This window comes from Micropruina sp. (assembly GCF_047602085.1).
In the GTDB taxonomy this organism is placed as follows: Bacteria; Actinomycetota; Actinomycetes; order Propionibacteriales; family Propionibacteriaceae; genus Micropruina.
This window is the reverse complement of record NZ_JASGID010000002.1, coordinates 687,963-744,348: the sequence shown is the minus strand read 5'-3', so window position 1 is coordinate 744,348 and position 56,386 is coordinate 687,963. Positions and strand designations below refer to the sequence as shown.

Below are 56,386 nucleotides of genomic sequence, written 5' to 3'. Positions count from 1 at the left end.
GGCATCGAGTCCCCGCGCCGCCGCGGGAGCGGCAACCTGACCGAACAGGCCCAGTTCGCGCTGAGTGCGCTGCACAGCGGCGAACAGTTGGGCGCTGCCCACCCGCTGCCGCAGATCGTCTGGCACCGGGTGCGGCCACACCCGGTTCGCTGCGATCACAGCGTCGGCATGGGCTCGCAGGGCGCTCGCGTCCCAACCCTCGTCGACCAGCACGGCGGGCAGATCGCCACCCCCACCGGCGTACCGACTTCCGGTGAGCGCGAAGTGCAGCGCCGCGACCAGGTCGGCGTCACTCACGCCGCACCGTCGACGCCGGCGAGCGCGGGACGGCCCAGGTCGGCGTAGCTGACATCGCCTTCGACGGCCACCGCGCGGTCGAACGTCCAGTCCCCCTGAACCACGAACGAGGTGGCTCGGTTGAGCGACGGCGGCACCACGAACCGGGCCTCGAAATCGTCGATCAGCTTGTAGAACCGGCCGTCGAGATCGACTCGTGGCAGCTCGGGCACGGTCTGGCTGAGCCGACTGTCGGCGCCCAGGTCGAACACGTCGGAACGCAACAACAGCAGTTCATTGGTGGTCTTCACCGGCTGAAACCGCGAACGCGGCACAGCGATGGCCGTGGCGCCCTTGAAAACCTCGATCGCCGCACCCATCGCCGTCTCGAGCTGAATCACCTTGGGCGAACTCGCATCGGCGGGGTCGACGGTCTTCACGTTGTAGATCAACGGAAGGCCCAGCACCGCACCGCGCTCGCGCAGCGCGGTCTTCAATTGCTCGAGATCGACCCACAGGTTGTTGGTGTGAAAGTAGGGGTGCCGATGCTCGTCGGTGAAGAAATCCATATCGTCGGCCGGCGTCTGCGCGGTGTCACGCAGAATCAACTGCCCGTCCGATTTGCGAATGGCCAAGTGACCACCCTTGCGGTCGTTGATCGTGCGCGGGCAGATCTCAGCGGCGTAGGGGGCGCCGGTGCCTGCGAACCACCCGGCGAGTTCGGCGTCAGGGGCAGCGCCGAGGTTGTCGCCGTTGCTGATGCTGGCGTACTTCATGCCGGCGGCGAGCAGCGCGTCGAGCACACCCGAGCCCACCAGCGCGGTGTAGACGTCGCCGTGGCCGGGCGGGCACCATTCCAGGGTCGGGTCGGCCGGCCATTCCACGGGTTCGAGGGTGTCGGCGGTGATCTTGGGCTCGGCGTTCTGCAGAAAGTCGACCGGCAGACCGTCCACCGCCAGGTCGGGGTACTTCTCCAGGTGTGCCAGGGTGTCGTCGCGGGTGCGGAACGAGTTCATGAACAACAGCGGCAGCGGCGCCGCGTACGCGGCGCGAGCCGCCATGATCTGCTGCACGATCAGGTCGAGAAAGGTCAGCCCCTCGCGCACCGGCAACAGGGTCTTGGCCCGGTCGAGCCCCATTGAGGTGCCGAGACCGCCGTTGAGCTTGATGATCACCGTGCGTGCGATGGCGGCGCGGGCCACGTCGGGGTCGACCTCGGCGTCGGCGAGCTGGGGCGGGTCGACCAGCGGGCTGATGGTGCTCTCGGGAATCAGCCCGGTAGCCCCGGCCGCGGCCTCGGCGTAGTAGTGGGCGAAGACGTCGATAGCGGGTTCGTTGGCGCCGGAGGCACGCATCTTCGCGACCGCAGCAGCCAGCCCCGGGTGGCCTTGTTCACTCATGATATTAGTCTAAATGACTAATCATGAAATCGGAAGTCTCTTCACGGGCCCCAGTATGACCGACTATGGACATGACGAGAGCGACGCCTATCGAAGGGCCAAAGCCGTCTACCCACCCCCAGGAGACATCATCGAGCTGGCGTCGCTCTCTGTAGACAACTTTAGACGAAGCGTCTGAAAAATGCACGTCCCAATGGTCACCTTTTTGCGAATCGACAACTTTTCAATCATCGCCGGGCACCCATCGAGCCCGCAGACCCTCGCATCGCACCCTCTTGCGACACAATGCCGAGACAGCTGAGGAGCTTCCGAGCCCCCTATGCTGGGGGCTGAGCAACCGCCGGGGCCCCATAGCTCAGGGGATAGAGCAGAGGTTTCCTAAACCTTGTGTCGCAAGTTCGAATCTTGCTGGGGCCGCCCGAATGCAGAAGGTCCCTGCCCGGGGGGATGGGGCAGGGACCTGTCTCATTATAGGTCGCGCCACGCCTGCTTGTCACCCACGCGGGTGACAAGCAGGCGGCGTGTCACGCCTCAGAGTTCTGCTGCGACTCGCTTGCTTGTTCCTTCAACTTCTCGATATCGAGAGCCTTCACGGCCTTGACCAACTCGTCGAACTGGGGGCCACTCATGGCGCCCGCCTCGCGGTAGACGAGGTAGCCCCCACGAAACGCCATCAGCGTCGGAATCGACTGGATGCCCAGCCCTCCGGCCAGCGAACGCTGGTCTTCGGTGTCCACCTTGCCGAACACGACGTCAGGGTGCTGCTCGGACGCCTGGTCGAACACCGGGGCAAAGCGCTTGCAGGGCCCGCACCAATCCGCCCAGAAGTCCACGATCACGGTGTCGTTGTCGGCAATCGCCTGGGTGAAGGTCTCTTGGTCGAAAGCTTGGGTAGCCATGTGGTTCCTCTCTGATTCATCGGTGGAACGCGCCGAACGTAACGGCTATTCCGCCAGCGCCTGGGCGATGTCGGCACCGATCTCGCGGATCAGGGTGCCCGGGCCGACGGTTCGTCCGGCCACCGCACTGACCAGGGCCGACATTCCCGGCAGCGCCTCCCCCGGCTCGGGGGCACCGCCGACGCTGGTGGTGAGCGGATTCGAGCCGTCCGGCCACGGGGCCGCGACCCGCTGCCAGGTGCGCAGCCACGCCTCGGAGATCTCCGAGGTCGAGGGCACGCCGAAGAAGTGCCCCACCGGCGCGTGGTGGCGCAACGCCACCACCGGCGAGTCGCGGTACAGCAGGGCGAGCCGCACCCGGGCGTCCAGGTCACGCCGTTGGGCGAGGCTGCCCCGCAGCGCCCAACGGCAGGGGTTCGAACAGGTGCCGGCGACGTCGGGACGTTCGCCGGCCCCGATCGTCTCGTGGTTCATCGCGCACATCGCCAACGCCGAGCCAAGCCGAGAGTGAAACCGGTCGAGGTAGGCGGTGAATCCTGCCGTGTCGCCGTTGGCGGCGTTCAACGATCGCTTGGCGGTGGCCCGCAGTGCGGAGTTGTGCGGGCAACTCCGATCGTCGCCGCCCCAGCGCTCGCCCACCTGCTCGGCCATCCGCAACGGGTCGCCGGCATGCCCCAGCGTCGACTCCCAGGCAAGCTGGGGTAGGTACTCGCCGATCAGGTGCGCGGTCACCACCACCTGCAGCGGCTCGTGCCGCAACGCCCGCAGGTCGAGCACCTCGAGCATCAGCCGGTACAGCGGAACCAGCGAGGTGAGCGCCCCGCGCTGCGCCGACCGGGGCTCGAGCGGAAAGCAGGCGGCACCCAGCTCTTCGGCCCAACGCCGCTGAGGAAACTCGCGGCTGATCGGCCAGTAGTCTTCGGCGTCCAGGTCGAGCACCCGTTTGGCGGCTACCGCCAGCCGAAGCGCGCGTTCGCGCCCCGGCGAGACGTGGCCGGCCCTCAACTCGGTGTCGAGAATCGCCGCCAGCGCGTCGTACCAATGGCCCTGCAGCAGTGGCGCGGAGTCAAGCGGCGCCGAGTCAGCAGGCACGGGCGTCGCTGGCCACGAACATATGTTCGGCCACCTGCGCCTCGAACCGGCCTTCGTCGCGGCCTTCAGCCTGCAGTATCAGCGTGTGCCCGTCGCGGCGGGCCGTCAGGCTGGCACCGGGAGTCACTCCGCTGGCATGAAACGACGCCAGCAGTTGCCGATCGGTCTGCAGGTATTCGCTGAGCCGGCGCACCGTCACGATGGCGGTCGGGTACTTCGCCAGCACCTCGGCCAGCGGAATGGCGCCGTCAAGAAATGCTTCGGGAGCCGGCGGGGCACCGAGTTCGGCCAGCGCCGGAATCGGGTTGCCGTAGGGCGATTCGACCGGCTGATGCAACAGGTTCACCAGGCGGCGCTCCACGTCGGTCGAGATGACATGCTCCCAGCGGCACGCCTCCTCGTGCGCGTGCACCCAGTCCAGGCCGATCACGTCGATCAGCAGGCGCTCGGCGAGCCGGTGCCGGCGCATCACCCGGGTGGCAAGCTTCAGCCCGGCGGCGCTGAGCCGCAACTGGCGGTCGGCGTCGATGGTGAGCAGGCCGTCACGTTCCATGCGAGCGACCGTCTGCGACACCGTCGGGCCGCTCTGCTTGAGACGCTCTGCGATGCGGGCCCGCAGCGGCGGCACCCCCTCCTCGCCCAACTCGTAGATAGTGCGGAGGTACATCTCCGTCGTATCAATGAGGTCACTCACCGGAACCTCCTCCAGGTTGGCAGCCAACGGGGTATCGGCTCACCCTAAGCCATAGCTGCCACGAACAACACAGATGCCCGAAGCGTCACGTTCCAGAATTTCTCTGCATCGGAGCTGGTGCACGAAAGCGTGTACACTGCTGCTCAACAGGTCGCTGACGATGGAGGGCAACGGCGGCCTGAGAATGGGTCTCTCGCTCCAGAATCAGCGTCGTGATGGTGTCTTGCATGCACACCTGACACTAGTTGTGGGAGATTCCACCCCAAGGAGCACAATGTCCCTCTCACCCCCATTCCGACCAGCTACCGAGCGTTCTCATGCCATTGCAGCCGGGCACGACGTCATGGCTTGGAGTCAAGTATCCCCGTGGGTTGCCTCAGCCGCAGCACCACGGAGTCGCCACCTAGGGTGGTTCGAGAAATACCGAGCAGCCCTGTGGGCCAGCGACTTCCTGGCAATTTCTACGACCATTGTAGTCACCTTCGTTTTCCTTTTCGACTGGGATTCCCGCCCACCCGGTCTCGCCATCACCTATGCATGGTCCGCACCGGTAGTGATCCTGGCGTGGTTGCTCATGCTGGCAGCTTCGGGGTCCAGGGACCGTGACGTCGTGGGCCTGGGGTTGGGTGAGTACCGGCGCACCCTCCAGGCGAGCCTGTCCGTCTTCGGCGCCATCGCGATCGGGTCTTACTGGTTACAAGCAGAGGTCTCCCGTGCCGCATTCGTCACCACCCTGCCGATTGGCGTGGCTGCGGTGTTGGTCGGACGTTGGATCGCGCGCCAGCAGTTGGTGCGCCAGCGGGCGGCGGGCGGAGCAATGTCGCCCACGCTCATCGTTGGCAAGGGCGCTGCAGTTCGCCAGGTTGCCTCCGAGCTGCAGCGCAACACTGATGCCGGCTACCTGCCGTGCGCCGTGTGCATCCTTGACGATGACAGCGATGAGGTGATGGCAAACGGCAATTCGCTTCCTCGGGTTCCCTATCACGGCCTAGTGTCGAGCTGCGACCAGTGGTCGCTATAACGCGGTGATCGCCGCTGAAGGGTTGGCACACAAGCAGAGCAAGGACTTGGCGTGGAGCTTGGAAAACCGGCCGATCGAGTTCATGTTCGTGCCTCGGTTGGTGGACATTGCAGGTCCCCGGGTGAGCTTCCGGAGTGTGGAGGGCCTGTCGCTGATGCGTGTTGACCTGCCGCAATTCACCGGTGGCAAGCTGGCGGTGAAGCGGGCCTTTGACATCGCGGTTTCCACGGTCGCCCTAGTCTTTCTCGCGCCGCTGTTCATGGTGGTCGCCGTTCTGATCAAGCTGGACGACGGCGGCCCGGTCTTCTTCAAGCAGAAGCGAGTGGGCCGGTTCGGTCAACCGTTCACCATCCATAAATTCCGGACGATGTGTCTGGACGCCGAGTCGAAGATCGACGCGCTGATCGAGGCGAACGGAGGCGCTGCGCTGCTGTTCAAGCTGGAGGACGACCCACGGATCACCAAAATCGGCAAAGTGTTGCGCAAGTATTCCATTGATGAACTTCCCCAATTCTGGACGGTGCTCCGCGGTGGGATGAGTGTCGTTGGCCCGCGTCCCCAGGTGGAGCGTGAGGTTGCCGAGTACTCCGATGTGCACCATCGTCGGCTGCTCATCAAGCCGGGGATCACGGGACTGTGGCAGGTGGGGGGCCGCTCGGAGTTGTCGATGGCCGCAGCCATTCAACTTGATCTGCGCTACGTAGAGAACTGGTCAGTGCTCGGAGACATCAACATCGTAGCCAAGACTGTTGGTGTCGTCCTCCGGCCAGATGGTGCGTACTAAAGAAGCGCTGATTTTCGATGGTCGAGTTTGTCGTTCACTCGCACATGCCGCTCTCCGCGAAGGGGTTTCGACATAGCCCGACCAGCGGTGCGCTGTCATTTATCGGCGCTTTGTCGGCGCTCGCTCAGTGGCGTCAGACGTACACCCGCACCCAGTCCACGTAGAGGTTAGCGGTGTCGCCCACATTCTGTAGGTCGACCGGGTAGCCTCCGCCGAGCGAGAGATTGAGCAGGAAGAACCAGGGTTCAGTCTGGCGTGCGACTGAATCCTGGGAGCCCACTAAGGCGCCGTCGACGTAAAAGTCGATGCCACCCGGGCGGATGTCGGCGCCGTACGTGTGCCAGGACAGCGACCAGTCCGAGACGCCCTCCGGTGTTGCACAGAGTAGGTCTCCGGTGTCGTCGATCGTGGCGTCGGAGTACCAGGTGTGGGTCGCGTGACAGGCCTTCTGGGTGTCGTGGCCGTACAGTTCGACGGCGTCAACCTCCCCCATGATGCTCCGATCCAGCGATGCGGCGCCCGCGTTGAGCATCCAGAACGCCGACCATGTTCCGGTGCCTGCCGGTGCGAGCATGCGCGCCTCGAAGTAACCGTATTGAGCTGCGAGGCCTCCGCCGGAGGCGTCCACCGATGCCAAGATGCCGCTGCGATGCTTGCGGTTCCACCCATTCGGGTCGGGCTGATCGCCAAGGGGTGAGACCTGAATCCTCAGGACTCCGTTCCCGGTGCCGAGAACCTCTGGGTTGCTGGTTGGATCGGCGAAGACCGCGTCACCGAACTCCGCGGTGCCCCACGGGGCTGGCTGCGCAGCAGTGTATCGAGCGGCTGCCCCTACCCGTTCAATGGACAGTGGCCCATCGAAGTCATCGTCGAACAGGAGCGTCCGTCCGCTGCGCTCGGGGGCAGCGATAGCGGACGACACCTCGCCAGAGCCGACGAGTTGCAGTTCGAGTCGGGTCTGGGGTGATGTGCGCGACTGGATCAGCATGCCGAAAGGCCCCTGGGGCAAAGGCTCGCGCAGGATGATCTCGGCGACCCCGTCCTCGTCGGCGGTCGCCGTCCCAAGTGGCTGAGAGTTGCCGCTGTTGTCCATTGTGGTCGCGTCGAGGATGGTTCCAGTCGAAGCGGCGACGAAGACCGAGTCACCCGGTTTGATTGCAGACCCGCTTCCGGGGCACAGCAGGAGCAACTCGGTACGTGCTGGGACGGACCCCGGCGGGACGATCGTGCGGGAGTCCGGGCAATCCTCCACCTTAGCCTCGTTTGTAAAGGCGGCTGCGGAAGTCGACGGCGGCACAGGCGGAGTAACTCCGCGCGGATAGACCGCCATTTCGCGGAGCGCGACATCCGCGCTGTCGAACGCACGCCGCAGCATCAGCCGGACAGAGGTCGCGATCCTGGGGGCGAAGCCGATCGTGGTGGGAAGCTCGCCCGAGTCGGCGATGCCGAAGACGGGCACCTCGCTTCCGTCGTCGAACTTCAGCACCCCGTTCAGCGACGAGGACATCTGGTGGGCAGGATCACTCGATGTACTCGACGGGCCCGCGATCTGCACGCTCGACACCTCCCGCGCGGGCTCCCAGGATAGTTCCACCCATGGCTGGGTGTCGCTGTCGGCAGCCGACCACTCCACACCGTAATCACCAGTGGCGAAACTGCCGTCGATCAGCGAATCAGGGCCGCTTGTCGACTGCGAGGAGGCGGAAGCGCGCACCTCGATCGGCGTTTCAGAGGCTGGCCAGTTATTGCTTCCGCCGCGATCAAGCACCCAGCTCGCCAGACTCACTTCCTTGGCGCCGCCGTCCGCCTCAGTGAAGGTCAGGCGCGCCCAGGTAACCTGCCGCGCCGGGAATCCGACCACGACATCGCCGGACTCGTCCGGGGTGAGGTGCAGCGAACTCCCGTCGCTGAATTCGATCACCGCGGCCGAGAAACCCGATCCTGAAGCTGCGGCACCGATCAGGACCCGATTGACCTCGCGCTCATCCGCAAACCGTTGCTCGACCCAGGCGCCTGCGACCTCGCCTTTCGACAGCCACGCGGGTTCACGACGGGTGCGGTCCGAGCCAGGGAGTTCACCGTCCGGCACCTCCGCCAGCAGCGCGGGGTCCGAACCCGCGGCGGTCGAGGAGGCAAGCACCTCGACAGGGACTGCGCGGCCAGGGTTCAACCGCAGCACCACCGGTGCCACGATCAGAGTCACTGGGATGACAAGCGCTCCTAGCAGTACGACAACCAGAAGCCGCCGACGAGAGCGGACAGTCAAAGGGATGGGACACCTCCTGGCGCCGGGCGAGGGTGAGGGTGAGGGTGAGGGTGGGTGAAAAACCAGCATGCGTCATCACGGGATGGTGGTCAATCCCCCCCAGCGTGAGTTGGCATCTTCGCCCGGTGACCGCTCGGGCCTGCCAGTTCGTACGCCCAAGTTCACTCTCCGCGTGCAGTGTCGACACCCTCGCGGTCGGTTGGTAGGCGAATGCTCCCTGCTTGCCGAGCGACTCGATCCCCGCCGGGAGCATGACAGCGCGATTTCGATGTAGTGGGGCCATCAGTTCCGGAAGCACCGGAAGACCACACAGTCGTCCTGGAAGATCAAGCTGCCGACAGACATCGAAGGTGACTTCGCCGAATCTCGAACGCGAGGTGATTGCCGACTCATCCTCGACTCTCAGACGGCATCCGTCTTCAAACCGTAGGGGTCGTTGCCCACAGCAAGTGGAGCAATAACCCGTTTTACTGCACGCTTCGCCCCAGTTGTTAGTGGCGTGAATCCGGACAAATATCGTAGATAGCCGATCGGTTCTCGGCGGATGAGATCCCACGCATACATGCGCCGTTCCCTGTCGAAGTCAGGCGCACTCGCGAGCAGTCGATCGATCCGCCCTTGGTGCGCAAGACGCGTTTCGGGGAGACCATGTTCCAATGCCGACCTGATCACATCAGCGAACCCGTCACGCAGCGAATACTCGAAGGCGAACCCTGGAACCACTCTCTTCAGCTTCGAGTTGTCGAAGGCTCGAGGCAGCAGTCGGTCCGAGATCTTTCCAGTCAGTTCGGGGAAGACGTGCGCGACTCGCTCGTCCGGCACTTGTACCAGTGTAACCGTTCTGTCAACAATAGATGCGGCGACACTCTGCACTTCAGCCCAAGTAACCTGCTCCTCAGAAGCGATGTGGAAGTCGTCGTTCATGGCCATCGAGTTGCCCAGGACACCGACGATCCCGCGAGCTAGATCGTGGGAGTGAGTTAGAGAGGTGAGCGTATTTGCCATCTGCTCACCGATGACCACAGGGCGTCCGGCGAGGATTCTTCCGAGGACGTCGCCCATTTCCCAGGCGCCAAAGGGGATTCTTTGCTCAGAGTAGGTGATGTAGGGGCGCACAATGGTGAACGCTTGGCCCGTTCGGGCGCACTCTGTGCGTAGTCGATCCTCCGAGAGGATCTTCAGCGATGGGTAGCTCCATGGCCCACGAGTCCGTGGAGCATCTTCCGTGAGCCCCTTCCCTGGTTCTGCTCCCTGATAGACCGTGGCTGAGGAGACGAAGACATACTGGGAACAGCGCCCGGAAAACAACGTCAGGCTCTTCGTTAGCTGCTCGGGGTCGAACGACAGCAGATCGACGACGACATCGAACACCCTGTCTCCGAGCGTGGCGGCGAACGCTTTCGTGTCGTAGACGTCGCCGACGATCTCCTCGACCGCTCTGGACCGGCCCAGGCGGCGACCCCGGCTTACTACGCAGACACGATAGCCCGCAGCGAGCGCCACCGTTGACAGCTCGCGCCCGATGATGCCGGTCCCTCCCAGTATGAGAACGGAAAGCACGGCGATCAGCGCCCGAGCACAGCTTTGGCAACCCGCTTCACGCGGGGCGGCAGCATCTTGGCGATCTTCTTTTCGAGCGACTCAATCGTATTGGCCTCCCGAATGATCCGCACACCGTCGGAGTCGTCCTGCATCGTTGTGAAGACCTCGATCAACAGAGGTCGATCGGATGCTTGCAGGAGCCAGTCAGCGTTCTCGACGAGATCCTGCTTCGAACGAACGGCGATGTATCCCCAGTCCATTGACTCAACCCACGCCTGCGCGGAGCCGTGGTGGCCAGCAGCTGCGATGTGGCGATCTGCGCCCTCACCGAAGTTGCTGTCAGCGGCATTGGAATAGAGCCGGAACTCTCCGCCGCCGGCGTTATTGACAAGAATGATCCGGGCGTTGCTCTTCACGCCGCGGATCCCGATGGCACTCATGTCATAGAAAAAGCTCAGATCACCGATAACCAGGAAGCAGAGTTGATCAGTCGCCGACGAGTGCCCAATAAAAGTGGAAAGGCATCCATCAATCCCGAAAGCTGCCACATTGGAGTACGCCTCGATGCTGGGGTCCAGTTCGAAGAAGCTCCAATTTCGAAAAGCACTCAGGATCGCGAAGTGCATTACTGAACCAGCCGGGATGCGAGGCGCCAACTCCGCAGCAACATAGGCGTGCGAAAGCGGAATCTCCTGGGGGATCGTGCGCTCTGCGTTCCCCTTTGCCCAGAGGTCGGCATATGCGGGGCTCCGAGCAGGTTCGCCCTGAGCCAGAAAAGCTGAGAAGAACTCTTGCTCAGGGAACTCGAAGACTTTGCTGAGCTTGCCATACGTGTCGCGAACCACTCCGTCTTGATGCACCCGCCAATGCTCTATCGGCAGGCGGCGCATCATGCCGTCGAAATCGTAGTCGCCAATTTGGCCGCCGATCGTGATCAGGAGGTCAGGCTGGTAGTCCACGTAGTGCTTGAGTCCGATGTTCGTGACGAGCAGACTCGCATTGACGGCGTTGGGCCCGTGATAGTTACTGAGGTGATTCGTATAGACGACGGCATCGTAGTGAATGGCAAACGCGCCGAGCGCAGCCTCAAGACTGGGAGAGAAGGGCAAATGTGCACCCACAGACACCATGATCCGGCGATTTCTCAGCACGGGAAGCGCATCGAAGGGCGCATACCGATCGATTTTCCTCACGGGGGGGAGCGTCGCAACACCGCCATTCCAGTGCTCTTCGATTGGTATATTTATGTGCACTGGCCCGGGGCCGTGATGAGTCAACTCGAGGAGTGCTTCGTTTACGAGCCGGTTGCAGTATGCCTCGTCATCGGCATCTTGAACGAGAGGAAGCCCGACGGAGATCTTGGCAGAATCTTTCGGTATCGATAGCTGGTCCATCGCCTGCATGACGCCCTGCCCGATCTGACTAGGCCTGTAGTCCGCGGTCACGACGACGAGAGGGGTGCCCCGATAGTATGCTTCGGTCATTCCAGGAATGTAGTTGCGCGTCGCTTGGGCGCTGGTGCAGCTCAACATGACGGGAGCATTCTGGGCGAGCGAGACGCCTATTGCGAAGTATACTGCGCTCCGTTCGTCGACCACGGAGTAGCAGGTAAACTCTGGGTCTCGCTCGATGCTCGCAACGATTGCCATGTTGCGAGAGCCGGGAGAGATCACGGCGTGTTTGATTCCGTGTTGCTTCAACGACGCCACAAGGATCTGGACGTTCTTCTTCGAGGAGTACATAGCTATCCTTCATGTTCGGTGAAGCGATCGATGTTCGAAAGAGTGATCTTGTACTTGGGCCGCCATCGTAGCGGGGTCGGATTACAAGCTCGTCTCATGGAGGTCAATCCTCCACGCAGCCACTCGAGCCCTCGCGTCATCGCCGCCCCAGAATCGTCCGGGCGTTCCTAGCAGCCTGGGCCAGCTGTCGAAGCCCGCCGGGAACAACGAGGATAGCCAGCACATAGAACAGGGTCGCGATGGCGGTTCCAATCGGAATTATAGCCCATGCGCTGAGCGCCGGGAGGAGTCCCAGAATCCAGCGAGTGAGTGAGAAAGCGACGGCCGCCGCGCTGATGACGCGCATGCCCATTCGGAAGAAGGCCCAGGAATCCTGCCGAACCGTGCGAGCCAGCCATGTCAGATTGATGGGCCAGGCGATGGCCAGCCCTGCGGCAAACGCAAGCGCGACTGCCTCGACGCCCAACGGAGTCGCGACCAGAATAAGCGCGACAGCCAGGGGCTTGGTCACAAGATGCAAGTAGAGAAGCTGGCGACTCTGCTGCGAGACAATGAAGGTCCAGTAGCTCACGGTGCCGAAGGCTGCGAAGACCCCCGCAATGGCGAGCAACTGGAAGAGCACGACGGAACGCCCCCACTGGCCCCCAAGCGCCAGCGGGATCAGCCAGTCGGCCGTTGCGGCAGCAACGAGGTACATCCAGGTGACCAGGAAACTGATGAGGAACTGGATGCGGAGAAGTAGATCCGTCGCACGATGCGCGCCGTTTTCCGTCGCCGAGTTCACGGTGGGGATGGCCACTTGAGTAAGCGGGTCAAGTATTCCGACACGGGGCAACTGGTAGATTTGGAAGGCCCGGTTGTATAGCCCCAATTCGATCGCGCCCCAACGGGCGCCGATCATCAGCGAGTCGACATTGCTTGCAGCAAAAGTGAGAATCTGAGCCAGGCCGAACTCACTTCCTGCCCGGACGAGCTCCCCGGACCCCTGCCTCCTGCGCGGAAGCGTTGGCAACCACCGTGAGACGGCGGTGCGCGACGCCAGTGTGGACACTGAGGCGGTGAGCACCTGCGCCACGAGTGCCCAGTACCCCCAGCCTGCCAGCGCGGTGAGTACCGCTACTGCAAGGGCAAACGCCTGCGCAACGAGATCTGTGAGTGTCAGGGCGAGATAGCGCATCGACCTCGCGAGCTGGACCTGCACCTGCGACTGCACACCGTCGAGCAGCAGGCCCACTGCGAGCGCGGGAGCAACGGCACTCAGTCTGGGCTCGGCGTAGAGCCCGATGAGCAGGGGTGTGGACGCCACCAGCAGAATCGCCACTGCGGCACTGAGACTGGTGCTGAACCAGAAGAGATTGGATGCCTGCTGGTGTGTGAGCGTTCGCGCCTGCAGCGCCGCCGTCGAGATGCCGAAGTCACGCAGCAGTGCACCAAAGCTCGTGAAAACCATGACCATTGCGACGAGACCGAAGTCGGCGGGGCTGAGCAGGCGCGCGAGCGCGACAGTTCCAGTGAGCTGGATGCCGATTCGGAGGATCTGACCCAGGATGACGGTGCTACCGCCTCGTGCTCCCCGCTTGAGTGCGTCGCCGCTCATCGGCGCGAGCCAACTCGTCCGTGCGTCAGCATCATGGCGCCGTCCCGAGGTTGGCGGCGAGGTAGGAGAGCCCCCGTGCGCGTTCTTGGGCGCGGATGTCATCGATCCGTTGCCACGCCGGCTCTGCCGGGATCGGGCGCTCCGACGCCGCGGCAAGATCGATCAGTCGGTCTTCCAAGCCGAACGTCGCAAGGAGCGTGCGAATGCGCGCCTGCCCGCGCTGCGGGTTGGCGAAGACCAGGAAAGGGCGGTTGAAGAGGATGGAAAAGACCGTGCCGTGGTAGGAATCCGTGAGAACGAGGGCCGATTCCCGGATGTTGGCGAGCCACATCTCGATGGAAGGACGGGTGAACTGCTTGGCGTTCCACCACCTGCCCGGTCGTTCCGGGGATAGCGTCGGCATCGCGGCGTGGGGGCTCAGTCCGGTCTTGGCCGCCACCGCGTCGACGAGTTGCGTGGCCTCTTCGGACGGGGTCAGCACGTAGTGCAGCAGCCGCCCGCGAGCGGGCGCCGAGCCGCGCGCGACCGTAGCGATCAGTGCGTCGTACGCATCGCGGGGCAGCAGCATGGTGGGGTCGATGTGCCGCTGGGCGGGCACACCGAAGATCGTGCTGCAGAGATCGACTCCGGAGTCCTCGCGAGCCGAGACCGCGCTGAAGGTCGGGAGCATGCGTCGTGCGATCTCCAGGTCAGCCTGCGAATACTCGTCGGTGGTGTCCACTCCGAACGAGGCGGCGTAGCTGAGCCGGGGCGCCGGGTAGCCATCAGCGAAGCTGAGGAAGCCGGACGGGATGTGCGCCCATTGGGCGCGCCAGATCTGATCGCTGCCGGTCACGAAGGCCAGCACGTCGTCGAACCGTGGCGGGGCGCCGGAGTAGGCCCGTTCGATCCGGCGGTCGGTCGTGATGTGCTCGCGGACGAATCGGTCCAGTCGTACGTTGGCGACGCCGGTCGGCGTGACGCGCCGCACCGTCGCGTAGTACGGACGCCGCAGGGTGCGCTTGAGCCAGTCTGCTGGCACAGAGGTGTCGGTAACCGGCCGGAGGCCGAGGTCTGTGATGACACGTTGCAGTGCGTACGCCTGGAGGATGCCGCCGTAGTTGCCGTTGACCAACGGCAGGGTGCGAATGTACACCGTGTCACGGGGCCGTGGGGTGCGGACGATCATGCGCGGTACCTTCGTTTGATCAGTGTTAGGACCAGGCGCTTCGGTGACAGCAGCACCGCGAGGCACCACAATCCGAGAAGCGCGCGATGCCGGATGCTCTCCGGACCGGGGTGGAAAGGCGAGAGCACGATGTCAAGCAGCAGGGTGCGACGTGCGTCCGGAAGTGGGGCGGGAAGGTGGGGCGTCAGCCGGCGTGCCGCGACGCGAAAGCCGAGCAACTCGCGGCTGCGCCGGCAGCGGCGGGTGGACTGCGCACCCGGGGGGTCACACAGCGCTTCCGCGTAGAGTGCCCGGGCAAACCCGCGCTCGACCTCTCGGTGGAACCGGCTCGGGTCGACGAGCAGAGCGCTGTCGTTGCGATCGTGGCGTCGGTACAGGGCCAACGGACGCGGGATTGTCACGACATCCCCCAGGACGGGAGCAGCCGAAAGCAGCGCCGAGTCAATGAACCGGGCGTCGGGCAGTTCGCCCAAAGGCATGATCCGCTCGAGGAACCAACGTGCGTAGGCGTTGCCCGAGCCAGGAGGCGTGGGGTAGGCGGAGGTGCGGTCGTACCAGAAGCGGATGCGCGCCGGCTCGATCGCGGCGGAAAACCGGGGGGTTTCGGTGCCGGTGTCTGCACCGGTGTTGTCGACCCGGCGAACCTGGTACTGCACCTTGGAGACCCCGGGTGCGAGCGCCTCGGCGGCCAACCGCGCGCAATCCGGCAGGAGCATGTCGTCGGAGTCGAGGAAGATCACGGCCTCGCCGGTGGAGCGGGCGAAGCCCTTGTTGCAGGCTACCCGCTGACCGACGTTCTCCGTCAGGAAGAGCTGGTCGATCCGGTCCCCAAACTCTGCGATAACCCGGCGGGAGTCGTCGCTGGATGCGTCGTCGACCACGATCACCTCCACGTCCGGCCAGTCCTGAACGAGTGCACTTTCGATCGCCGCGCCCACGAAATCTGCGTAGTTGTGGTTGGGGATGATGATGCTCACGCGCATGATTACATTCGCTTCGACGGTGATCACAGCTCGGTGATGCGTTCGGGGGTGATTCTGCCGATGAGTGCGTCGCCGAGTGCCAGCAGATTGCCGCGAACCCGGGCGCGTCGCCACTCCTTCTCGCTGCCGAAAACTGCCCGAACAACGTTCTTCATGGTTCGCGGGACCGTCTCCAGCATCATCAGCCACAGGGGAAAGCTCCCTTTGCGATGAAGGTAGATCGGGTTCATAACCTGGGAGTATCCCAACCGCACATGGTTTGTTCTTCCGCCGGAACCGGCTCCGCGGTGCACGATCACGCAGTCATCAACCTTCGCCAACTCACCTCGGCGCATCAGGCGGCGCGCGAAGTCGTGGTCCTCGAGCCAGGAGTACAGCGGCAGCCGTTCATCGAATCGCATGTCTGGGACCGCCGCGAGGCGAAAGGCGAAGTTGCAACCGTATAGCGTGCGCGAGGGCCGACTGCGGCCGGTGAGAGGCTCGTCCTCAGAGGCAGCCAGCGCCAACTTCGCCACCTCCTGAGGGATCTCACCGCCAGTCGCGCCATCGAGGACAACCCGCCCGGTCAGCGCCAGAACGCCGGGATTCTGCTCGAAGTGGTGAATCGCCTGCGCGATGTAGTCGTGACGCACGACTGAGTCGTCGTCGAAGACAAAGACCACGTCGGCCGCCCCGTTCAGTGCGTCAATGCCGGCATTGCGCTGGGCAGAGGCTCCGCGCACGCCGATCAGGATCTCCCAGCCATCCATTCGTGCTTCCGGCAGGCTCTTCTCGTCGGGCACCGATGCCACCTTGGCGGTGATTGGGTAGGTCTGAACGGCAAGGTTCTCGGCGAGCTCCGCGAGTAGCTCTGGTCGTCCGGCCGACGCGATGACGACCGCAGCGCGCAAGGACATCAATGGGCACCTCCCATGGTGGCCGCGCAGAAGTCGGCGACCACGGCGGCTGAGGCTTCCCAGTTGAACCGGTCCGTCGAAATAGACGGTCTCGTCAGGTCGTCGAGGATCGCCAACGAGAGGCCCTGGGCAATTGACTTCGGCGATCCGGCGTCTACGTAGACCGCATCCTCCCCGCAGATCCAGCGGAATACCGGTATGTCCGAGACCACCAGAACCTGTGCGCCGGCGGCGGCAGCTTCGACCAGGGGCAGGCCGAAGCCTTCGGCGAGGCTTGGGAAGACGACCGCGCGGGCTCCCGCGTAGAGCGCGCGCAGTTCGTCATCGCTTACGTACCCAGTGGCGACGGTCTCATCAGGCCACTCGACATCGTGATCGCGGAACACGCTAGAACCACCACCGACCACCACCAGCGGGTGCGCCCGGCGGAGGCCCTGCGGGATCTGTGAATAGGCCCGGGCCAACGCGCGGAGATTCTTCCGCGGGTCGTGGCTCCCGACCGTGAGCAGGTAGCTTCCCGGCTCCAGCCCACGCTTCTTGAGCACCGCGGCGTCCGCCGAGGAGTCACTGACAGCGAAGACCTGGCTCGGAGCGTTCGGCGCGACCGCCACCGGGCCGCGGTACATTCCGGCTACCTGTTCTGCAACCGGCTCGCTCACCGCGATGACGCCGGCCGCCGCGCGCAGTTGCGCGCGCAGTAGCGGTGTATGAGTTGCGATATACCCTCGCGAGAACCACTCGGGGTTGGTCAGTACAAACAGGTCGTGCACGACGAGGACCTGACTGCGGACAACGGGAGCGCGGGCTGTGAGCGAGAGCAGGGGCGCCTTGTCCGCCAGGAGCGGCAGCCGCGCTAGCGTCCACGCCCACTCGGCAGCCCGGGAGCCCTGCCACCGTCCGTCGGGCCGCAACTCGGTGAAGTCCTCGCGGGCGGCAAGCCGGTCGGCGATCTCGCTGGCATACCGCTGCTGACCGGTGATGCGCTGCGAGCGGAAGGCCCCGTTCACGATCGTCGCGGCCATCAGCCCACCCACCCCATGATCGCATCCCGGAACATGGCGGAGGAGAATCGCCGGGCGCGCTCGCTCGGGGCCTCCGGGCCGATCGACGTCGCGGCCTCCACGGCGGCCACGAGGTCGGAGTCGGACGCGAAGTCCGTAAGGACGCCGGACTGCCCGTCGACCACGCTCTCAGTGACACCGCCGACAGCACGTGCGATGACCGGGGTTCCCATGGCCATTGCCTCCACTGGCATGATGCCGAAGTCCTCAATGGCCGGGAATACGTACGCTGCCGCGCGACCGTAGAGCGCGCGCAGCAGGGCATCGCTCGGCGCTGGCACGAACCGCACTGGCACATCCGCGTCTTCCGCGGCGGCGCGCAGCCGCGCCTCCTCGGGCCCCGAGCCCGCGAGCACGACGGGGAGGCCGGAGACCGAACCGGTGCGAATCACCAGATCGAGTTGCTTGTAGGGGATGAACCGCGAAGCGCCCAGCAGGAAAGACGTGGGAAGCTCATCGAGCAGCGCCGTCTCCTGCGGGGAAAGCTCGTCGCGCCAGTCGACGGCCTGGATCTCCTCCACGGCGACAGGGGGATAGATGACGCGGGCGTCGACGCCCCAGGCCTGCCGAATGCGATCCCGCACGAACTCGCTGTTCGCCGCATACTCCGCGCCGTCGTGAGCTCTGCGGCGGTCGATCGGCTTCAAGGCGGCGGCTGCCAGGCGGACAGGCAAGCTATCGCCACGGCGATCGAGTTCGGGATTCCAGATGTACCTGGCCGGCGAGTGTATGTAAGCGAAGCGTTTCAACTCCGGATCGCCGAAGTTGGCGTGGTGCGCGAAGAGATGCGAACTGATTAGCGCCCAGCTGTAGTTGTGCGGCCGGCGGGCGCGCCAGGTCGCCGGCATGAAGGGCAGTGCCAGCGACTTGCTCCGACGCAGAGGGGTGCGGGCCATCCAGCTCTCTCGGATTCGGGCGGGGTCGAACCTCCCAACGGAGTCGTTCCACAGGCAGACCAACTCGGCATCCGGATAGATGCGACTCATCGCCTCGAACACGTTCTCGCTGCCGCCGGCCCCAGCGATCCACTCGTGAACGAGCACGCCTGGCATCAGATGGCTTTCTGGAGCAGGCTGCGAAGCGCATGCTCGATTGGAGAGCGATAGTGCACGTCATACCTCCGATCTCTTGCCTGCGCGTTTCCACGCCAGTCAGGAGTGTGTTGAACGATGTCGTTCCGGGCGAGGACCCGCCCCAGAAATGGACGTGGTGGCTAGATTGGGGCGGAATTGGACCTATGAAGACCCGGATCCAGGTGCCGCAGATCGCCTGTCAGGGGGGTGCTTCAGTCGGGGATGATCGATCAGCAGGCTCTTGGAGCAATCAATGCTACCGGCGGATCGTTACGGACAGGTAACATTCCCGCAGCGCGCCGCTACTCCTATTTCGGGGAGCCACGCGTTCTCCGCGCCATCGTGGCGCAGGCGGGCTACTCGACCCCCAGAAGGGTGGCCAAGATGGCGGCCTTGGACGATTTCCGAGTGCCTCCGCGGGTACCGGCCGACCTACGTGACCCTGAGACGGTAAGCACAACGCCCAGCGGCGCCGCGCCCGCCGAGGTTAGCGATTCGGTCGCCCTGGTGACGGCCTTGGCGTCGTCACGGCCGGCGTCTACCGTGACCAGAGTGGCGTTCACTGCGGTTGCCACGACCATGGCGTCCGACGACGTCGCCAGGGGTGGTGCGTAGACGACGATCTGGTCGTAGTTGGTCGTCAGATCCCGTATCAGTTCAGCGAATTGCGGTGAAGCCAAGGCGTCGGCCTGGGGCTCTCCCAAAGCGCCACACGCAAGCATGTCGAGCAATGGGTGGATCGTCGGCACGATAGCGGCGCTCAGAACACTGCGGGCATCGAGTGCGTCCGCTGTCGCGCCCACACTCGAGCGGGTGTCATGGTTGCGCTCGCTCACGTCGATTAGCAGCGTGTGCTGCTGGGCGTGGGCGTACGCCATAGCAAGTCCAGCGGCGGTCCGCGTCCCTCCGGCAGGAGATGCGACGGGCGCAACAAGAATGCTGCGTGCTTGAGTTTGCCGCTGTCGTACAGCCACCCGCAGTGCCCGGTACTGGCCATCGAGCAGTTCATGCCTCAGCGGATCGGATTCGTGACGATGTCGACGTGAGGTGTGTGCGATAACTCCGAGGACGGTGAAGCCTCCCCCACGCAGGTCTTCGGCTCGGCGGATCCGGGTGTCGAGGGCGAATCGCACCACGGCCAGGGCAACGCCGCCCAGCAGCCCAGCAGCGACCGCCAGGACGAGGACTCTGCGAGTGTTGGGGGTGGTTGGCGACGAGGGTACCGCCGCGCTCTTGATCACCGCGAGACGCGCAATGGGCTTCGCCCCCCCGTTGAGAACCCTCGGAACCACAGAGATCGCCTCTGCCGCGGTCTCGTTCGCAAGTTTGGCCGCGGCCTCCGGTGAGGCGGCCACCGCGGTGATCTCGATCACCGTCGTTCCAGTGCGGACGCCTGCTGTCACCTGCCTGAGCACCTGATCGACGTCGATCCCCAGAGCACCGGCCACCCCGCCGAGCACAGTGGGCGAAGAGATGACTTCGATGGCTGAGGTGACTGCCAACTCCGCATACAGGGCACCTTGTTGGGCTTCGGCAATCGAGTCCGGCCTGCGCGACGTCAGCAGAAGGGATGCGGTGGACTCGTACGATGTCGGCGCGACTGCGAGGTAGCCGGCCCCGGCAGTGCCGCCGGCGAGGGCCAGCAGGAGTATCCACAACCAGGAGCGGCCAAGCGCTCGGCCAAGATCCCGCAGGTCCATTCAAATGTCCTCTCGGATGGTCCCGTGTGGCAAGGCGATGTGACGAATCCCCCACTGTGCGCGGTGCGACCACATATGAAGCCACTGATCAAACATGCTCCAGCTCATGCCGCCTCCGCTCGGCCGCACTGGTTCGGCACCGTGCTAAACAGTGGATCCTCTGAGGAGGACGATAGTAGGAGGTAGCGTAGCGGCTATGCCCGTCCTCGCGATCATCGTCACAGGCGTGATGGTGTGGAGCGCACTTCGGGGGAGCTACCCGATCGCCCTTGCAGTTGCGAGTGCGTTCGGAGCCGGCGCGATCGTGGTCGGGGGAACGGCGCTGCCGGTCTTCCAATGGGCGGCCCTGGGTGCGTTGCTGCTGGTGGTGTTGTCTGCCATGCGGCGGCCGGCCTGTGGGGAGTTGGAGAGGACGCGGATACCGGGGTTCGACCTGCTGGCGCTCTTCGCGGTGTGGTCTGCCGTCGTCACGATCGTCTCACCGTTCTTGTTCGCAGGTGTTGTTGCGGCGACAGAGGAAGCCCCGACGCTCGCGGCGGGCCAGTTCACCCAGTCGAACATAGCGCAGATCATCTATCTCATGTTCGGCCTCGCGGTGGTGGCGCTCCTTGCCCGATCACCAATCACCTCCCCCCGAATCATCGGGCTGTCACTGGCGATCGCACTGGGGCTGTCCTTGTGGCGGTACATGGGGGTCTGGTTCGGAGTTCCGTTCCCTTTCGGAATATTCGACAACTCCCCTGCGATGGCTTACATCGAGACGGAACCTGGAGGTGCCGCGCGCTTTCGCGGGATTTTCTCTGAGCCTGCCGCGTTGGCAACCTGTGCACTGATGGCGTCCGCCTACGGGCTGGCCACGGCAGCGCAAGAGAAGACGCGGCCCTTGCGGGCCGCCGGCGGGCTGTGCCTGGCCGGCGTAGCGATCTTTCTCGGTGCCGTCTCGACGTCCACAACTTTCATCGTGGGCATCGTGGCACTCGCCGCACTATGGGTGGTCACCGGTCTGCTGCGGTTGTTGGCGGGCATGGCTCGGGTGACCGCGACAGGCGTCGTCGCGATCTGCGTTACGACCACTCTGGCCGTGTCGGTGCTCCCGACTGTTGTAGACCTGCTGCGAGCGACAGTGAACCGCAAAACGGGGACGGACTCCTTCGACAATCGCACCGGCGCAGACGCCGACGCATTCCGGGCCTTCTTCGAAACCTGGGGCTTCGGTCTCGGACTCGGCTCGAGCCGCGCCTCGTCCTTCATTCCGACGATGCTGGCTGCCGTGGGGGTGATCGGGGTCGCAATACTGCTGGCAGCGATCACCACGATGGCTGCGACGGCATGGCTGGCGCCTTCGTATCGTCCTGTCGTGTGGGTGCTGGCCTCTTTCATGATCGTCCGGCTGATCTCCGGCCCCGAACTCTCCGGGTCCACCGGCGCCTTGTGGATGCTGCTCGGGGTCTTAGCACACGGTGGGCTGGTTGCCACTGAAACCGACACTGGACGGCCGCTGCCGTTGCCCGTCACGCGAGACCCGTTCGCTCGCGCGCGCATGCTTTAAGTTCAACTCTGGCCTGCGAAGACTGGAAGACGTCGCGGCGATGCCATCGCGGACGGGCTACTCGGCGATCGAGGTGCGATCCTGGATGTTGATCGTGACTTGCCCTCACCTGGCACAGACACTTGACGGCTCTGACGGGCGACCCACGTGCACGCGAGCCCGAATCATTACGCTGTCGGCATGCAAGGGTTGCACCGGGTGCTGATCGCTCCCGAACGTCTGGCCGGTTGGCTGGCCGGCTTCGCCGAACGGCACGGCCCGCCCGTCGCCAGCGCGGACGCCGCACAGCTCACCCTGGTCTCACCCGACGCGGCCGAGGCCGTGATCGACCTGATCTGGGGTCCACTGCCGGGCCTCGACCCGATCGCCGAACTGCTGGCGCAGGTGTCGCGCCCCCGCCGGTTGGGGGCGCTGCTGCTGCGCCGCAGCGCCCACGCGGTCGGGGTCTTCGACGCGACTGAGCTACTGGCCCACAGCCTGGGCCGGCACTATGTGCAGGGCCGCACCAAGGCCGGCGGCTGGTCGCAGCAGCGCTACGCTCGCCGGCGGGCCAACCAGGCCGAACGTGCCTACGACAAGGCGTCCGAGGCCGCAGTCTCGTTGCTGGTGCCCCGGGTGGGCGAACTCGACGGGCTGCTGCTCGGCGGCGACGCCCGCGCCCTGCGCCAGGTGCTGGACACCCCGGAACTCGCCCCGCTGGCCGCACTGGCCCAACGGAACGCCCGCCGTCCGTTACCGGTGGCCGACCCCAACCTGCGCGTGCTGCGCGACGCGTTGGCACAGTTCCTGGCCGTGCCGATCGGCCTGAACCAGGCCGCCCGAGCGACCTCAGCGCTTGCGCAGCGCGACGACCAGGCCGGCCAGTAGCGCCAGCGCCACGGCACCGCCGATGGCGATCCAGGTGCCGTTCTGGCTGGGCGTGGGGTCGGAGCCGTCGTCGGTGGGCTCGTCGTCGGACGGATCCACGTCGGTGTCGGACGGCGTGCCGCTCGGGCTGGCGGAGGCCGACGGGCTGACAGAGGCCGTAGAGGCGCTCGTGGTGGCCTGCGGCCGCGGCACCGCGGACGAGTCCGCCGTGGGCAACACCAAACCGAACAACAGCACCAGCACCGCAGCGGCCGCGGCCACTGCTCGGCTGATCAAACCTCGCCCCGACATGCCACTCCTTTCCGGCGACGCGCCGCACAGCATAGTGCCCGGCATCGCTTATTGAATGAACGCTCCGGCCAGAGCGATCAACACCAGAGCCACCAACACCCCGCTGACGATCAAGCGGCGCGATCGAGGGTTCACCAGGCCAATCTATGTCCACCCCCGAATCGGCGGGGTACGTTGGGCACATGGGCGAGTTGCGGCTCTACGCCATCGGCATCGACGAAGTGCGCGATGTCTTCTGCGCCTCCCCCGAGCTGGCCGCCGAGTTCCGTCGCATCGTCACCGCCGCCCATCCGCCGCAGACCACCCCCAAGGCGCCTGGCATGCTGGGCAAGCTCGGCCCGCTGTTCCGCCGTCCTGCCGAAGCACCGATCGTCCGGCCCGACACCCCTGTCGAGGCCGATGTCGCCGACCTGCTGGCCGGGCGCTACATCCGTCCGGAACGTCAGCCCGCCGCCTGGAAGCTGCTGGAGTCCTACCTGTCTGGCATGGCCTGGAGCCGGCACGGCATCGAGCTGGACGTGAACCGGTTCAACGATCTCGATTTCGACCTGGCCCGGGCGGGTCTGCACCCGCAGTTCGGGCTGGGCGCCCTGGTGAACAACGAGCTCGGACTGCCCTTGCAGACCTACCGAGGGCTGTCCACCGGGTACACCAAGCACGAGCAGGCGCTGCAGGCCGCCTCTGCCTGGCGCAACGCGCTGCCCCAGCTGTCGGCCGAGAACCGGGCGATCGCCGAGCCGTACGCGGCCTGGCTCGCCCAGTTTCACCACTACGGTCACGCGGCCCCGCAGCGGGGCCGTCCGGTGCCCGACCTGGTGGTGATCTACCGGGCATAGGCACCCACCGCTGGTTGAGCCTGTCGCAACCCCTGGTGAGAGCACTCCGTTTGAGGTTTCGACGTGTGCGGTCTCGACCGGCTCGACCGGCGAAAAAGCAGCGCCGCCCTAGACCAGCGCCATGATCGCGCCCTGCGCGAAGTAGATCACGAACAGGGCGGCCACCAGATAGATCAGCCAGTGCACGGCGCGGCCCTTGCCGACCACGAGTTTGATCAGTGCGTAGCTGATGAAGCCCGCACCGATGCCGGCGGTGATCGAGTACGTGAACGGCATCAGGGCCAGGGTGAAGAACGCCGGAATGCCCTGCTCCGGATCCTCCCAGTCGACGTGCACCACCTGCGACATCATCAGAAAACCCACGAATACCAGCGCCGGTGCCGCAGCCTCGGACGGCACCAAGTCGACCAGCGGCGCCAAGAAAGTGCTGAGCAGAAAGCCCGCACCCGTGACCAGCGACGCGATGCCCGTGCGGGCCCCCTCACCGACGCCGGCAGCCGATTCGATGTAGGCGGTGTTCGACGACACCGACCCGACACCGCCGGCGACGGCCGCGATGGAGTCGACCAGCAGAATCTCCTGGGTGCGCGGCGGGTTGCCGTCGTCTTGCAGCAGGTCACCCTCGGCACCGACCGCGACGATCGTGCCCATGGTGTCGAAAAAATCGCTGAGCAGCAGCGAGAACACCAGCAGCAGCAGGCCGAGCACGACCGCGGGCCCGCCGGCGAAGGCGCCGAACAGGTCTACCCGGCCGAGCAGCGTAAAGTCGGGGGTGTTGAACGAGCCGAGGGTGGGCACGTTGAGCATCCAGCCGGTGGGGTTGTCGTCGGTCTTGCCGCCCAGCTTCAGCACCGACTCCATGATCAGGGCCAGCACGGTTCCGCTCAGGACCGCGATCAGCATCGCCCCCTTCACCCGGCGCACGAAGAGCGTGACGAGCAGCATCAACACCACGACGAACAGCACGATCGGCCAGCCCTGCAACGAGCCGAGGATGCCCAACTGCACGATCGGGACGCCGGGGCGCACCACGCCGGCGTCGACCAGGCCGATGAACGCGATGAACAGGCCGATGCCCACCGAGATCGCCGAGCGCAGCGTGCGCGGAACGGCGTTGAAGACCGCCCGCCGAAACCCGGTGAGCACCAGAACGGTGATCAAGACACCCTCCCAGACCACCAGGCCCATAGCCTGCGGCCAGGTCACCTGCGGCGCGATCGTGTAGGCGACCACGGCGTTGAGGCCCAGGCCGCTGGCCAGCGCGAGCGGGAACCGGGCGTAGGCGCCCATCAGGATCGTGGTCAGACCAGCGATCAGCGCGGTGGCGGCAGCCACGGCGGCGATCGCGGCACTCTTGTCGGCGTCAGTCGCGGTGGCGAACGGCACGCCGGTGATCAGATTGCCCGCGACGTCGGGGGTGGTGCCGATGATCAGCGGGTTGAGCACGATGATGTACGCCATCGTGAAGAAGGTGACCAGGCCCCCGCGAACCTCACGGCCAAGCGTCGACCCGCGTTTGCTGAGCTCGAAATACGAGTCCAGTCCGGACTGTGCCGGGGCGGCCCGGCGCACCGCCTTCGGCGACGAGTTGACCATGGAGCCCAGGCTATTGACGACGCGCGGCGCCTACAGTGATGTCCGTGAGCCAAGACGACCAGGAGCACCACCTGCCAGCCCTGCAGGCACCGGTGAAGGCACTCGACCCGCACGGGGTGCAGATCGTCGGGCTGGGCACGGCCATGTTCGTGGCCGGCACGCTGCTGTGCTGGTGGCAGCTTCCGGCGCTGGTGGGCATCGGCAAGGCATGGTGGCTGTCGACCGCGCTGGTCGGCAGCGGCATCGGCACGCTGGCCCTGATCGTGCTGCTGGCGCTACGCCGACGCCGCCTGGGCTGACCTGTGATCAGCGTTCGTCGCGGGGGCGCCACTGCACGCCGACCGGGCCGGTGTAGACCTGGCGCGGACGGTAGATGCGCGCCTTAGGGTCGTCGTTGATCTCTTTCCAGTTGGCGATCCAGCCCGGCATGCGCCCGATCGCGAACATGACGGTGAACATCTCCATCGGAATGCCGATGGCGCGCAGCAGAATACCCGAGTAAAAGTCGACGTTGGGGTACAGCCGGCGAGCGATGAAGTACTCGTCCGACAGCGCCGCCGCTTCGAGTTCGCGGGCGATGTCGAGCAGCGGGTCGGTCTTGGAGAGCTGGCCCAGCACGTCGTCCACGGCCTTCTTGAGAATTTTGCTGCGCGGGTCGAAGTTCTTGTAGACGCGGTGCCCGAAGCCCATCAGCTTCACGCCATCGTCCTTGTTCTTCACCTTGCGCACGAACTCGGCCACCGGCAAGCCCGAGGCGTGGATCTGCTGCAGCATCTGCACCGCAGCCACGTTCGCCCCGCCGTGCAGCGGCCCCCACAACGCGCAGACACCGGCGGCGCAACTAGCGAACAGGTTGGCCTTGGACGACCCCACCATGCGCACCGTCGAAGTGGAGCAGTTCTGCTCGTGGTCGGCGTGCAGCATCAGGAACAAGTTGAGCGCCGCCGCCACCTCGGGGGTCGCCTCGTAAGGCTTGTAGGGCATCGAAAACATCATGTGCAGAAAGTTCTCGGCGTATTTCAGGTCGTAGCGCGGGTAGACCAGCGGCTCACCCACCGACGACTTGTACGACGCAGCCGCGATGGTGCGCACCTTCGACATCAGCACGGCGGCAGCCCGCTCCATGTCTTGATCGTCGCGAATATCGGTGACCCCCGCGTCGTGGGCACTGAGCGTGTTGATCATCGCCGACAGGATCGCCATCGGCGGAGCGCTCTGCGGAAAGGCGTTGAAGTGCTTGCGCATCACCTCGTCGATCATCGCCGACTCAGACAGCAGCGCCGAGAACCGCTCCCGCTCGGCGACGGTCGGCAACTGGCCGAAGATCACCAGCCAGGCCGTCTCGACGAACGACGAACGACCCGCGATCTCTTCGATCGGAATGCCGCGGTAACGCAGAATGCCCGCGTCGCCGTCGATGTAGGTGATCGCGGAGCGGCACGACCCGGTGTTTCCGTAGCCGTCGTCGAGGGTGATGTAGCCGGTGGTGTCACGCAGCTTCGCGACGTCGATCGCCCGCTCCCCCTCGCTACCCACGTAGGTGTCGAGTTCGTAGACGTTGCCGTCGAGTTCGAGTCGCGCTTTTTCGGCCATGTCTTCTCCTCGGGCGAGTGGTTGCCGCGGGGACACGATAACGGGTCGCACCACCCCCGCGTCGAGGGGGTAGAGAGTTCGCGGACGAGCTAGAGCGGACGAACTAGAACAGTCCGGCGTCGAGTGACACCGTGTCCCACACCGGGGTGGCCAGTTGCTCGCCGCGGCTCGGCTCGGTCACGTCGGAATGCGCGCCGCAGCCGTGCTCACGGTTGACCACCCGTCCGTCGCTGGGGGTGTACTCGTTGGCGCAGACGCCGAAGACGCGTCCGATCGGCCCATTCAACGCGACGAAGTATGCGCAGGTCTCACAGCTGGCGGGCGCCTGGGAGGTCATCGCGTTGTCGGGCCCGCCGGGGCCGAGCAGCCAACGCTCCACGGCCTCGTCGCGTCCGTAGGGCGACAACACCCGCTCGCGACCCAGCCCCAGCTCAGCCACCACGGCCCGGGTGGCGGCCCATTCGGCCGGATCGGTGTCGGGGGGCACGTCGGCGGCGGTGAAGCCGGGCTCGACCCGCGGGTCGTTGTCGGGCGTCGGCATCAGCACCCCGGGGGTGAGGTCACCGGCCCCGATGCGCTCGGCCCACGGCACCCAGCGGGGGGCGAGCAACGAGTGCTCGCCGGGCAGCAGGGTGACCTCACTGACCGTCACCACCCTGGCCCGCGCGGCGCGCGCCACGGTGACTTGCCACGCCCAGCCCGGGTAGCCGGGGTGGGTACAGGCGAACCGATGCGTGACCACCCGGACGTCCTCTGCCGCCACCCCCAGGTGATCGCCGACCCCCATCACGCCGGCTCGCGCCACCGCCGCGTCACGGGCCAGCTCGACCGCCTCGGCACAGGCGCGGTCGAGCAGTTCGGCCACCGGCATGGCTCAGAGCTCCAGTTCGTCGGCGACGGCCCGGAGCACCGCGGCGACTTTGCCGGCGACCTTGGGGTCGGGGTGCCGCCCCCGCTTGTAGCCGTTGCCGATGCCGTCGAGCATCTTGATCAGGTCTTCGACGATCAACGCCATCGCGTCGGGCGACTTGCGGGACGCCTTCGACAGCGACGGCGGCGCCTCAAGCAGGTGCACGCTGAGCGCCTGCTCGCCGCGCTTGCCGTCGACCACGCCGAACTCGACCTTCTGGCCGCGCTTGAGGCTGGTCACGCCGTCGGGCAACGCCGAGGCCCGGACGAACACGTCGTCGCCGCCCTCGTCCTTGGAGACAAAGCCGAAGCCCTTCTCCGCGTCGTAGTACCGCACTCTGCCAGTAGGCATGACCAACTCCTGTTCGAAACTGCTTGCGGGCGTGCCGGAGGGCCGGCGTCGTTGACCCGCATCAACAAGGGTATCGAACGCCTGGCGACCCGGCATCTGCTGCGGCCCGACCCGAATCGCCGGTGACTATCATGAGCCCATGGCGAACTGGACGGACGGGCCCGAGTACGCGCCCACCGAGCGTCCAGCAGCTTTCGAGACGCCGCCGATGCCCCCGCTGGAGGTGCCGCCGGTGGTGCCGAACCCGGCCGCCGGGGCGCCGGTGACCCGGCCGGTCTGGCAGCCGCCGCAGGCCGCCACCGTGCCACTGGACGCCCTCGTGCCCCGCTCGGGCCTCGACCCGCGCAGCCCCACGGCGCCTTTCACCACCACCAGTTCGCTGGCCACCGCCGGCACGGCCTGGGGTTCGGCGCATTCGGCCACCGGCACGCTCGCACACCCGGGCTGGACGCCCGACCAGCCGCTCGCCACCACCGCGCCGGTCAACAGTTCGGCGACCCGGCCGGACCAGACCTCGTGGCCGGCACCCACCGAGGCGGCGCCGCCACGCGCGCTCGATTTTCCGCCCCCCACCCAGCCGCCGGTTTTTCCGCAGCGCGGCACCCCGGACTGGTTCGCGCCGCCGGTGCAGGGCCAGCGACGCCCCCCGGATCAGACCGTCACGGTCGCACAGATGTGGCAAGCGGCGACGCCGGGACTGATCATCGTGCTGATCGTTGGCGCCCTGCTCTCGCCACTGTCGGTGGTGATGCTCGGCGTGGCCGCCCTGCTGGCCGGCCGGGTGCGTTACCGGCTCACCCAGGTGCGCCGCGTATTCGCCTGGTCGTTCGTACTGCTGGCCGTGGTGGGCGCGCTGAGCCTGTTCAACAACGACCTCGACCTCGAAGCCGCCTGGTCGGTGCTGTCGGGCTGGGCCCAGTTGCTGTGCTGGGCCGTTCCGCTCATCGTGCTGCTGCAGGTCGGCGCGGGCATTCGCGCCAACGAACCGCCCACCCGGCCGTAGGGAACGAGGGAACCATGGACTCCTCCAACGGCCTGGGCCGGCCCGGCTCCGACGCACCCGACTTCGACGGGCCGGCGAGCAATCCACCTGCGCCGCCAGCCACCCAGCAGTACCCGGCGCAACCGTACGGACAGGGCGCGTACCCGCCCCCGGCGCAAACCGGCTACCCGCCCCCGACCCAGACCGGGTGGGCGCCGCCCGGGCAACCCCCCTACGCTCCCGGCGGGTACCCGCCACCGGCGCAAACCGGTCAACGGCCCCCCGGGCGCCCGGGGGGCGTCCGGGGATTCGTTCTGGCCGGTGCCGTCATCGTGGTGCTCATCGGCGGGTTGCTGGCTTGGCAGTTCCTGGGCCCACAGGCATCACCCCCGGCAGCGGCCAGCGCCAGCGCGTCCGCGCAGCCCTCACCCAGCGGCTCTACCGAGCCCACCGTGGTGCGCGCCAGCCCCACCGCGCAACCCACCACCAGCACCCCGGTCACCGGCGGCGGCATCGGGAAGGCGGTCGACTTCAACACCAACGGCGGTTCGGCCCGGGTGACCCTCACCGGTGCCAACTGGGCCGACAACGGCGTCATTTCCCCCGACGACGGCGAGTCGTACCTGATCGTCGACCTGACCTTCGTGGGCGTGTCGGGAACCGTGACCACCGGGCCCTTCTTCACCGCGATCACCGATTCGCGCGGCGAGAGCCAGATGATGACGATCGGGGCAGCGCTGAGCCACCAGCTCCCGATGCGCACGCTCACGGCGGGCCAGACCAACACCGGGCAGGTCGCTTTTGCCGTGCCCCGCGGAGCCGTCACCTTTCAGGTACTCGACGAACTGCTCGACCCGGTGGTCACGGTCGATCTTCCGGGCTGATGAGCGAACCGTTCCGCACCCGCAGCTTCGTGGCGCTCGATCCCGGCTCACGGCCCGTGCGGCGCCGCAGCGCCGTGCGGGTGATGGTCAGCGACGGCAGCAGCGTGCTGCTGCTGTCCGACACCGACCCCGGAGCACCCGGCACCCGCTGGTGGGTCACCCCCGGCGGCGGCATCGACCCGGGCGAGCAGCCGGCGCAGGCTGCCGTGCGGGAACTGGCCGAAGAGACCGGACGAGCGGTCGACCCGGCCGACCTCGTCGGCCCGGTGCTGCGCCGGGTGGTGATTCACGGCTACAGCGACCAGGTGCTGGTGCAGGCCGAGCTCTTCTACCTCTTGCCGGTGCCGGCGCCGTTCGAGCTCGACACCTCGGGGTTCACCGACGACGAGAAGATCACCATCGCCGCCTGGGCCTGGCACCCGGTCGAGCAGCTCGCCGGCTTGCCCGATCCCGTCTGGCCGGCCGGATTGGCCGATCTGCTGGCGCTGGCCGACCGTCCGGCCAGCTGGCCCGTCGATGCCGGCGTGGTCGAGGAGTCGACCGTGAACGCCGGCGAGCTGGGCCGGCGGGCTGCCCTAGACTGCACGGGTTTCCCCGACCCTGAGGCGTGATGACCACCACTGCGGACGCTGCCGACGAACACCGGCTGCTGCAACGCTTCTTGTGGCTCTCGCTGGCCACGGCGGTGGCGACCGTCACCCTCAAGGTGATCGCCGCCGCGATCACGAACTCGGTCGGCATGTGGTCCGACGCCCTCGAATCCACGGTCAACCTGTTGGCCGCCGGCGTAGCCCTGTGGGCTTTGCGGCTGTCGGCCCGACCGGCAGATCACAATCACGATTTCGGGCACGGCAAGGCCGAATACCTCTCGGCGGCGGTCGAGGGCACGCTGATCATCGTGGCCGCCGTCGCGATCATCTGGGGCGCGGTGCAGCGCTTTCTCAACCCGGTCGCGCTCGAGAGCGTCGGGTTGGGCATCGTGCTGGCCACGGTGGCCTCGGTGCTGAACCTGATCACTGGGCTGCTGCTGATCAGAGCCGGCCGGCGATACCGGTCGATCACCTTGGAGGCCGACGGCAAGCATCTGATGGCCGATGTGTGGACCTCGGTGGGCGTGCTGGTCGGCATCGGTGTGGTCGGTCTCACCCACATCTACTGGCTCGACCCGGTGATCGCCTTCGCGGTCGGGGTGAACATCGTCTTCACCGGCTACGGCCTGGTGCGGCGCTCGGTGGTCGGCCTGCTCGACGCCACCCTGCCGCCCGACGAGGTGGTGCAGATTCAGCGGGCGCTGGCGCCGCTCACCGACGACCCGCGGGTGCACCTCACCGACCTGCGTACCCGCGAGTCGGGGCGGCAGCGCTTCGTCCAGGCGACCCTGACGGTGCCGGGTGAGTGGACGGTCAGCCGCAGCCACGAGCTGGCCGACCAGGTGGAACACGAAGTCGAGCGGGTGCTGCCCGGCACCGTCACCTTCGTGCACGTCGAGCCGGCCGACTGAATCAGCCGACTGCGTGCCGCATCTGGGTGTCGATCAGCCGCCGCCACGAACCCACCAGTTCGGGGTCGACGTAGGCCTTGTACGACCCCAGCGGACGCGCCGCGGTGCCGATATGAAAGGCCCGGACCCCGGCCCTGGCCAGCCACGGCACGTGATCGGGGTGCAGCCCGCCGCCGGCCATGATCACCCCGGCCTGCCACGCGTCGGCGCGGGCCCGGGCCAGCACGTCGTCGAGCCCGTGTTCGAGCCCTCGCGCCGAGCCGGCGGTGAGCACCTGATCGAGGCGCGGCAGCCGGCGCAACGTGGCCCAGCCCCGGTCGGGGAACAGGCACGAGTCGATCGCCCGATGGAACGTCCAGGGCCAGTCGCCGTCGGCGACCAGTTCGGTCACCACCTGTGGATCGACCTCGCCAAGCCCGTTGAGAAAGCCCAGCACCATGCCGTCGGCGCCGGCGTCGACGAAGCTGGCGATCAGCCCCCGCAGCCGGACGGCCTCGCCACCGTCGGTGCCGAACCCGGCCCGTAGCCGCACCATTACCCGTAACTGCACCGAGGTGGCGGCCCGCACCTTGGCGACCAGAGCCGGCTCAGGTGACGTCCCGCCGTCGTCGAGGGTGCCGCACAGCTCGATCCGGTCGGCCCCACCGGCCTCGGCGCGCTCGGCATCAGCCGCATGCAGCGCGATCACTTCGAGCAGCCCGCTCATGCCCCCATCATGGGTGAAGGTCCTAGCCGCACGGCGGCAGACACGCGGGATGGGTCTGTGGCTCCGGCTCAGAATCAGCCGACGCCGCCGACCACGGCGAAGGGGCCGGACGCCGAAGCGTCCGGCCCCTTGCCGTGGTGTGGCGGGTGACTCAGAAGTCCATGCCGCCCATGCCGCCGTCGCCGCCGGCCGGCACGGCCGGAGCCTTCTCGGGCTTGTCGGCGATGACCGCTTCGGTGGTCAGGAACAGGGCCGCGATCGAGGCGGCGTTCTGCAGCGCCGAGCGGGTCACCTTGGCCGGGTCGATGATGCCGGTAGCCAGCAGATCGACGTACTCGCCAGTGGCCGCGTTCAGGCCCTGGCCGGCGGGCAGGTTGCCCACCTTCTCGGCCACGACACCGCCCTCGAGACCGGCGTTCGACGCGATCTGCTTCAGCGGAGCCGCGCACGCGCCCAGCACGATCTGCGCGCCGATGGCCTCGTCACCGACCAGGTCGGCCAGCGAAACCTGCTTGGCGGCCTGCAGCAGCGCCACGCCGCCGCCGGGCACGATGCCCTCTTCGACGGCCGCCTTCGCGTTGCGGACGGCGTCCTCGATGCGGTGCTTGCGCTCCTTCAGCTCGACCTCGGTGGCCGCGCCGACCTTGATCACGGCGACGCCGCCGGCCAGCTTGGCCAGCCGCTCCTGCAGCTTCTCGCGGTCGTAGTCCGAATCGCTGTTCTCGATCTCCTTGCGGATCTGCGAGACCCGTCCGGCGATCTGGTCGGAGTCACCGGCACCCTCGATGATGGTGGTCTCGTCCTTGGTGACCAGCACCGAACGAGCCCGGCCCAGCAGCTCCAGGGTGACGGCGTCCAGCTTGAGGCCGACCTCCTCGGAGATGACCTGGCCACCGGTGAGGATGGCGATGTCGGTCAGCATGGCCTTGCGGCGGTCGCCGAAGCCGGGAGCCTTCACGGCAACCGACTTGAAGGTGCCACGGATCTTGTTGACGATCAGGCCGGCCAGGGCCTCACCGTCGGTGTCCTCGGCGATGACCAGCAGCGGCTTGCCCGACTGCATGACCTTCTCGAGCACCGGCAGCAGGTCTTTCAGCGAGGACACCTTGCTGTTCGCGATCAGCACGTAGGGGTCGTCCAGGACGGCCTCCATGCGCTCGGGGTCGGTGACGAAGTACGGCGAGATGTAGCCCTTGTCGAAGCGCATGCCCTCGGTCAGCTCGAGGTCGAGCCCGAAGGTGTTGGACTCCTCGACCGTGATCACGCCCTCTTTGCCGACCTTGTCCATCGCCTCGGCGATGATCTCGCCGACGGTCGGGTCGGCGGCCGAAATCGACGCGGTGGCGGCGATCTGCTCCTTGGTCTCGACGTCGGTGGCCTGGCTGGCCAGCGACTCGACGATCGCCGCGACGGCCTTCTCGATGCCCTTCTTCAGGCCCATCGGGTTGGCGCCCGCGGTGACGTTGCGCAGGCCCTCACGGACCATGGCCTGAGCCAGCACGGTCGCGGTGGTGGTGCCGTCGCCGGCAACATCGTCGGTCTTCTTGGCGACCTCTTTGACCAGCTCGGCGCCGATCTTCTCGTAGGGGTCCTCGAGCTCGATCTCTTTGGCGATGGAGACGCCGTCGTTGGTGATGGTGGGGGCACCCCACTTCTTCTCCAGCACGACGTTGCGGCCCTTGGGGCCGAGCGTCACCTTCACCGCGTCGGCGAGGATGTTCATGCCCCGCTCGAGGCCGCGGCGGGCCTCAACGTTGAATTCGATCAGTTTTGCCATCGGTACAGGCAATCCTTCGCATCGGTGGGCTGGGCCCACGGTTGGTCTGATTCGACAGTCAGCATCGATGCCCGCGACGGACGGCCAGTTGGCCTCACCGGGCTGACCGGGTGGCACTCTCATGGTGAGAGTGCTAACACCATGTTTAGCACTCGCCCCTGTCGAGTGCAAACGATCCGGCGCGTTTCCAGGGGTGGCGGCGTCCGCCGATCGGGGAGCAGACTTGGCCCATGGCGACCACGGGCGCACCACCGGCACTGAGCCGCGTGCACCGGGTTCGACAGGTCGGCAACCTGGTGAACCTGTCGTCGCTGCTCGGGCAGGGGGTCGCTCGGCTCGGACGAGCGCGGCTCAGGCCAGGCCCGAAGGGGTTGACGCGCCCTTTCTGCCGCTCTACGCACTCGCCGCCGGCTGGTCGTGGCTGCGCACCGGAGACACGGCCTCGGCGAACTTCTTCGAACGCAATGCCGGCCTGCTGCGCGGCGGGTATCACGGGGCGCCGGTCAGCAACGTCGGGTTCCGGCGGCTCGGCCGACGGCTTCAGACCTTGATCGAGAACCCTAGCCGCTTGGCCGAGCGCTCCCGCTGACGGGTGGCGCGCTGGCGACGCAGCCGCTTCACCAGCAGCGGGTCGTGGGCCAACGCCTCGGGTGTGTCGATCAGGTCGTTGAGCAGTTGGTAGTACCGCGGTGCCGACAGGTCGAAACGTTCGCGAATCTCTGCCTCTTTGGTGCCGGCGAACGACCACCACTGCTTCTCGAACTCCAGAATCGCGGCAGCGCGCTCACTCAGCGACGCCTCCGGGCGGGCCACAGGGTCGGACATAGGCGTCATTCTAGGTCGAAATCACAGCGCTGTCATTCGCCCGAACCCGGGCCTCGACGCGGGCACGAACGCGGCCACAGGGGTCGGCTACAGTGAAATGCGGCGGTGCACGCGGGGTGCGGCGCTCAGCTACCAAGGATCTGTGATGCAGCCACTCAGCGGCACCGTGCAGCGGTACGACTGGGGCACCACCGACGCCATTGCCTCGATTCTCGACCGACCCGCCGACGGACGTCCGGTAGCCGAATACTGGCTGGGGGCGCACGCATCCTCGCCGTCCCGGCTCGGCTCGGGCACGCTGGCGGAGCACATCGATTCGACCCCCGGCGTGCTGGGCAAGCGCAGCCGAGCGGCCTTCGGGCCGCACCTGCCGTACCTGATGAAGCTGCTGTCGGCCCGGCACGCGCTGTCGATTCAGGCCCACCCCTCGCGCGAGCAGGCCATCGACGGGTTCGCCCGCGAGTCACGCGCCGGCACCCCGCTGGACGCGCCCGAGCGCATCTACAAGGACGCTTGGCCCAAGCCCGAGATTCTGATCGCGCTGGAGGAATTCGACAGCCTGGCCGGCTTTCGCGACCCCCACCAGACCGCCGCTCTGTTCGCGGCGCTCGGGGTGGCCGAATCACTCGACTCGGTGATCGGCCCGCTCACCGAGCGCAAGGGCCCGGCGGCGCTGGCCGAGGTGTTTCTCGACGTGCTCAGCCTCGACGGCGAACGCCGGCACCTGGTCGACGAGACGGTGGCGGCGGCCATGCAGCACCGCCACGACGACGGCACGGTGGGCGAGTTCGCCCGCACGGCCCTCGAGCTCGACGCGGTCTTTCCCGCCGACCGCGGAATCCTGGCGGCCTTGTTGATGAACCGCATCACCTTGCACCCGGGCGAGGCGCTGTTCGTGCCCCCCGGCATGATGCACGCCCACCTGCGCGGCACCGGGGTCGAGGTGATGGCCAACTCCGACAACGTGATTCGCGGCGGCCTGACCAATAAGCACATCGACGTGCACGAGCTGATCACCGTGGTCGACTTCAACCCATGGCTGCCCGAGGTGCTGCACCCGCGGCGGACCCGTCGGGGAGTGTTGAAGTACCAGACGCCCTGCAGCGAGTTCGAGGCCTGGCGACTGCTGGTCGACCGCAGCTCAGGCCCGGTGCGGGTGCCGGGTCGCGGCTCGGCCCGCATTCTGCTGGCCGTCGAAGGCTCCTGCGTGCTCGGCGACGGCCGCACCACCGTGCAACTGCCCCGAGGCCGGGCGGCGTTCCTCTCGGCCGACGAGCGCGACGTCTTCGTCACGGGTGACGCACAGGTCTACGGCAGTTCGTCCGGCATCCGCTGACCCGGTCCGAACTGGTCGAGAACCCCCACCCGGTACGGCACAATGAAGGTCGGGCCACGCGGCCCGGTGCCTCCGTAGCTCAGTTGGTAGAGCGCCCGCCTTGTAAGCGGATGGTCGCGGGTTCGATTCCTGTCGGAGGCTCGTGACTGCACAGTCTTCGACCGGCCAGAGCCAGTGGGCGCAGATCATCGCCCGCGACCCGGGGCATTCGCAGCGCTACATCGACCGGTTCGCCATGCTGGCCGCCCAGGGCCACGACCTGGTCGGCGAGGCCCGGCTGATCGATGCCATGGTGCCCCGCGGCTCCACGATTCTCGATGCGGGCTGCGGGCCCGGACGGCACTGCGGGTACCTGCACCGGGCCGGGCACACGGTGGTGGGCGTCGACCTCGACCCGGCGCTGATCGACGAGGCGCAACGGGCCGAGCCCGGCCCGCACTACCTGGCGGCCGACCTGACCGGTTTCGAACTGCCCCAGTCGTGGCCGCAGCGGTTCGACGCGATTCTCTGCGCCGGCAACGTGCTGGGCTTCGTGCACCCCGACACCCGCCGTCCGATTCTGGCCGGTTTCGCGGCCCGGCTGGCCGACGGCGGACGAGTCGTGGCCGGCTTCGGCGCCGGCCGGGGCTACCACTTCGCCGACTTCTTTGCCGACGCCGAGGCGGTCGGCCTGGTTCGCGAACAGACCTTCTCGACCTGGGATCTGCGACCGTTCGCTGCAGACTCGGGTTTCGTGGTGGCGGTGCTGGGTCTGGCCTGACCGCCAAACCTCACCCTCGATCGAGGGTGAACCTCCGGCGTATAGGGTCGAAGCATCCCCCCCACCCCAGGAGCCCCGATGACCCCGAGCCCCACCCCCTCGAGCCAGGCCGACTCGCAGCCGGACGTCCCACCGGCACCCTCCACACCAGCACCATCCGTACCTGCCCCGGCGGCACTGCCCGGGCCGGCCTTCGTTGCCACCCGGCCAGCCAAACAGCCCGGCGCGTTCCGGCGGGGGTTCGGGCTCGGCGCCGGAGCCGGGCTGGGTGCCGGCAGTGTGCTGCTCGTGCTCGCCGTCGTCGGTTCGCTGATCTCAGCCCTGGTGTTCGGCGCCACCGCCGCGGCGGTCGGCCAATCCGCCGGCCCCCGGGTCAGCACGCTGCAGACCGTCTGGGGCAGCGACATCGCCGACCGGGCGAACACCGTGCTGGCCATTCCCGTGGAGGGCGTGATCATGGCCGACGGCGGCGACGGGTTCTCGCTCACCCAGTCGAGCTACGGCTACGAGCTGGCGCGCACCATCGACGCCCTGACCGCGAACGACGCCGCCGGGCTGCTGTTGCTGATGAACACCCCGGGCGGCACCATCAACGGCTCCCGCGCCATCGCCGATGCCGTCGAGCGCTACCAGAGCCGCACCGGCAAGAAGGTGGTCGCCTACGTGCAGGGTATGTCGGCCTCGGGCGGCATGTACGCCATGGCCGGAGCCGACAAGATCGTCGCCGACCACGGCACCCTGGTCGGCAGCATCGGCGTCATCTTCGGCCCGTTCGAGCGTTACAAGAACGTCGTGGCCACCTCGGGCGGCCTGGTCACCTCGGGCGTGACCACCACGGGCGGAATCACCCAGGAGTACCTGACCCAGGGCACCGGCAAGGACTTCGGCAACCCCTATCGCGACATGACCGCGCGGGAGCGCAAGGTGTTCAGCCAGGGCATCGCCAACGAGTACCAGGCGTTCGTGGCATGGGTCTCGAAGCACCGCAACATTCCGGCCGCGACGATCACCGACCAGCTCGGCGCGTTCATCTTCGACCCTCAGACGGCGGTGGCGAACGGGCTGATCGACGCCCAGCTCGGGCCGGACGAGGCATTCCGCGACACGGTCACGCTGATGGGCCTGGACCCGTCCACGGCCCGGATCGCCAAGCGCGCCGCGCCCACCGCCCTGGAACAACTGCTGGGGGCCTCCGCGCGGGTGTACGGCTACCAGGCGGTCGCCCCGTACGGCGCCAAGGCGTCCGCCGTGATCTGCGCCGGAGCCCCGCAGCCGCTGCTGTGGCACGGCCCGGTGACGTCGTACTGCGGCTGAGGCCCAGGAAACGCCGATTTCGCTGGTCGAGCCTGCCGAGGCCTCCGATCTACCCCTGCGGCACGGGGTTTCGACACGCTCAACCAGCGATGGTCGCGTTGCTCAGCGCTTTCTTCCAGCAGGAAGTCAGCCGCGGCAGCGGGTGACTTCATAGAGGGCGATGCTCGCCGCCACCGAGGCGTTCAGCGACTCGACCGCCGACGTGATCGGAATCGACACCAGCACGTCGCAATTGTCACGCACCAGGCGCGAGAGTCCCTCGCCCTCGGAGCCCACCACCAGCAGCACCGGGCCGTCGACCCCGGGAATGCCGGCCACGTCGAGGTCGGCCTCGCCGGCCAGCCCGGCCACCACGAAGCCCGCCTCGCCGTACTGCTTGAGCGTGCGGTTCAGGTTGCCCGCCCGGGCGACCGTGAGTCGTGCCGCGGCTCCCGCGGAGGTCTTCCACGCCGCTGCGGTCACCTGCGCCGAGCGGCGCTCGGGAATGATCACGCCGGCGGCTCCGAACGCCGCGGCCGAGCGGATGATCGCGCCCAGGTTGCGGGGATCGGTGACCTGGTCGCAGGCGATCACCAGTGCCGGGTCGGGCGCATCCAGGGCTGCCGCGAGCAGGTCGTCGGGGTGGGCGTACTCGAACGGCGGCAGTTGCAGGGCCACTCCCTGGTGCACACCCCCGCCGGTGAGCTTGTCGAGCTCTGAGCGGGTGGCCGCCAGCAGCGCGATGCCGTGGTCGGCGGCGTACTTCAGAATGTCGCGCAGCCGGTCGTCACGCTCCACACCGTCGGCCACGTAGGCCCGCCTGACCGGCAGCCCGGCCTGCAGCGCTTCAAGCACCGGGTTGCGGCCGAACACCCAGTCGTCACCGGCGCGCGGGGTGTCGCGTCGGGGCCGGTTGCTCCGGCCCTGACCGGACGTGGTCTTGCCCGGCTCGTTCGGCCTGCGCTTGCGATACGCCTTGTGGTAGGGACGATCCTCGGCCTTCGGCGTCGGACCCTTGCCCTCCAGGCCGCGCCGCACCCGGCCCCCGGAGCCGGCGGTGTTGCCACTGCCAGTGCCCTTGCCGCGCTTGCGGACGGCACCTTGACGAGACGAGTTTCCGGGCATCAGGCCTCCAGGCTCCAGCGCGGGCCGTTCGGGGTGTCGTCCACCTTCAGGCCCAATTTGTTCAGGGTGTCGCGAACGGCGTCTGCCGCCGGCCAGTCCTTGCGGGCCCGAGCCTGGGCGCGCTGCTCCAGCAGCGCCCCGACCAGGCCGTCGACCACGGGTTTCAGGTCGTCCCCGGCGGCGGCGTCGGCCCACTCGGGCGACGCGGGGTCGAGACCGAACACCCGCAGCATCATCCCCACCGCCGCCTGCGCGGCCCGCACCGCTTCCAGGTCACCGGCTTCGAGCGCGAGGTTGCCCTCCTTGACGGTGCCGAACAGCACCGCCAGTGCCGTCGGGGTGCCGAGGTCGTTGTTCATCGCGGCCGAGAACTCCTGCGGTAGCCGCGCCGCGTGTCCGAACGGCAGATCCGGTCCCGCCGCCGCCGCCCGTTGCAGAAAGCTGTCGATCCGGGCCAACTGGGCTGCCGCCTCGGCCAGCGACGCTTCGCTGAGCTCGATCGCCGAACGGTAGTGCGGCCCGGCCAGCCAGAGCCGGACGGCCCGTCCGCCGTGCTTGGCGACCGCCGCGGCCACATCGGCGGTGTTGCCCAGCGACTTCGACATCTTCTCGCCGGCCATGGTCACCCAGGCATGGTGCATCCAGTGCCGGGCGAAGCCGCGACCTGCGGCGCGCGACTGGGCCTGTTCGTTCTCGTGGTGGGGAAAGCGCAGGTCGAGGCCGCCACCGTGAATGTCGAAGGTTTCACCGAGGTACTTGCCGGCCATCGCCGAGCACTCGATGTGCCAGCCCGGACGCCCGCGCCCCCACGGGCTGAGCCACGATGCGGTTCGTGGCTCGGACGGCTTGTGCGACTTCCACAGCGCGAAGTCGCGCGGGTCGCGCTTGCCGCGCGAATCCTCACCCTCAGCGGGTTCGAGGTCGTCGGCCCGCTGCCCGGTCAGCTCACCGTAGGCGGGCCAACTGGCGACGTCGAAATAGACGTCGGCGGTGCCCTCGATCTGGTAAGCGTGCCCGCGCTCGATGAGCTCGCCGATCAACTCGATCATCTCGGGCACGTGCCCGGTCGCGCGCGGTTCGTAGGTCGCGGGCACGCCGAGCGAACGGAACGCCGCACCGAATGCCTGCTCGTAGCGGTAGGCGTGGGCCCACCACTGGTGACCGGCTTCGGCCGCCTTGGCGAGAATCTTGTCGTCGATGTCGGTGACGTTGCTGACCAGGGTGACGGCATGGCCGGTGAACTCCAGCCAGCGCCGCAGCACGTCGAAGTTCACCCGGCTGCGCATATGCCCCAGATGCGGAGCGCCCTGCACGGTGGGCCCGCACACGTAGATCGACACCCGGCCGGGCCGCAGAGGTTGAAACTCGACGATCTCGCGGCGCAGGCTGTCGTACAGGTGGAAACTCACCGGCCGAGTGTACCGAGGCTCAGCCCTTGGCCCGGCGCAGGGCGGCGATGTCGAGCACGCCGGTCGGTTCGGGAAGGTCTTCAGCGTCGACCTCCCACGGGTCTTCGGGCATGGCGCCCTCTTCGTCGAGGTAGCCCTGGCTGGGGTCGAACGGGTTGGCCAACTGCCGGCTGCCCTCATTGAGCGGACGACTGTTGATCGCCTCATCGGGCAGGCCCTCGAGCACATCGCGAATGTAGCCGTGGGTAGCGTCGACCAGCGGCACGTCGCGGTGCTCACGCTGCGAGGCGTACCACCGGTAGTCGAGCACCTCGTGAAAGATCTGCGCCGCGTCGCGCTTGCCCCGCAGCCGGGCCGGAACGGCCGTCACCACCGGTTCGAAACTCTGGGTGAGCCATTGGTGCGCCACCAGCGCCTCGTCGGCGTGCTGCTGGTTGGTGCGGAACCGGAACGTATCGAGATCGTTGAGCAGCCGCCGGGCCTGGTTCTCTTCGACGTCGAGCCCGGTGAGCCGCAGCAGCCGCCGGGTGTGGTGCCCGGCGTCGACCACCTTGGGCTGAATCCGCACCCGCGAGCCGTCCGGTGAGGTGGTGATGTCGAGTTCGGCCACATCGAAACCGAGCGCGTTGAGCCGCCGCACCCGGCTCTCGATGCGGTCGAGTTCAGTGCCCGCGAACTCCTCGACGCCGGTGAGCTCAGCCCACAGCTCGCGGTAACGGGCGGTGATGGTGTCGACCAGTGCCAGTGGGTCGAGCGACTCGTCGAGCAGTTGCCCGGCCTCGAGGTCGCTGAACTCGCCGAACAGATTGGTGGTGGCGATCATCAGGTCGTGCTCGCGCTGGCCCTGGGTGAGCGCCACGTGCAGTTCGGCGGTCTCGGCGTCGACCAGGTAGGCGGCGAACTCGCCGGCGTCACGCCGGAACAGGATGTTCGACAGCGACACGTCGAGCCACAGAAAGCCGATCAGGTGCAGCCTGGCCAGCAGCACCACCATGGCGTCCAACAGCCGGCTCACCGTGTCGGGGCGGACGCCCTGGCTGAACAGTGAGCGGTACGGCAGCGAGAAGTCGAGGTGCCGGGTGATCAACACCGGGTCGAGCGGTTCACCGCCCACGCCGCGCCGGTCGGTGATCACCGCGAGCGGCTCGACGGCAGGGGTGTCTTCACGCGCCAATTCCTGCAGCATGCGGTACTCGTGCACGGCTGCGGTTTCGATGACCTCTTTGGCCGCATAGACGTCGCTGCCGACCTTGATGAAGCGCACGACGTGGCGCGAAATGCCGCGCGGGAGGGCAACCAGGTAGTCCTCGGGCCATTCGGCCAGGGGCAACTCCCAGGGCAGAGGAATGAGCCGCGAATCTGGCTTCGCCGACAGGATGCGGGGCATGGCAGATATTGTGCCAGCCCAAACCCACATTGCCGACGGGCCACCCCCCTGCGACGGCGGCCTCAGGCGGCGGCGGTGTCGCTCCGTTCGATCGCCTCGACGAGCGCGGTGGCCAGGGCGTCGAGTTCGACGCGCAGGGCGTCGACGACCCGGTCTTGCGCGTCGAACGACTCGCGCCCCGGGGCGATCACCGCCGGCAGCGGCCGGGCGCCGGCGATACGCAGGGTGAGGGTCAACTGCTCGGCCACCGTCGGGCCGGTCTTGGGGCTGAGCGGTGCGGTCAACAGGCCGACCGGCTTGCCGGCGATCACCGCCGCACCGCGGGGACGCGAGGCCGTGTCAATGGCGTTCTTCACCTCGGCGGCCATCCCGCCGTTGTAGGCCGGGCTGGCGATCAGCAAGCCGTCGGCCGCCGCGACCGCCGCGCGAAATTCGGTCACCGTGGCACCGCTATGGCCGGCGGCGTCCCGGTCGGCGTCGTAGAACGGCAGCGTGGTGAGGTCGAAGCCGGTCACCGTGGTGCCGGCGGGCAGCTCTTGCACAGCCGCTCCGGCCAGCCGCGCATTGATCGAGCCGCGCCGCGTGCTGCCGACGAGAACCAGGATGTTCATGACGTCACTCCATAAGTAGTCAATGTCTTGACTAAATCGTCGCGCACCGGGCCGAGAAAGTCAACTCGTTGACCATTTGCGCTACCATCGACCCATGGCAGGGCCGCAACCGATCGACGTCTGCGCGGCGGACGACGCGGGGCGCGCTCCGCTGCCTCGGCTGCTGGCCGAGGCCGAGGCCGTTTTCGCCATCGAATTCGACCGCCGGATGCGCACCAGCGAGTTCCCCAGCCTGTCTCTGGCCCACGCCCGCAACGTGCTGCGCCAATTGGGCGATGAGCCACGCCGGGCGAGCGACATCGCCACCGACTGCGGAGTGTCGAAACAGGCGCTCAGCCAACAGATCGCGCACCTCGAGCAGACCGGGCTGGTGCGCATCGTCCCGGACCCGACCGACGCCCGGGCCCGGCTGGTCACCCTGACCGAGGCGGGCATTCGCGCCCAGCACTTGGTGCGCACCCTCTTCGTCGAGATCGAGCGCGACTGGGCGGGTGAGTTCGGCGAGGACGACCTGGCGGCGCTGCGGCGCGTGCTGCAGGCCCTCTCGGGCCGCCGGCGCGTCAAACCCTGCTGAACTGCGCACACCACCGGGCGCAAACGCGGCACTGCCCCGGGCCGAAGCCCGGGGCAGTGCTGGTCGGCAGCAGCGTCACGACAGGCGTGCGCCGCTCTTATTGCTGAACACATGCAGCTTGTGGCCCTCGCCCGCGGCAAAGCGGACGGTGGTGCCGCGCTCCGGCGGGGTGCGACCCGACAGGCGGGCCACGATCTGCGGTGCCGACAGCTTCTCGTCGTCGCTGAGGCCAGACAGGGTGCCGTAGGTGAACGCGTCGGCGCCCAGCTCTTCGACCACGGCCACATCGACGGCGATGCCGTGATCGCCGAGTTCGAAGTCCTCGGGACGGATGCCGATGGTGAGGGTGCCCTCATCGCCGGCCTTGGCGAGCACGTCACGCGCGACGGGAACAGTCCAGTCACCGACCACGACGCCGTTCTCGTTGACCTTGCCGCTGATCAGGTTCATCGCGGGCGAGCCGATGAAGCCGGCCACGAACACGTTGCTCGGCTTGTCGTAGAGGGTCAGCGGGCTGTCGCACTGCTGCAGGATGCCGTCCTTCATCACCGCGACCCGGTCGCCCATGGTCATGGCCTCGACCTGGTCGTGGGTGACGTACACGGTGGTGACGCCGAGGCGGGTCTGCAGCGCGGCGATCTGGGTGCGGGTCGACACGCGCAGCTTGGCGTCGAGGTTCGACAGCGGCTCGTCCATCAAGAACACCTGCGGCTGACGAACGATCGCACGACCCATGGCGACGCGCTGGCGCTGGCCGCCCGACAGTGCCTTGGGCTTGCGGGCCAGGAAGCTCTCCAAGCCCAGCAGGTGCGCGGCCTCCATGACGCGGGCGTCACGCTCGGCCTTGGGCACGCCGGCCATCTTCAGGGCAAAGCCCATGTTGTCGCCGACGGTCATGTGCGGGTACAGCGCGTAGTTCTGGAACACCATCGCGATGTCGCGGTCTTTGGGCGGCAGGTCGGTGACGTTGCGATCGCCGATCCAGATGGCACCGGCGTTCACCTCTTCGAGGCCGGCCAGCATGCGCAACGAGGTGGACTTGCCACAACCCGAGGGACCGACCAGAACCATGAACTCGCCGTCGCCTATCTCGAGGTTGAGCTTGTCAACCGCGGGGTGATCGGCACCGGGGTAGACGCGAGTCGCGTCCTTGAAACTAACTGTGGCCATGCCAACAATCCTTTCCACGGGCAGGTACGTGCCCGACGATCCGTAGTGGAAACCCATCGCGAGATGACGCGACGGCTGCATTTTCGCACGCGCAACGGCTTCGCTCAAACGTATTAGTGAGTTTCTGGACACGATTTCGGAGAAGCTGTCGCACCAGCCCCGAGCGGATCGGCGGGTAGGCTCCGCGGGGTGACGACGAACCCTGGCGACGGCATCGAACCCGACGCGACCGCCCGCGAGTGGTGGGAAGACCCCGGGCTGCCGTGGAAGCACAAACCCACCCGGGCCGACATCGCCTGCCTGTCGTGGATGGGGGTCGCCTCGCTCTACGGGCTGGTGCTGCTGCCGCTGCGTCCGGTGATGCTGGGTCTGGCGCCGCACCTGCTGGGGTCGCTGGGCTACCGCACCGGCCTGGTGATGGTGGGCGCCCTGGGTTCGGTCGGCGACCCGTGGTGGCCGCTGGTCGGAGTGCTCGGCAGCCTGGCGGCGATGAAATTCGACTGGATCTACTGGTGGGCCGGCAAGCTGTGGGGCCACGGCCTGATCGAGGTCTGGTCCGGACGCTCCGAACGCGCCCGGAGGCGCAACCAACGGGCCATCGCCTTCACCCAGAAGTACGAGACCTGGGCGATCTTCGTCACCTACCTGCCGATTCCGATCCCCGCGGCGGTGGTGTACGCGGCGCTCGGCGCGGCCGGCACCGGGATCAAGAAATTCCTGGCGGTCAGCTTCGCCGCCTCGCTGCTCAGCTCGGCGCTCTACATCTACCTGGGCTGGACGATCGGCGAACCAGCCGTGGAGTTGCTCAACAGCTACGGGAACCTGCTCTGGTACGTGTCGCTGGCCATGCTGGCCGGCATCATCGTGGTCGCCGTCTGGCGTGCCCGCACCGGCAAGAAGTCTTCGTCGGTGCCTGGGCCTGGCGTCTAGCCGCGGCAAGGGGTTTGCCCGAGCTCCGCCGGCGGTAGGCGCGTTGATCGGCGCTTCCTGGCCTCAGGTGCGCACGATCAGGTCGGCGCGTTGCCTGGTGCCGTCGGCGCCGAAGAGCTCGCGCTCCTGGGCCGCCCAGCGCTCCCAATTCGGCCGGTAGGCCTCGCCGTCACGTTCGATGCCCCGAATCATCCGGGTGTCGTGGTCGGCCTCGACCCACACCCGCGCGGCGATGAACGGCGCGGCCGGGTCCACGGTGCTGGCACAGCCCTCCACGATCAGCACCGGCGCCCCCGGAACCTCGACCCACTCGGCCCAGGTCGACGTGTTCCAGTCCCAGCGGCGATAGCCGGCCGGTGCGCCACAGGCCAGCGGGCGCAGCACCTGATCGGTCAGCAGGCCGGCAGCCTGCGCCAGCCCGTCCCACCCCGGGAACAGGTCGTCCATGTGAATGACAGGCGCACCCAGCAGGTCGGTGAGGGCCTGCGCCAGCGTGGTCTTGCCCGACCCGCTGGGCCCGTCGATGCCGATCACCACGCTGCCGCCGCAACGCGGTTCGGCCCGCGAGGCACACTCGATCACGGTCTGCGCTGCCTTCATCACCGGTGATCCTACGCCCCCAAGCGGCTCCGCTAAGGTGTGCTGATCGCCACCGAGGGAGTACTGAACCGTGTCTGAGCTTGCGGCCACCGCATCTGACATCTACCGCAACATGTTGTCCGTCATCGAAACGGTCGAGCCGCGGATCGCCGAGGCAACCCGGTCTGAGCTGACCGATCAGCGGGCGTCGCTGAAGCTGATCGCCAGTGAGAACTACGCCTCGCTGCCGGTGCTGCTGACGATGGGCACCTGGTTGTCGGACAAGTACGCCGAGGGCACCGTCGGGCACCGCTTCTACGCCGGTTGCCGCAATGTCGACACCGTCGAGACCGTGGCCGCCGAGCATGCCCGCGAGCTGTTCGGCGCCGACTACGCCTACGTACAACCGCATTCGGGGATCGACGCCAACCTGGTCGCCTACTGGTCGATCCTGGCGCACCGGGTGGAGTCGCCGGCACTGGAGCGACTGGGCGCCAAGAACGTCAACGAGCTCTCCGAGGACGACTGGGAGACGCTGCGCAAGTCGTTCGCCGAGCAGCGGGTGATGGGCATGAGCCTGGACGTCGGCGGCCACCTGACCCACGGCTTCCGGCCGAACATCTCGGGCAAGATGTTCCACCAGCGCTCCTACGGGACGCACCCCGACACCCAGCTGATCGACTACGACAAGCTGCTCGCCGACGCCCGCGAGTTCAAGCCGCTGATCCTGGTGGCCGGCTATTCGGCCTACCCGCGCCGGGTGAACTTCGCGAAGATGCGCGAGATCGCCGACGAGGTGGGCGCCACCCTGTTCGTCGACATGGCGCATTTCGCCGGACTGGTCGCCGGCAAGGTGTTCACCGGTGAGGAGAACCCGGTCCCCTACGCGCATGTCGTCGCCTCGACCACCCACAAATCGCTGCGCGGCCCGCGCGGTGGGTTCGTGCTGTCGACCCCCGAGTACGCGCCCAGCGTGGACCGCGGCTGCCCGATGGTGCTCGGCGGCCCGCTCTCGCACATCATGGCCGCGAAGGCGATCGCCTTCGCCGAGGCCCGCACCGACGCCTTCCGCAGCTACGCCCAGAAGGTCGCCGACAATGCCCAGGTACTGGCCGAGGGGCTGATCAAGCGCGGCGCCACGCTGGTGACCGGCGGCACCGACAACCACCTGGTGCTGATCGACACCGGCTCGTTCGGCATCACCGGACGGCAGGCCGAGTCGGCCCTGCTCGACGCCGGCATCGTGACCAACCGCAACTCGGTGCCCAACGACCCCAACGGCGCCTGGTACACCACCGGCGTCCGGATCGGCACCCCGGCGCTCACCTCGCGCGGCTTCGGCGCGTCCGAGTTCGACCGGGTCGCCGAGCTGATCGTCAACGTGCTGGCGAATACGACCGCCACCACGACCGCGGCCGGCACCCCCGGCAAAGCGAAATACACCCTGGCCGACGGGGTCGCGGGGGCCACCAAAGCGGCCGCGGCCGAACTGCTGGACGCCAACCCGCTCTACCCCGGCCTGGAGGTCTAGCGGGCGAAGAGCTTGCCCTGGATCGTGGTGATCAGCCGGTTCAGCGAGGCCGGCAGGTCGGCCAGATGCCAGTCGTCCGGCGCGTGGTACCAGTCCAGGTCGGTCGAATCGGCGTGGTCGTCGGTGTCGGCGTCGACCAGCGCCTGCAGCCACCGCTCGTAGCCGCCCAGCACCACCGCGTAGGGCAGCACTGCCGACAGTTCGGCGAGCTCGCGGCCCTTCGGCAGTTGGTCGGTCGGGTGACCGAGCAGTTGCGCCCGCAGCAGGCCGAGCCCGCTCATCAGCGCGACCCCCTTGGCGCTGCGGGCCGGCATCTCTTGGCCCAGGAACACCACCAGCAGCGACACCACGATCAACGCCAGGCCGAGCAAGCCGAAGCCGGTGAAAGCGGCCAGCAGCACGGTGGCCAGCACCGCGACCACGAAGAAGCCCAGGCCCGCCTTGAACCAGGTGGTGCGGGTCTGGTCGGGTCGCTGGGCAAACCAGCCCAGTTGCACGACGTCGTCGTAGAGCTGGTCCTGCACCTCGCCGACCACCGAGCCGACTACCGCGGGCAGGCTCGAGACCGGCGCCGGCTGGCCGCCCTCGGGCGCGACGGCGTCGAGCAGGGTCTGCTCATAGGGCCGCAGCGCATCGCCACCGTCGAGCCGGGTGAGCGTCCACTCCCCCTGCGCGTAGGCCGACGACTTGGGCAACTCGGTGAACCGCAGGTGCCCCCGCACCGCCAGGTCGATCAGGGTGGCGGTGACGTCGACCGGGTCGACCCGTTCGTCGACCAGGGTGCCGACCTGGCCGGGACGAACGCCGTCCAGCACCCGGAACTCGGCCTCGCCGGAACCGACCGGGTAGAACTCGGCCACCAGGGTCTGCTCGCCGCCACCGGCCGCGTCGCGTCCGATCCGGCGGTGCAGCACCCAGAAGGCGAGCCCGCCCAGCAGCAGGGCGAGCAGTGCCAGCCAGAGCTGCAGCGGCTCGGTCGAGAAGGCGCGGCCCAGGGTCCACAGTTCGCGCACCTGCTCGTTGGGGGTGACCGCTCCGGCCGGGAACCGGACGACCGCCTCGACCACCTCGCCCGCGCCACGGGGGCCGTCGGTGAAGGTCGGATTGGGGTTGTCGTGGGTGCCGCCGCCCCAGAAGGTGCACACCCCAGGCGAGACCGGCGGGCCTGCGTTGCACTGCACCAAATCGATCATCGTGGGCACCGTAAGGGTTGCGGTGAACTGCTTCACCGGCAGGCTCAGGCCCTGCAACAGCCGCCAGGCCACGCTGGTCTCGCCGCTGGCCTCTTTGATGGCCGCGCCGGTCACCACGTAGCTCAGCACCACCGGCCCGGCCGCAGCCTGGGTGGGCATCGTGACGACGGTCTGGGCGCCCTCGTTGGTGACGGTGGGGTTGACCGACTGGCCGCCGACGGTGACCGCGATGTCGTTGAGCTGGAAGACGTACTCACGGTCGCCGATCGCCGTGCGGGTGGTGGCGAACTTCTGCACCAGGGTCGCCGGAGCGGTGCCGTCGAAGGTGATCGTGGCGGTGACCGCGAGCGAGCCGTCGGAGTTGATCGCACCCTGCACCGCGTAGCGGTCGACGATCTCGGCCGCGTGCGCCCGCGGCGCCGAGGGCCCGGCCACGACGGCGACCAGCACCAGCAGACCGGCGAGCAGTCGGGTGAGCGGACTACCAGGCAATCTCGACACGATCGAACCCTTGCATTGAGGCAACACGGTGGCTGCATTGAGGCAACACGGTGGCGCGGAGCGCAGCACGAAACTACCGCATACCGACTCAGTGTGGCCGTTGCCGCAACCTCGGGTCCGGGCGCTCGGCAGGGGCCTGTCGAGCGCCCCGACCATTACAGTGTTCGGGTGACGCAGCAGTATCCGCCCCAGCAGCAGTACCCGCCGCCATGGGGTCAGCCGCAGGGCTGGCCCGCGCCCCAGGGCCAGCCGAACGTCGGCTGGAACCGTTCCCAGCAGGCGTTCGGGCAGGTCGCCTGGCCCCAGCAGCCCGGCGGATTCCAGCAGCCCGGCGGATTCCAGCAGCAGCCCTGGGGGTATCAGCAACCGGCTGGCTACCCCCAGCCCGGGCAGTTCAACCAGGCGCCCCGGCCGCGCAGCCCGCTGAGCCGCATTGTGGTGCTGCTGGTGGTGCTCTGTGGCCTGCTGTTGGCCGGTGTGGTGGTCGCCAACGCGCTCGGCGGCGGCTCGTCGAACACCACGCCCACCCCACAAGACACCTGGAGCCCACCGCCGCCCGACCTCAACCCCCCCGACCTGCCGTCGCCTACGACCTACAGCGAGGCCACCGAGTGGCTGCAGAAGAACAAGGTCTACAGCCAGAACACCACGATTCCGACGGCCTGCCCGAATCTGCAGCCGATCGATGCCACGAGCGCGTCCGAGTCGGAGTTGACCGCGCACCTGCAAGAGTTGACCTCGTGCCTGGTGCGGGTGTGGAAGGAACCACTCGAGGCGGCCGGGTTCGAACTGCCGCGCCCCCCGGCAACGGTGTACAGCCAGACGATCCAGACCGCCTGCGGCAAGTTCGACGACCTGGAGAATGCCGTCTACTGCGGCGCCGACCAACGCATCTACTACGGCAAGGCGCTGCCCGATGTCTTTCCGGCGAACCTGCGCAGCACCACGTTCCTGATGGAGATGGTGCTGGCCCACGAGTTCGGCCACGCCATTCAATACCGCACCGGCATCGGCATCGCGAGTGCGGCATGGGAACAGCGGCAGAGCACGCAGGCCGCGGCCAACGTCTTCTCACGACGCCTGGAGATGCAAGCCGACTGCTTCGCCGGCATGTGGGTGCACGCGGTGGCTGAGTCGCAGGGGCTGAGCAGCGGCGACCTGAATGGCCTGAGCCAGATCGCCTACACCATCGGCGACGACGTGCTCTCGGGCAAGACGAACATCGATTCCGGCCACGGCCTGGGCGCCACCCGGCAGAAGTGGTTCGAAACCGGCCTGACCGGTACCGGCAGAATCGGCCAGTGCAACACCTACACGGTTCCCGCCGGCCAGGTGCGCTGACCTTCGGGCCGACGCTCAGGCCGGGTGATGGTGCAGCGGACGGCCCACCTGCGCGAAGCCCAACCGGGCGTACACCCCTCGGCCCGCCGGTGTCGCCGACAGGGTGGCGGGCAGCCCCGGCGCCACAGCCACCGCCGCCTCGGTGAGCAGTGACCCGATGCCGCGGCCCCGGTAGGCCGGCATCACCGCGACCGCACCGAGGTTGTTCACCCGTCCGGTCACCATCGACAGCGCGGTACCGACGCCCTCGCCGTCGATCTCGGCCACCAGCAAGGTGACGCCCGGCAGCCGCTGGGTACCCGGCGGCTGCAGCTCACCCGAGGTGGCCGGCAGCTCACCGTCGGCTGCCAGAAACGCCAGGTACTCGAACCAGGCGACGTCGTCATCGGTCTCGGCCCGGCGAACCCGCAGGCCCCGAACCTCCGGCAGGCCGGCCCGGGCGGCACCGGAGCGGATCATCCAATACCCGGCGGGTTCGGCCTGCCGCCCGGGCAGCAGCAACCGCGCGAAGCTGTCGCAGACGATGCCGGGCACCTGCTGGGGCACGGTGGCGTCGGGGGCCAGGGTGACCGCCCCGAACAACAACCGGTGCGGCACGCCGCCGGTGGCCCGTCCGAGGCGTCCATCATCGGCCCAGCCAGCACCCAGCGACGCGTAGGCCGCGCCGTGCCACGCCGCTTCGCCGTGCGCGCACAGGGCGATGGCGTCAGTCAGCGCGATCGGGTCAGTCAGGGCGATTGGGTCAGTCATCGGGCCACGACGAGCGCAGTCGCGATGGCCGCCAGGCCCTCGCCGCGGCCGGTCAGCCCCAGCCCGTCGGTGGTCTTGCCGGCCAGTGACACCGGCACGCCCAGAGTCTCGCTGAGCAGGCGTTCCGCCTCGGCTCGCCGCGGCAGCAGCCGGGGCCGGTTACCGATCACCTGCACCGCCACGTTGCCGATCTCGAAACCGGCGGCCCGCACCAGGGCTGCGATCTCGGTGAGCAGCCGCACTCCCGACGCCCCCGCCCACTCCGGACGGTCGGTGCCGATCGTGCTGCCCAGGTCGCCCAGCCCGGCCGCCGACAGCAGCGCGTCGCAGATGGCGTGGCAGGCGACGTCGCCGTCGGAATGGCCGGCCAGCCCCCGCGGCTCGTCGGCGAAATGCAGCCCGGCCACCCACATCGGCACGCCGTCGGCCAGCGCGTGCACGTCGCTGCCGATGCCCACCCGGGGAAGGTTCACCCTTGGCTCCTGATCACCGGCGCCGGTTCGGCGGGCAGCTTGAGAAGGGCATGGGCCAGGTCGAGATCGGTGGCCGAGGTGATCTTGAGCGCGGTCGTCGCGCCCTCGACCAACCCGACCGGGTAACCAGCGGCCTCGCAGACCGAGAGATCGTCGGTGCACTCGATCTGCTGTTCGGCCGCGTAGCCATGGCTGGCTTCGAGCACCCCCAGATCGAACCCCTGCGGGGTCTGGACGGCCCGCAGCCGGTCGCGATCGACCACCGTCAAGCGCCCGTCCGGCGCCTCTTCGCGAATCGAGTCGGCCACCGGAATCGCCGGGGCGACCGCCACCGCGCCCTCGCCGATGGCCTGGATCACCCGGGCCACCACGGGTGCCGGCACCAGCGGACGAACCGCGTCGTGCACCAGCACCACCCGGGCCTCGCGCAACGCGGGGTCCATCCGAATGGCCTCGATCCCCCGGCGCACCGACGCCTGGCGGGTTTCGTCGCCCTCGACCAGGGTGACCGGAATCGGCGAGCCGGCCAGCGCCGGCTGAAAGTGGTGCTCGCCGTTGCGGGGGATCACCACGACCGCGTGGGTGCAGCCCCCGGCCGCCATGGCCTCGACCGAGATGGCCACCACGGCCTTGCCGGCCAAGGTGGTGACGGGTTTCGGCACGGGGCCGCCGAAGCGAACCCCACGCCCGGCGGCGACGACGACGACGGGTACGGGCTCAGGCACAAGCGGCAGTATAGGTCGGCGGACCGTCGGGCCGGGGCCGGGGCCGGGGCCGCGAGAATCATGACCGGCGGCTCCCCCCCCCATGCGAAACCGCCCGCCGCGTGAAATGCGCGACGGGCGGTGTTCAGGTGAATCAGTTCAGGAGGCGAGAACCTCGTCGAGCAGAACCTCGGCCCGATCTTCGGCAACCTTCTCGGCCAGCGCCAGCTCTGACACCAGAATCTGGCGAGCCTTGGCCAGCATGCGCTTCTCGCCCGCGGACAGGCCCCGCTCGCGTTCGCGCCGCCACAGGTCACGCACGACCTCGGCCACCTTCATCACGTTGCCGGAGTGCAATTTCTCGAGGTTGGCCTTGTACCGTCGCGACCAGTTGGTCGGCTCTTCGGTGTGCGGCGCCCGGAGTACGTCGAACACCCGAGCCAGACCGTCCGCGTCCACAACGTTGCGGACGCCGATCTCGTCGAGGTTCTGTGCCGGCACCCGAACCACCAGATCATTCTGGCCAACAATGCGCAGGACCAGATAGAGCTTGTCCTCGCCTTTGATCGTCCGGGTTTCAATGTCTTCGATGACGGCCGCCCCATGATTGGGGTAGACCACCGTCTCACCGACTTCAAAAGTCATCTTATGCAGACCCCTTTCCAGTCACCCATGGTAGCACGGGCAGGCCAGCCATTCGAAACGTTCGTCCTAGCCAGAGGCACTTTAGGGGGTTGACAAAGATGGCTGCGCTGTGCCGAGACCGGCCCTTGTAAGCCAGGAATTCTGTCGCAAAACGCCTCTGACAACACAAGATGTCGCCGTCATGGCCGTCGTCGGGCCACCTGCTGTTCACCGTTTGCAAACGCCGCTGGGCCCGCCGGCGAACCGGCGGACCCAGCGGGAGAACGGACGGCTCAGGCCGCCACGGCCGGCTGCTTGGCAGGCCAGAACTGCTTCATCGCGATGACGGCGATCGCGGCAATGATCGCACCGGCGACCAGCGCGATCAGGAAGCCGAAGGCATTGGTCATCAGCGGCACGACCAGCAGGCCGCCATGCGGGGCCCGCGAGCCGACGCCCATGGCCATCGAGAGTGCTCCGGTGACGGCGCCGCCGGCCATCATCGAGGGGATCACCCGCAGCGGGTCGGCCGCGGCGAACGGAATGGCGCCCTCAGAGATGAAGGCGGCACCCAGCAGCCAGGCCGCCCGGCCGTTCTCGAGCTCGACCTCGGTGAACAGCTTGGAACGCACCGTGGTGGCCAGCGCCAGGGCGATCGGGGGCACCATTCCGGCGCACATCACCGCGGCCATGATCTGGAACGACGACGTGGTCTGTGCGGCCAGCCCGGCGGTGGCGAACAGGTAGGCCGCCTTGTTCACCGGGCCACCCAGGTCGAAGCACATCATCAGGCCGAGCAGCAGGCCCAGCGCGGCGCCCGCGCCACTGGCGGCCATGCCGTCCAGCCCGTTGGTCATCGCCTTGGTCACGTTAGCCAGCGGGGCACCGAGGAACAGGTACATGACGAGTCCGACAATCGCGGTGACGATGAGCGGAATCACGACCACCGGCATCAGGCCGGCGAGCCAGCGGGGTACGTTCCAGCCCGACATCCACAAGGCGATCACGCCGGCCAGCAGGCCGGTGACCAGTGCGCCGAGGAAGCCGGCGCCCAGCGTTCCCGCCACCACGCCGCCGACAAAACCGGGCGCGATGCCCGGGCGTCCGGCCATGCCGAAGGCGATGTAGCCCGACAGCGCCGGCAGCAGGAAGCCGAAAGCCGCCCCGCCGATGGTGAATAGCAGCGCGCCGATGTAGTTCATGAAACCGGCGTTCCAGCCAGCAGCCTGAATCAGGGCACCGATGGTGTCACCGTTCGCTCCGGCCGCCTGGGCCGCGGCACAGGCCGTCGGGTCGGCCCAGAGCAGCTCGGCGCACTCCCGCGCACCGCGGAAGCCCGGGGCCAGCGCGACGTCGAAGCCGGCCATCGCGAAGCCGAGAGCGATCATCAGACCGCCGGCGGCCACGAACGGGATCATGTACGACACACCGGTCATCAGGGCCTGCTGGGTACGCTTGCCGGCGCTCAGTTGGCTGCCACCCTGCGCGGACGCGGCGGCCGAGGCGTCGCCGCTCACCTTGCGGGCGTTGGGGTCCTTGGCGGCCGCGAGAGCCTCCTCGATCATCTTCGCCGGCTCGTTGATGGCGCGCTTGACGCCGGACTCGATCACCGGCAGCCCGGCGAACCGCTCCTTGTCACGGACGCCGACGTCGGTGGCGAAGATCGCCGCCGACGCCCCGGCGATGATCGCCGGAGCGATCGGGGTGACCTTGCCGGAGCCCTGCGGTTCGACGTGCAACTCCACGCCTGCCGCCTTGGCGGCCTGCTCCAGGGCGTCTGCCGACATGAACGTGTGGGCAATACCGGTGGGGCAGGCGGTGACCGCCACCAGGACCACCTTCTCTTCGGCCGCGGCGGACGCAGCCGCAACGGGTGCCGCGGCGGCAGCGGCCGGAGCGGCGGCGGCAGCCTCCTCCTCGGGGTGGATCGCGGCGTTCACCAGGGCGACCACGTCCTCGGGAGTCTCCGCGGCGCGCAACCCGTCGGTGAACTCCGAGCGCACCAGGTTGCGGGCCAGCAGGGCCAGCAACTCAAGGTGGGCGTCGTCGGAGCCCTCGGCGGCCGCGATCATGAAGGCGATGTCGGCGGGGCCGTCGAAAGCCCCGAAGTCAACCGGCGGCTTCAGTCGGGCGAAGGCCAGGGAATTGGTGGTCACGGCGGCGGAGCGGCAGTGCGGAATGGCGATCCCGCCACCCAGGCCGGTGGCAGCCTTGGCTTCACGGGCCAGGGCGTCGGCCTCAAGGCCGGACGCTTCGGCCCGACCGGCCTTCGCGACCAGCTCGGCCAGATTGTGGATCACATCGTTCTTGGTCGGACCAAGATCGACGTCGAGCACAACCAGATCAGCAGTGATCAGGTCCTGCGACATGTGGTGTGTCCTTTCGGGTTTCTGAAGTCAGCCGAGGTCGGTGATGACGACGTCGGCGGTATTGAGGTGCTCGGGCCTGGGCAAAGCGCTTCCGGCCATGGATGCCGCGGCGGAGCCGTACGCCACAGCAGTTCGGAGTCGTCCGGGGGCGGCTTCTCCCCCGCAGTCGGCCAGTACGTATCCGGCCACCGATGAGTCGCCCGCGCCAACGGTGCTGCGCGGGACGATGGGGGGTGGGCTGGCGTGCCAGGCACCGTCCGCGGTCACCAGGACCGCGCCGGAGGCGCCCAGGGTGCCCATCACGGCGGTCACGCCGCGCTCCACCAGGCTGCGCGAGGCCGCCACTGCCGCGCTCGGGTCACCGGCCTTGGCTGCCGCCTCCAGCTGTTCGGCGTCAGCGCCGGTGAGCTGGGCAAGCTCGTCCGAGTTCGGCTTCAGCAGGTCGGGAGCCGCATCGGGGAAGTTGTCGACCAGGGCCTGCAGCGGCTCGTCGGAGGTGTCGACGGCCACCTTGACCCCCAGCGGACGCAGCCGGCGCACCAAGGTGGCATAGAAGTCGACGGGCACGCCGGGCGGCAGCGAACCCGAGAGCACCACCCATTCGGCACCCGCGGCCTGCTCGACGACCAGGGCGGCGAGTCGTTCGACCAGCTCGCCGGTGAGCAGCGGGCCGGGCTCGTTCAGCTTGGTGGTGGTGCCGTCGGGCTCGGTCAGGGTGAGGTTCATCCGCACCCCCTCGGCCACCGGAACGGTGCGGTACGCCACGCCGAGCTGGCGCAGCGCCCCCAGGATCGGGTCCGAATCCGGGGCGGGCAACACGGCGGTCACCGGGTGCCCCGCGTAGTGAATGGCGCGGGCCACGTT

At 67.7% G+C, this 56,386-nt stretch carries 53 protein-coding genes, 2 tRNA genes and 1 pseudogene (2 of these 56 only partly in view); 19 read left to right on the top strand and 37 right to left on the bottom strand.

What is annotated here, in order from left to right; translation table 11 throughout:
* Positions 1-297: the 5' portion of a hypothetical protein gene (locus tag QM721_RS04260; RefSeq protein WP_415119311.1), read on the bottom strand. 48 nt of this gene lie to the left of the window's left edge; only the first 297 of its 345 coding nucleotides appear in the window; it begins with the start codon at positions 295-297; its stop codon lies beyond the left edge, outside the window.
* On the bottom strand, positions 294-1,676 hold the full coding sequence (locus QM721_RS04255; protein ID WP_415119309.1) for a UTP--glucose-1-phosphate uridylyltransferase: 1,383 nt from the start codon (positions 1,674-1,676) through the stop codon (positions 294-296). Before QM721_RS04255 ends, QM721_RS04260 begins: the two co-directional genes overlap by 4 nt.
* Before the next feature lie 344 nt (positions 1,677-2,020).
* On the opposite strand from QM721_RS04255, the gene QM721_RS04250 reads away from it, so the two are divergent.
* Positions 2,021-2,093, top strand: a tRNA-Arg gene (locus QM721_RS04250).
* Between the two features lie 107 nt (positions 2,094-2,200).
* Here QM721_RS04250 and trxA read toward each other — a convergent pair.
* Genes trxA through QM721_RS04235 form a run of 3 tightly spaced genes read right to left on the bottom strand, consistent with a single transcriptional unit; the run spans position 2,201 to position 4,361 of the window.
* On the bottom strand, positions 2,201-2,575 hold the full coding sequence (trxA, locus tag QM721_RS04245; RefSeq protein ID WP_415119307.1) for a thioredoxin: 375 nt from the start codon (positions 2,573-2,575) through the stop codon (positions 2,201-2,203).
* 45 nt (positions 2,576-2,620) lie between these two features.
* Positions 2,621-3,667 (bottom strand): hypothetical protein, encoded by a 1,047-nt coding sequence (locus tag QM721_RS04240; RefSeq protein WP_415119305.1) that lies wholly within the window; start codon positions 3,665-3,667, stop codon positions 2,621-2,623.
* Complete coding sequence (locus QM721_RS04235; protein ID WP_415119303.1) at positions 3,657-4,361, bottom strand: metal-dependent transcriptional regulator; 705 nt, start codon at positions 4,359-4,361, stop codon at positions 3,657-3,659. Before QM721_RS04235 ends, QM721_RS04240 begins: the two co-directional genes overlap by 11 nt.
* A 610-nt stretch (positions 4,362-4,971) precedes the next feature.
* On the opposite strand from QM721_RS04235, the gene QM721_RS04230 reads away from it, so the two are divergent.
* The gene (locus QM721_RS04230) at positions 4,972-5,382 is read left to right on the top strand and encodes a nucleoside-diphosphate sugar epimerase/dehydratase (RefSeq protein ID WP_415119301.1); all 411 of its coding nucleotides are present in this window, start codon (positions 4,972-4,974) and stop codon (positions 5,380-5,382) included.
* Positions 5,383-5,386: 4 nt separating this feature from the next.
* Positions 5,387-6,166: a sugar transferase gene (locus tag QM721_RS04225; RefSeq protein WP_415119299.1), complete on the top strand. Its 780-nt coding sequence runs from the start codon at positions 5,387-5,389 to the stop codon at positions 6,164-6,166.
* A gap of 133 nt (positions 6,167-6,299) precedes the next feature.
* On the opposite strand, the gene QM721_RS04220 is transcribed toward QM721_RS04225, so the two are convergent.
* The 11 genes and pseudogenes from QM721_RS04220 to QM721_RS04170 form a co-directional block, all read right to left on the bottom strand.
* Positions 6,300-8,369, bottom strand: a complete 2,070-nt coding sequence (locus QM721_RS04220; RefSeq protein WP_415119297.1) for a family 16 glycosylhydrolase — start codon at positions 8,367-8,369, stop codon at positions 6,300-6,302.
* Positions 8,370-8,834: 465 nt separating this feature from the next.
* Complete coding sequence (locus QM721_RS04215; RefSeq protein WP_415119295.1) at positions 8,835-9,992, bottom strand: NAD-dependent epimerase/dehydratase family protein; 1,158 nt, start codon at positions 9,990-9,992, stop codon at positions 8,835-8,837.
* Between the two features lie 5 nt (positions 9,993-9,997).
* Positions 9,998-11,716, bottom strand: a complete 1,719-nt coding sequence (gene menD, locus QM721_RS04210; RefSeq protein ID WP_415119293.1) for a 2-succinyl-5-enolpyruvyl-6-hydroxy-3-cyclohexene-1-carboxylate synthase — start codon at positions 11,714-11,716, stop codon at positions 9,998-10,000.
* Between the two features lie 136 nt (positions 11,717-11,852).
* A complete protein-coding gene (locus QM721_RS04205) occupies positions 11,853-13,313 on the bottom strand; it encodes a lipopolysaccharide biosynthesis protein (RefSeq protein ID WP_415119291.1) in 1,461 nt (486 codons plus the stop codon).
* Between the two features lie 31 nt (positions 13,314-13,344).
* Entirely contained in the window at positions 13,345-14,481 is a 1,137-nt protein-coding gene (locus QM721_RS04200) for a polysaccharide pyruvyl transferase family protein (protein ID WP_415119289.1), read from the bottom strand.
* Positions 14,478-15,458 carry a glycosyltransferase family 2 protein gene (locus QM721_RS04195; protein ID WP_415119287.1) on the bottom strand — a complete coding sequence of 327 codons (981 nt, stop codon included), beginning with the start codon at positions 15,456-15,458 and terminating at the stop codon, positions 14,478-14,480. Before QM721_RS04195 ends, QM721_RS04200 begins: the two co-directional genes overlap by 4 nt.
* Positions 15,459-15,487: 29 nt before the next feature.
* Complete coding sequence (locus tag QM721_RS04190) at positions 15,488-16,360, bottom strand: glycosyltransferase family 2 protein (RefSeq protein ID WP_415119285.1); 873 nt, start codon at positions 16,358-16,360, stop codon at positions 15,488-15,490.
* Positions 16,360-17,382 carry a glycosyltransferase family 4 protein gene (locus QM721_RS04185; RefSeq protein WP_415119283.1) on the bottom strand — a complete coding sequence of 341 codons (1,023 nt, stop codon included), beginning with the start codon at positions 17,380-17,382 and terminating at the stop codon, positions 16,360-16,362. Before QM721_RS04185 ends, QM721_RS04190 begins: the two co-directional genes overlap by 1 nt.
* Entirely contained in the window at positions 17,382-18,473 is a 1,092-nt protein-coding gene (locus QM721_RS04180; RefSeq protein ID WP_415119281.1) for a glycosyltransferase, read from the bottom strand. The genes QM721_RS04185 and QM721_RS04180 overlap by 1 nt, the downstream gene beginning before the upstream one ends.
* Positions 18,474-18,850: 377 nt before the next feature.
* Positions 18,851-19,867, bottom strand: a complete 1,017-nt coding sequence (locus QM721_RS04175) for a hypothetical protein (RefSeq protein ID WP_415120143.1) — start codon at positions 19,865-19,867, stop codon at positions 18,851-18,853.
* 81 nt (positions 19,868-19,948) lie between these two features.
* A pseudogene (locus QM721_RS04170) lies at positions 19,949-20,194 on the bottom strand (Wzz/FepE/Etk N-terminal domain-containing protein); the annotation flags it as partial.
* A gap of 196 nt (positions 20,195-20,390) precedes the next feature.
* On the opposite strand from QM721_RS04170, the gene QM721_RS04165 reads away from it, so the two are divergent.
* Positions 20,391-21,743: a hypothetical protein gene (locus QM721_RS04165; RefSeq protein WP_415119279.1), complete on the top strand. Its 1,353-nt coding sequence runs from the start codon at positions 20,391-20,393 to the stop codon at positions 21,741-21,743.
* Between the two features lie 180 nt (positions 21,744-21,923).
* Positions 21,924-22,610: an acVLRF1 family peptidyl-tRNA hydrolase gene (locus tag QM721_RS04160; protein WP_415119277.1), complete on the top strand. Its 687-nt coding sequence runs from the start codon at positions 21,924-21,926 to the stop codon at positions 22,608-22,610.
* Here QM721_RS04160 and QM721_RS04155 read toward each other — a convergent pair.
* Positions 22,572-22,901, bottom strand: a complete 330-nt coding sequence (locus tag QM721_RS04155; RefSeq protein ID WP_415119275.1) for a hypothetical protein — start codon at positions 22,899-22,901, stop codon at positions 22,572-22,574. The genes QM721_RS04160 and QM721_RS04155 overlap by 39 nt on opposite strands.
* A 182-nt stretch (positions 22,902-23,083) precedes the next feature.
* Between QM721_RS04155 and QM721_RS04150 the strand changes: the two genes are divergently transcribed.
* A complete protein-coding gene (locus tag QM721_RS04150; RefSeq protein ID WP_415119273.1) occupies positions 23,084-23,737 on the top strand; it encodes a hypothetical protein in 654 nt (217 codons plus the stop codon).
* Positions 23,738-23,845: 108 nt separating this feature from the next.
* Here QM721_RS04150 and QM721_RS04145 read toward each other — a convergent pair whose 3' ends face one another.
* Positions 23,846-25,333: an NCS2 family permease gene (locus tag QM721_RS04145; RefSeq protein WP_415119271.1), complete on the bottom strand. Its 1,488-nt coding sequence runs from the start codon at positions 25,331-25,333 to the stop codon at positions 23,846-23,848.
* A gap of 44 nt (positions 25,334-25,377) precedes the next feature.
* On the opposite strand from QM721_RS04145, the gene QM721_RS04140 reads away from it, so the two are divergent.
* On the top strand, positions 25,378-25,632 hold the full coding sequence (locus QM721_RS04140; RefSeq protein WP_415119269.1) for a hypothetical protein: 255 nt from the start codon (positions 25,378-25,380) through the stop codon (positions 25,630-25,632).
* A gap of 7 nt (positions 25,633-25,639) precedes the next feature.
* On the opposite strand, the gene QM721_RS04135 is transcribed toward QM721_RS04140, so the two are convergent.
* From QM721_RS04135 to QM721_RS04125, 3 genes are all read right to left on the bottom strand, one after another.
* A complete protein-coding gene (locus tag QM721_RS04135; RefSeq protein WP_415119267.1) occupies positions 25,640-26,926 on the bottom strand; it encodes a citrate synthase in 1,287 nt (428 codons plus the stop codon).
* A gap of 103 nt (positions 26,927-27,029) precedes the next feature.
* The gene (locus QM721_RS04130) at positions 27,030-27,797 is read right to left on the bottom strand and encodes a DUF3027 domain-containing protein (RefSeq protein WP_415119265.1); all 768 of its coding nucleotides are present in this window, start codon (positions 27,795-27,797) and stop codon (positions 27,030-27,032) included.
* A 3-nt stretch (positions 27,798-27,800) separates the two neighbouring features.
* Entirely contained in the window at positions 27,801-28,187 is a 387-nt protein-coding gene (locus tag QM721_RS04125) for a cold-shock protein (protein ID WP_415119263.1), read from the bottom strand.
* A gap of 139 nt (positions 28,188-28,326) precedes the next feature.
* On the opposite strand from QM721_RS04125, the gene QM721_RS04120 reads away from it, so the two are divergent.
* The 4 genes from QM721_RS04120 to QM721_RS04105 are packed head-to-tail and all read left to right on the top strand — an operon-like array spanning position 28,327 to position 31,554.
* Positions 28,327-29,190, top strand: coding sequence for a hypothetical protein (locus tag QM721_RS04120; protein WP_415119261.1), 864 nt, complete (start codon positions 28,327-28,329; stop codon positions 29,188-29,190).
* A gap of 14 nt (positions 29,191-29,204) precedes the next feature.
* Positions 29,205-30,053 (top strand): DUF4352 domain-containing protein, encoded by an 849-nt coding sequence (locus QM721_RS04115; RefSeq protein ID WP_415119259.1) that lies wholly within the window; start codon positions 29,205-29,207, stop codon positions 30,051-30,053.
* Complete coding sequence (locus QM721_RS04110) at positions 30,053-30,664, top strand: NUDIX hydrolase (RefSeq protein WP_415119257.1); 612 nt, start codon at positions 30,053-30,055, stop codon at positions 30,662-30,664. The genes QM721_RS04115 and QM721_RS04110 overlap by 1 nt, the downstream gene beginning before the upstream one ends.
* Complete coding sequence (locus QM721_RS04105) at positions 30,664-31,554, top strand: cation diffusion facilitator family transporter (RefSeq protein WP_415119255.1); 891 nt, start codon at positions 30,664-30,666, stop codon at positions 31,552-31,554. The genes QM721_RS04110 and QM721_RS04105 overlap by 1 nt, the downstream gene beginning before the upstream one ends.
* Position 31,555: 1 nt before the next feature.
* Here QM721_RS04105 and QM721_RS04100 read toward each other — a convergent pair whose 3' ends face one another.
* The 3 genes from QM721_RS04100 to QM721_RS04090 form a co-directional block, all read right to left on the bottom strand.
* The gene (locus tag QM721_RS04100; protein ID WP_415119253.1) at positions 31,556-32,260 is read right to left on the bottom strand and encodes a copper homeostasis protein CutC; all 705 of its coding nucleotides are present in this window, start codon (positions 32,258-32,260) and stop codon (positions 31,556-31,558) included.
* A gap of 151 nt (positions 32,261-32,411) precedes the next feature.
* Positions 32,412-34,037 (bottom strand): chaperonin GroEL, encoded by a 1,626-nt coding sequence (gene groL / locus QM721_RS04095; RefSeq protein ID WP_415119251.1) that lies wholly within the window; start codon positions 34,035-34,037, stop codon positions 32,412-32,414.
* 540 nt (positions 34,038-34,577) lie between these two features.
* Positions 34,578-34,871, bottom strand: a complete 294-nt coding sequence (locus QM721_RS04090; protein ID WP_415119249.1) for a DUF3263 domain-containing protein — start codon at positions 34,869-34,871, stop codon at positions 34,578-34,580.
* Positions 34,872-35,007: 136 nt separating this feature from the next.
* On the opposite strand from QM721_RS04090, the gene manA reads away from it, so the two are divergent.
* From manA to QM721_RS04070, 4 genes are all read left to right on the top strand, one after another.
* Positions 35,008-36,198 (top strand): mannose-6-phosphate isomerase, class I, encoded by a 1,191-nt coding sequence (gene manA, locus QM721_RS04085; RefSeq protein ID WP_415119247.1) that lies wholly within the window; start codon positions 35,008-35,010, stop codon positions 36,196-36,198.
* A 68-nt stretch (positions 36,199-36,266) separates the two neighbouring features.
* Positions 36,267-36,339 (top strand) — tRNA-Thr (locus QM721_RS04080).
* Position 36,340: 1 nt separating this feature from the next.
* On the top strand, positions 36,341-36,958 hold the full coding sequence (locus QM721_RS04075) for a class I SAM-dependent methyltransferase (RefSeq protein ID WP_415119245.1): 618 nt from the start codon (positions 36,341-36,343) through the stop codon (positions 36,956-36,958).
* A gap of 78 nt (positions 36,959-37,036) precedes the next feature.
* On the top strand, positions 37,037-38,272 hold the full coding sequence (locus tag QM721_RS04070; RefSeq protein WP_415119243.1) for a S49 family peptidase: 1,236 nt from the start codon (positions 37,037-37,039) through the stop codon (positions 38,270-38,272).
* Between the two features lie 126 nt (positions 38,273-38,398).
* On the opposite strand, the gene rlmB is transcribed toward QM721_RS04070, so the two are convergent.
* From rlmB to QM721_RS04050, 4 genes are all read right to left on the bottom strand, one after another.
* Positions 38,399-39,376 carry a 23S rRNA (guanosine(2251)-2'-O)-methyltransferase RlmB gene (gene rlmB / locus QM721_RS04065; RefSeq protein WP_415119241.1) on the bottom strand — a complete coding sequence of 326 codons (978 nt, stop codon included), beginning with the start codon at positions 39,374-39,376 and terminating at the stop codon, positions 38,399-38,401.
* Entirely contained in the window at positions 39,376-40,785 is a 1,410-nt protein-coding gene (cysS, locus tag QM721_RS04060; protein WP_415119239.1) for a cysteine--tRNA ligase, read from the bottom strand. The genes rlmB and cysS overlap by 1 nt, the downstream gene beginning before the upstream one ends.
* 19 nt (positions 40,786-40,804) lie before the next feature.
* On the bottom strand, positions 40,805-42,172 hold the full coding sequence (locus QM721_RS04055; RefSeq protein WP_415119237.1) for a DUF4032 domain-containing protein: 1,368 nt from the start codon (positions 42,170-42,172) through the stop codon (positions 40,805-40,807).
* A 62-nt stretch (positions 42,173-42,234) separates the two neighbouring features.
* On the bottom strand, positions 42,235-42,783 hold the full coding sequence (locus tag QM721_RS04050; protein WP_415119235.1) for an NADPH-dependent FMN reductase: 549 nt from the start codon (positions 42,781-42,783) through the stop codon (positions 42,235-42,237).
* Positions 42,784-42,877: 94 nt separating this feature from the next.
* On the opposite strand from QM721_RS04050, the gene QM721_RS04045 reads away from it, so the two are divergent.
* Positions 42,878-43,357 carry a MarR family winged helix-turn-helix transcriptional regulator gene (locus QM721_RS04045; RefSeq protein WP_415119233.1) on the top strand — a complete coding sequence of 160 codons (480 nt, stop codon included), beginning with the start codon at positions 42,878-42,880 and terminating at the stop codon, positions 43,355-43,357.
* A 75-nt stretch (positions 43,358-43,432) separates the two neighbouring features.
* Here QM721_RS04045 and QM721_RS04040 read toward each other — a convergent pair whose 3' ends face one another.
* Positions 43,433-44,527 (bottom strand): ABC transporter ATP-binding protein, encoded by a 1,095-nt coding sequence (locus QM721_RS04040; protein ID WP_415119231.1) that lies wholly within the window; start codon positions 44,525-44,527, stop codon positions 43,433-43,435.
* A gap of 189 nt (positions 44,528-44,716) precedes the next feature.
* On the opposite strand from QM721_RS04040, the gene QM721_RS04035 reads away from it, so the two are divergent.
* Positions 44,717-45,457 carry a DedA family protein gene (locus QM721_RS04035; protein ID WP_415119229.1) on the top strand — a complete coding sequence of 247 codons (741 nt, stop codon included), beginning with the start codon at positions 44,717-44,719 and terminating at the stop codon, positions 45,455-45,457.
* 63 nt (positions 45,458-45,520) lie between these two features.
* Here QM721_RS04035 and QM721_RS04030 read toward each other — a convergent pair whose 3' ends face one another.
* The gene (locus tag QM721_RS04030; protein WP_415119227.1) at positions 45,521-46,057 is read right to left on the bottom strand and encodes a uridine kinase family protein; all 537 of its coding nucleotides are present in this window, start codon (positions 46,055-46,057) and stop codon (positions 45,521-45,523) included.
* A gap of 70 nt (positions 46,058-46,127) precedes the next feature.
* Here QM721_RS04030 and QM721_RS04025 point away from each other — a divergent pair, with 70 nt between their 5' ends.
* Positions 46,128-47,567, top strand: a complete 1,440-nt coding sequence (locus QM721_RS04025) for a glycine hydroxymethyltransferase (protein WP_415119225.1) — start codon at positions 46,128-46,130, stop codon at positions 47,565-47,567.
* Here the strand turns inward: QM721_RS04025 and QM721_RS04020 are convergent.
* On the bottom strand, positions 47,564-49,261 hold the full coding sequence (locus tag QM721_RS04020) for a DUF2207 family protein (protein WP_415119223.1): 1,698 nt from the start codon (positions 49,259-49,261) through the stop codon (positions 47,564-47,566). The genes QM721_RS04025 and QM721_RS04020 overlap by 4 nt on opposite strands.
* Positions 49,262-49,429: 168 nt before the next feature.
* On the opposite strand from QM721_RS04020, the gene QM721_RS04015 reads away from it, so the two are divergent.
* Complete coding sequence (locus QM721_RS04015) at positions 49,430-50,602, top strand: neutral zinc metallopeptidase (RefSeq protein ID WP_415119221.1); 1,173 nt, start codon at positions 49,430-49,432, stop codon at positions 50,600-50,602.
* Between the two features lie 15 nt (positions 50,603-50,617).
* Here the strand turns inward: QM721_RS04015 and QM721_RS04010 are convergent, their stop codons facing one another.
* The 6 genes from QM721_RS04010 to QM721_RS03985 form a co-directional block, all read right to left on the bottom strand.
* A complete protein-coding gene (locus tag QM721_RS04010) occupies positions 50,618-51,352 on the bottom strand; it encodes a GNAT family N-acetyltransferase (protein ID WP_415119219.1) in 735 nt (244 codons plus the stop codon).
* Positions 51,349-51,825, bottom strand: a complete 477-nt coding sequence (gene ispF / locus QM721_RS04005) for a 2-C-methyl-D-erythritol 2,4-cyclodiphosphate synthase (protein ID WP_415119217.1) — start codon at positions 51,823-51,825, stop codon at positions 51,349-51,351. The genes QM721_RS04010 and ispF overlap by 4 nt, the downstream gene beginning before the upstream one ends.
* Positions 51,822-52,550: a 2-C-methyl-D-erythritol 4-phosphate cytidylyltransferase gene (gene ispD, locus QM721_RS04000; RefSeq protein ID WP_415119215.1), complete on the bottom strand. Its 729-nt coding sequence runs from the start codon at positions 52,548-52,550 to the stop codon at positions 51,822-51,824. The genes ispF and ispD overlap by 4 nt, the downstream gene beginning before the upstream one ends.
* 138 nt (positions 52,551-52,688) lie before the next feature.
* Positions 52,689-53,174 carry a CarD family transcriptional regulator gene (locus QM721_RS03995; protein ID WP_415119213.1) on the bottom strand — a complete coding sequence of 162 codons (486 nt, stop codon included), beginning with the start codon at positions 53,172-53,174 and terminating at the stop codon, positions 52,689-52,691.
* Between the two features lie 272 nt (positions 53,175-53,446).
* Positions 53,447-55,522 carry a fructose-specific PTS transporter subunit EIIC gene (locus tag QM721_RS03990; RefSeq protein ID WP_415119211.1) on the bottom strand — a complete coding sequence of 692 codons (2,076 nt, stop codon included), beginning with the start codon at positions 55,520-55,522 and terminating at the stop codon, positions 53,447-53,449.
* 27 nt (positions 55,523-55,549) lie between these two features.
* On the bottom strand, positions 55,550-56,386 hold the 3' portion of the coding sequence (locus tag QM721_RS03985) for a 1-phosphofructokinase family hexose kinase (protein ID WP_415119209.1). 123 nt of this gene lie beyond the right edge of the window; only the last 837 of its 960 coding nucleotides appear in the window; the start codon falls outside the window, past its right edge; it ends in the stop codon at positions 55,550-55,552.

Excerpts from the sequence above, each read along its gene's own strand:
- rlmB (WP_415119241.1), bottom strand. The coding sequence starts at position 39,376 with ATGCCCGGAAACTCGTCTCGTCAAGGTGCCGTCCGCAAGCGCGGCAAG.
- QM721_RS04160 (WP_415119277.1), top strand. The coding sequence starts at position 21,924 with ATGCAAGGGTTGCACCGGGTGCTGATCGCTCCCGAACGTCTGGCCGGT.
- QM721_RS04070 (WP_415119243.1), top strand. The coding sequence starts at position 37,037 with ATGACCCCGAGCCCCACCCCCTCGAGCCAGGCCGACTCGCAGCCGGAC.
- QM721_RS04200 (WP_415119289.1), bottom strand. The coding sequence starts at position 14,481 with ATGATCGTCCGCACCCCACGGCCCCGTGACACGGTGTACATTCGCACC.
- QM721_RS04125 (WP_415119263.1), bottom strand. The coding sequence starts at position 28,187 with ATGCCTACTGGCAGAGTGCGGTACTACGACGCGGAGAAGGGCTTCGGC.
- QM721_RS04165 (WP_415119279.1), top strand. The coding sequence starts at position 20,391 with ATGCCCGTCCTCGCGATCATCGTCACAGGCGTGATGGTGTGGAGCGCA.
- QM721_RS04045 (WP_415119233.1), top strand. The coding sequence starts at position 42,878 with ATGGCAGGGCCGCAACCGATCGACGTCTGCGCGGCGGACGACGCGGGG.
- QM721_RS04115 (WP_415119259.1), top strand. The coding sequence starts at position 29,205 with ATGGACTCCTCCAACGGCCTGGGCCGGCCCGGCTCCGACGCACCCGAC.
- QM721_RS04255 (WP_415119309.1), bottom strand. The coding sequence starts at position 1,676 with ATGAGTGAACAAGGCCACCCGGGGCTGGCTGCTGCGGTCGCGAAGATG.
- groL (WP_415119251.1), bottom strand. The coding sequence starts at position 34,037 with ATGGCAAAACTGATCGAATTCAACGTTGAGGCCCGCCGCGGCCTCGAG.
- QM721_RS04145 (WP_415119271.1), bottom strand. The coding sequence starts at position 25,333 with ATGGTCAACTCGTCGCCGAAGGCGGTGCGCCGGGCCGCCCCGGCACAG.
- QM721_RS03995 (WP_415119213.1), bottom strand. The coding sequence starts at position 53,174 with ATGACTTTTGAAGTCGGTGAGACGGTGGTCTACCCCAATCATGGGGCG.
- menD (WP_415119293.1), bottom strand. The coding sequence starts at position 11,716 with ATGTACTCCTCGAAGAAGAACGTCCAGATCCTTGTGGCGTCGTTGAAG.
- QM721_RS04105 (WP_415119255.1), top strand. The coding sequence starts at position 30,664 with ATGACCACCACTGCGGACGCTGCCGACGAACACCGGCTGCTGCAACGC.
- QM721_RS04155 (WP_415119275.1), bottom strand. The coding sequence starts at position 22,901 with ATGTCGGGGCGAGGTTTGATCAGCCGAGCAGTGGCCGCGGCCGCTGCG.
- QM721_RS04180 (WP_415119281.1), bottom strand. The coding sequence starts at position 18,473 with ATGCCAGGCGTGCTCGTTCACGAGTGGATCGCTGGGGCCGGCGGCAGC.
- trxA (WP_415119307.1), bottom strand. The coding sequence starts at position 2,575 with ATGGCTACCCAAGCTTTCGACCAAGAGACCTTCACCCAGGCGATTGCC.
- QM721_RS04120 (WP_415119261.1), top strand. The coding sequence starts at position 28,327 with ATGGCGAACTGGACGGACGGGCCCGAGTACGCGCCCACCGAGCGTCCA.
- QM721_RS04130 (WP_415119265.1), bottom strand. The coding sequence starts at position 27,797 with ATGCCGGTGGCCGAACTGCTCGACCGCGCCTGTGCCGAGGCGGTCGAG.
- QM721_RS04010 (WP_415119219.1), bottom strand. The coding sequence starts at position 51,352 with ATGACTGACCCAATCGCCCTGACTGACCCGATCGCGCTGACTGACGCC.
- QM721_RS04100 (WP_415119253.1), bottom strand. The coding sequence starts at position 32,260 with ATGAGCGGGCTGCTCGAAGTGATCGCGCTGCATGCGGCTGATGCCGAG.
- QM721_RS04040 (WP_415119231.1), bottom strand. The coding sequence starts at position 44,527 with ATGGCCACAGTTAGTTTCAAGGACGCGACTCGCGTCTACCCCGGTGCC.
- QM721_RS04150 (WP_415119273.1), top strand. The coding sequence starts at position 23,084 with ATGGGCGAGTTGCGGCTCTACGCCATCGGCATCGACGAAGTGCGCGAT.
- QM721_RS04055 (WP_415119237.1), bottom strand. The coding sequence starts at position 42,172 with ATGCCCCGCATCCTGTCGGCGAAGCCAGATTCGCGGCTCATTCCTCTG.
- QM721_RS04185 (WP_415119283.1), bottom strand. The coding sequence starts at position 17,382 with ATGGCCGCGACGATCGTGAACGGGGCCTTCCGCTCGCAGCGCATCACC.
- QM721_RS04135 (WP_415119267.1), bottom strand. The coding sequence starts at position 26,926 with ATGGCCGAAAAAGCGCGACTCGAACTCGACGGCAACGTCTACGAACTC.
- manA (WP_415119247.1), top strand. The coding sequence starts at position 35,008 with ATGCAGCCACTCAGCGGCACCGTGCAGCGGTACGACTGGGGCACCACC.
- QM721_RS04205 (WP_415119291.1), bottom strand. The coding sequence starts at position 13,313 with ATGAGCGGCGACGCACTCAAGCGGGGAGCACGAGGCGGTAGCACCGTC.
- QM721_RS03990 (WP_415119211.1), bottom strand. The coding sequence starts at position 55,522 with ATGTCGCAGGACCTGATCACTGCTGATCTGGTTGTGCTCGACGTCGAT.
- QM721_RS04090 (WP_415119249.1), bottom strand. The coding sequence starts at position 34,871 with ATGACGCCTATGTCCGACCCTGTGGCCCGCCCGGAGGCGTCGCTGAGT.
- QM721_RS04050 (WP_415119235.1), bottom strand. The coding sequence starts at position 42,783 with ATGAACATCCTGGTTCTCGTCGGCAGCACGCGGCGCGGCTCGATCAAT.
- QM721_RS04030 (WP_415119227.1), bottom strand. The coding sequence starts at position 46,057 with ATGAAGGCAGCGCAGACCGTGATCGAGTGTGCCTCGCGGGCCGAACCG.
- QM721_RS04190 (WP_415119285.1), bottom strand. The coding sequence starts at position 16,360 with ATGTCCTTGCGCGCTGCGGTCGTCATCGCGTCGGCCGGACGACCAGAG.
- QM721_RS04110 (WP_415119257.1), top strand. The coding sequence starts at position 30,053 with ATGAGCGAACCGTTCCGCACCCGCAGCTTCGTGGCGCTCGATCCCGGC.